At 69.1% G+C, this 56,675-nt stretch carries 49 protein-coding genes and 1 tRNA gene (2 of these 50 only partly in view); 30 read left to right on the top strand and 20 right to left on the bottom strand.

Features of this window, described 5'->3' with window-relative positions:
- Both CKCBHOJB_RS13410 and CKCBHOJB_RS13405 read right to left on the bottom strand, forming a co-directional pair.
- A protein-coding gene (locus CKCBHOJB_RS13410; RefSeq protein WP_281049167.1) for a PEP-CTERM/exosortase system-associated acyltransferase crosses the window boundary here: on the bottom strand, positions 1-626 show its 5' portion. Its footprint begins 136 nt before the window's first position; the window shows 626 of its 762 coding nt (coding positions 1-626); its start codon is at positions 624-626; its stop codon lies off the left edge, out of view.
- Positions 627-629: 3 nt separating this feature from the next.
- Entirely contained in the window at positions 630-881 is a 252-nt protein-coding gene (locus tag CKCBHOJB_RS13405) for a hypothetical protein (RefSeq protein WP_281049166.1), read from the bottom strand.
- Between the two features lie 154 nt (positions 882-1,035).
- On the opposite strand from CKCBHOJB_RS13405, the gene CKCBHOJB_RS13400 reads away from it, so the two are divergent.
- Entirely contained in the window at positions 1,036-1,722 is a 687-nt protein-coding gene (locus tag CKCBHOJB_RS13400) for a DapH/DapD/GlmU-related protein (RefSeq protein ID WP_281049165.1), read from the top strand.
- Complete coding sequence (locus CKCBHOJB_RS13395; RefSeq protein WP_281049164.1) at positions 1,719-2,954, top strand: glycosyltransferase; 1,236 nt, start codon at positions 1,719-1,721, stop codon at positions 2,952-2,954. Before CKCBHOJB_RS13400 ends, CKCBHOJB_RS13395 begins: the two co-directional genes overlap by 4 nt.
- Here the strand turns inward: CKCBHOJB_RS13395 and CKCBHOJB_RS13390 are convergent.
- From CKCBHOJB_RS13390 to CKCBHOJB_RS13355, 8 genes are all read right to left on the bottom strand, one after another.
- Positions 2,879-4,054: an SDR family oxidoreductase gene (locus CKCBHOJB_RS13390; protein WP_281049163.1), complete on the bottom strand. Its 1,176-nt coding sequence runs from the start codon at positions 4,052-4,054 to the stop codon at positions 2,879-2,881. The two genes, CKCBHOJB_RS13395 and CKCBHOJB_RS13390, sit on opposite strands and share 76 nt — an antisense overlap.
- Positions 4,051-5,838 (bottom strand): AMP-binding protein, encoded by a 1,788-nt coding sequence (locus CKCBHOJB_RS13385; protein ID WP_281049162.1) that lies wholly within the window; start codon positions 5,836-5,838, stop codon positions 4,051-4,053. The genes CKCBHOJB_RS13390 and CKCBHOJB_RS13385 overlap by 4 nt, the downstream gene beginning before the upstream one ends.
- Positions 5,835-6,929 (bottom strand): hypothetical protein, encoded by a 1,095-nt coding sequence (locus tag CKCBHOJB_RS13380; RefSeq protein ID WP_281049161.1) that lies wholly within the window; start codon positions 6,927-6,929, stop codon positions 5,835-5,837. Before CKCBHOJB_RS13380 ends, CKCBHOJB_RS13385 begins: the two co-directional genes overlap by 4 nt.
- A gap of 114 nt (positions 6,930-7,043) precedes the next feature.
- Positions 7,044-8,153: a glutamate 5-kinase gene (gene proB, locus CKCBHOJB_RS13375; protein ID WP_281049160.1), complete on the bottom strand. Its 1,110-nt coding sequence runs from the start codon at positions 8,151-8,153 to the stop codon at positions 7,044-7,046.
- 31 nt (positions 8,154-8,184) lie between these two features.
- Entirely contained in the window at positions 8,185-9,384 is a 1,200-nt protein-coding gene (gene obgE, locus CKCBHOJB_RS13370) for a GTPase ObgE (RefSeq protein ID WP_281049159.1), read from the bottom strand.
- 107 nt (positions 9,385-9,491) lie between these two features.
- Positions 9,492-9,755 (bottom strand): 50S ribosomal protein L27, encoded by a 264-nt coding sequence (rpmA, locus tag CKCBHOJB_RS13365; protein ID WP_281049158.1) that lies wholly within the window; start codon positions 9,753-9,755, stop codon positions 9,492-9,494.
- A 20-nt stretch (positions 9,756-9,775) separates the two neighbouring features.
- A complete protein-coding gene (gene rplU / locus CKCBHOJB_RS13360) occupies positions 9,776-10,087 on the bottom strand; it encodes a 50S ribosomal protein L21 (protein WP_004322886.1) in 312 nt (103 codons plus the stop codon).
- Positions 10,088-10,160: 73 nt separating this feature from the next.
- Positions 10,161-11,852: a SulP family inorganic anion transporter gene (locus tag CKCBHOJB_RS13355; RefSeq protein WP_281049157.1), complete on the bottom strand. Its 1,692-nt coding sequence runs from the start codon at positions 11,850-11,852 to the stop codon at positions 10,161-10,163.
- A 238-nt stretch (positions 11,853-12,090) separates the two neighbouring features.
- On the opposite strand from CKCBHOJB_RS13355, the gene CKCBHOJB_RS13350 reads away from it, so the two are divergent.
- The 8 genes from CKCBHOJB_RS13350 to CKCBHOJB_RS13315 all read left to right on the top strand — a co-directional run bounded on the left by CKCBHOJB_RS13350 (position 12,091) and on the right by CKCBHOJB_RS13315 (position 20,992).
- On the top strand, positions 12,091-12,972 hold the full coding sequence (locus tag CKCBHOJB_RS13350; protein WP_281049156.1) for a LysR substrate-binding domain-containing protein: 882 nt from the start codon (positions 12,091-12,093) through the stop codon (positions 12,970-12,972).
- A gap of 217 nt (positions 12,973-13,189) precedes the next feature.
- Entirely contained in the window at positions 13,190-14,701 is a 1,512-nt protein-coding gene (locus CKCBHOJB_RS13345) for an FAD-linked oxidase C-terminal domain-containing protein (protein ID WP_281051692.1), read from the top strand.
- 14 nt (positions 14,702-14,715) lie between these two features.
- Positions 14,716-15,786: a glycolate oxidase subunit GlcE gene (glcE, locus tag CKCBHOJB_RS13340; RefSeq protein WP_281049155.1), complete on the top strand. Its 1,071-nt coding sequence runs from the start codon at positions 14,716-14,718 to the stop codon at positions 15,784-15,786.
- A gap of 2 nt (positions 15,787-15,788) precedes the next feature.
- Positions 15,789-17,033 (top strand): glycolate oxidase subunit GlcF, encoded by a 1,245-nt coding sequence (glcF, locus tag CKCBHOJB_RS13335; protein WP_281049154.1) that lies wholly within the window; start codon positions 15,789-15,791, stop codon positions 17,031-17,033.
- A 137-nt stretch (positions 17,034-17,170) separates the two neighbouring features.
- Positions 17,171-17,929, top strand: coding sequence for a protein phosphatase 2C domain-containing protein (locus tag CKCBHOJB_RS13330; protein WP_281049153.1), 759 nt, complete (start codon positions 17,171-17,173; stop codon positions 17,927-17,929).
- 246 nt (positions 17,930-18,175) lie between these two features.
- Positions 18,176-19,300, top strand: a complete 1,125-nt coding sequence (locus CKCBHOJB_RS13325) for an NAD(P) transhydrogenase subunit alpha (protein WP_281049152.1) — start codon at positions 18,176-18,178, stop codon at positions 19,298-19,300.
- 13 nt (positions 19,301-19,313) lie between these two features.
- A complete protein-coding gene (locus CKCBHOJB_RS13320) occupies positions 19,314-19,616 on the top strand; it encodes an NAD(P) transhydrogenase subunit alpha (protein ID WP_281049151.1) in 303 nt (100 codons plus the stop codon).
- Positions 19,613-20,992, top strand: coding sequence for an NAD(P)(+) transhydrogenase (Re/Si-specific) subunit beta (locus CKCBHOJB_RS13315; protein WP_281049150.1), 1,380 nt, complete (start codon positions 19,613-19,615; stop codon positions 20,990-20,992). The genes CKCBHOJB_RS13320 and CKCBHOJB_RS13315 overlap by 4 nt, the downstream gene beginning before the upstream one ends.
- A 213-nt stretch (positions 20,993-21,205) precedes the next feature.
- On the opposite strand, the gene CKCBHOJB_RS13310 is transcribed toward CKCBHOJB_RS13315, so the two are convergent.
- Entirely contained in the window at positions 21,206-22,744 is a 1,539-nt protein-coding gene (locus tag CKCBHOJB_RS13310; RefSeq protein WP_281049149.1) for a DEAD/DEAH box helicase, read from the bottom strand.
- 135 nt (positions 22,745-22,879) lie between these two features.
- On the bottom strand, positions 22,880-23,974 hold the full coding sequence (gene rlmM, locus CKCBHOJB_RS13305) for a 23S rRNA (cytidine(2498)-2'-O)-methyltransferase RlmM (protein WP_281049148.1): 1,095 nt from the start codon (positions 23,972-23,974) through the stop codon (positions 22,880-22,882).
- A 277-nt stretch (positions 23,975-24,251) separates the two neighbouring features.
- On the opposite strand from rlmM, the gene CKCBHOJB_RS13300 reads away from it, so the two are divergent.
- The 3 genes from CKCBHOJB_RS13300 to CKCBHOJB_RS13290 all read left to right on the top strand — a co-directional run bounded on the left by CKCBHOJB_RS13300 (position 24,252) and on the right by CKCBHOJB_RS13290 (position 26,704).
- Positions 24,252-25,514, top strand: a complete 1,263-nt coding sequence (locus CKCBHOJB_RS13300; protein ID WP_281049147.1) for an extracellular solute-binding protein — start codon at positions 24,252-24,254, stop codon at positions 25,512-25,514.
- Positions 25,515-25,649: 135 nt separating this feature from the next.
- Positions 25,650-26,579, top strand: coding sequence for a polyprenyl synthetase family protein (locus CKCBHOJB_RS13295; protein WP_348634871.1), 930 nt, complete (start codon positions 25,650-25,652; stop codon positions 26,577-26,579).
- A gap of 48 nt (positions 26,580-26,627) precedes the next feature.
- Positions 26,628-26,704 (top strand) — tRNA-Pro (locus tag CKCBHOJB_RS13290).
- Positions 26,705-26,805: 101 nt separating this feature from the next.
- Here the strand turns inward: CKCBHOJB_RS13290 and CKCBHOJB_RS13285 are convergent.
- The 3 genes from CKCBHOJB_RS13285 to CKCBHOJB_RS13275 form a co-directional block, all read right to left on the bottom strand.
- Positions 26,806-27,180, bottom strand: coding sequence for a VOC family protein (locus tag CKCBHOJB_RS13285; RefSeq protein WP_281049145.1), 375 nt, complete (start codon positions 27,178-27,180; stop codon positions 26,806-26,808).
- A 349-nt stretch (positions 27,181-27,529) separates the two neighbouring features.
- Positions 27,530-28,933: a heavy metal sensor histidine kinase gene (locus CKCBHOJB_RS13280; RefSeq protein WP_281049144.1), complete on the bottom strand. Its 1,404-nt coding sequence runs from the start codon at positions 28,931-28,933 to the stop codon at positions 27,530-27,532.
- Complete coding sequence (locus CKCBHOJB_RS13275; RefSeq protein ID WP_281049143.1) at positions 28,930-29,616, bottom strand: heavy metal response regulator transcription factor; 687 nt, start codon at positions 29,614-29,616, stop codon at positions 28,930-28,932. Before CKCBHOJB_RS13275 ends, CKCBHOJB_RS13280 begins: the two co-directional genes overlap by 4 nt.
- Positions 29,617-29,803: 187 nt before the next feature.
- Here CKCBHOJB_RS13275 and CKCBHOJB_RS13270 point away from each other — a divergent pair, with 187 nt between their 5' ends.
- From CKCBHOJB_RS13270 to gabD, 11 genes are all read left to right on the top strand, one after another.
- On the top strand, positions 29,804-30,202 hold the full coding sequence (locus CKCBHOJB_RS13270) for a hypothetical protein (RefSeq protein WP_281049142.1): 399 nt from the start codon (positions 29,804-29,806) through the stop codon (positions 30,200-30,202).
- A gap of 78 nt (positions 30,203-30,280) precedes the next feature.
- Positions 30,281-30,601, top strand: coding sequence for a hydrolase (locus tag CKCBHOJB_RS13265; protein WP_281049141.1), 321 nt, complete (start codon positions 30,281-30,283; stop codon positions 30,599-30,601).
- Entirely contained in the window at positions 30,598-32,010 is a 1,413-nt protein-coding gene (locus CKCBHOJB_RS13260; protein WP_281049140.1) for a TolC family protein, read from the top strand. The genes CKCBHOJB_RS13265 and CKCBHOJB_RS13260 overlap by 4 nt, the downstream gene beginning before the upstream one ends.
- A gap of 17 nt (positions 32,011-32,027) precedes the next feature.
- Positions 32,028-33,431 (top strand): copper oxidase, encoded by a 1,404-nt coding sequence (locus CKCBHOJB_RS13255; RefSeq protein ID WP_281049139.1) that lies wholly within the window; start codon positions 32,028-32,030, stop codon positions 33,429-33,431.
- A gap of 73 nt (positions 33,432-33,504) precedes the next feature.
- Positions 33,505-34,005 (top strand): cupredoxin family protein, encoded by a 501-nt coding sequence (locus tag CKCBHOJB_RS13250; protein WP_281049138.1) that lies wholly within the window; start codon positions 33,505-33,507, stop codon positions 34,003-34,005.
- Positions 34,006-34,109: 104 nt separating this feature from the next.
- Positions 34,110-34,451: a copper-binding protein gene (locus CKCBHOJB_RS13245; protein WP_281051691.1), complete on the top strand. Its 342-nt coding sequence runs from the start codon at positions 34,110-34,112 to the stop codon at positions 34,449-34,451.
- 131 nt (positions 34,452-34,582) lie between these two features.
- Complete coding sequence (locus CKCBHOJB_RS13240; RefSeq protein ID WP_281049137.1) at positions 34,583-35,890, top strand: TolC family protein; 1,308 nt, start codon at positions 34,583-34,585, stop codon at positions 35,888-35,890.
- A 14-nt stretch (positions 35,891-35,904) separates the two neighbouring features.
- Positions 35,905-37,473: an efflux RND transporter periplasmic adaptor subunit gene (locus tag CKCBHOJB_RS13235; RefSeq protein ID WP_281051690.1), complete on the top strand. Its 1,569-nt coding sequence runs from the start codon at positions 35,905-35,907 to the stop codon at positions 37,471-37,473.
- A 106-nt stretch (positions 37,474-37,579) separates the two neighbouring features.
- Positions 37,580-40,741, top strand: a complete 3,162-nt coding sequence (locus CKCBHOJB_RS13230) for an efflux RND transporter permease subunit (protein WP_281051689.1) — start codon at positions 37,580-37,582, stop codon at positions 40,739-40,741.
- Between the two features lie 29 nt (positions 40,742-40,770).
- On the top strand, positions 40,771-42,933 hold the full coding sequence (locus CKCBHOJB_RS13225; RefSeq protein WP_348634847.1) for a copper-translocating P-type ATPase: 2,163 nt from the start codon (positions 40,771-40,773) through the stop codon (positions 42,931-42,933).
- 115 nt (positions 42,934-43,048) lie between these two features.
- Positions 43,049-44,512, top strand: coding sequence for an NADP-dependent succinate-semialdehyde dehydrogenase (gene gabD / locus CKCBHOJB_RS13220; protein ID WP_281049136.1), 1,464 nt, complete (start codon positions 43,049-43,051; stop codon positions 44,510-44,512).
- Positions 44,513-44,632: 120 nt separating this feature from the next.
- Here the strand turns inward: gabD and CKCBHOJB_RS13215 are convergent, their stop codons facing one another.
- The gene (locus CKCBHOJB_RS13215; protein ID WP_281049135.1) at positions 44,633-45,541 is read right to left on the bottom strand and encodes a 2-dehydropantoate 2-reductase; all 909 of its coding nucleotides are present in this window, start codon (positions 45,539-45,541) and stop codon (positions 44,633-44,635) included.
- Positions 45,542-45,766: 225 nt separating this feature from the next.
- On the opposite strand from CKCBHOJB_RS13215, the gene CKCBHOJB_RS13210 reads away from it, so the two are divergent.
- From CKCBHOJB_RS13210 to CKCBHOJB_RS13195, 4 genes are all read left to right on the top strand, one after another.
- Positions 45,767-46,963, top strand: coding sequence for a porin (locus tag CKCBHOJB_RS13210; RefSeq protein ID WP_281049134.1), 1,197 nt, complete (start codon positions 45,767-45,769; stop codon positions 46,961-46,963).
- Positions 46,964-47,173: 210 nt separating this feature from the next.
- Positions 47,174-48,694 (top strand): aldehyde dehydrogenase, encoded by a 1,521-nt coding sequence (gene adh / locus CKCBHOJB_RS13205; RefSeq protein ID WP_281049133.1) that lies wholly within the window; start codon positions 47,174-47,176, stop codon positions 48,692-48,694.
- Positions 48,695-48,788: 94 nt separating this feature from the next.
- Positions 48,789-49,169 (top strand): DUF779 domain-containing protein, encoded by a 381-nt coding sequence (locus CKCBHOJB_RS13200; protein WP_281049132.1) that lies wholly within the window; start codon positions 48,789-48,791, stop codon positions 49,167-49,169.
- A 138-nt stretch (positions 49,170-49,307) separates the two neighbouring features.
- A complete protein-coding gene (locus CKCBHOJB_RS13195) occupies positions 49,308-51,308 on the top strand; it encodes a sigma-54-dependent Fis family transcriptional regulator (protein WP_281049131.1) in 2,001 nt (666 codons plus the stop codon).
- Positions 51,309-51,345: 37 nt separating this feature from the next.
- Here CKCBHOJB_RS13195 and CKCBHOJB_RS13190 read toward each other — a convergent pair whose 3' ends face one another.
- The 4 genes from CKCBHOJB_RS13190 to CKCBHOJB_RS13175 form a co-directional block, all read right to left on the bottom strand.
- Positions 51,346-53,532 carry a TonB-dependent receptor gene (locus CKCBHOJB_RS13190; protein ID WP_281051687.1) on the bottom strand — a complete coding sequence of 729 codons (2,187 nt, stop codon included), beginning with the start codon at positions 53,530-53,532 and terminating at the stop codon, positions 51,346-51,348.
- Between the two features lie 154 nt (positions 53,533-53,686).
- A complete protein-coding gene (pip, locus tag CKCBHOJB_RS13185; RefSeq protein WP_281049130.1) occupies positions 53,687-54,679 on the bottom strand; it encodes a prolyl aminopeptidase in 993 nt (330 codons plus the stop codon).
- Positions 54,680-54,907: 228 nt separating this feature from the next.
- Entirely contained in the window at positions 54,908-55,234 is a 327-nt protein-coding gene (gene fdxA, locus CKCBHOJB_RS13180; RefSeq protein WP_281049129.1) for a ferredoxin FdxA, read from the bottom strand.
- Positions 55,231-55,587 (bottom strand): hemerythrin domain-containing protein, encoded by a 357-nt coding sequence (locus tag CKCBHOJB_RS13175; protein ID WP_281049128.1) that lies wholly within the window; start codon positions 55,585-55,587, stop codon positions 55,231-55,233. Before CKCBHOJB_RS13175 ends, fdxA begins: the two co-directional genes overlap by 4 nt.
- Before the next feature lie 121 nt (positions 55,588-55,708).
- Here CKCBHOJB_RS13175 and CKCBHOJB_RS13170 point away from each other — a divergent pair, with 121 nt between their 5' ends.
- Complete coding sequence (locus CKCBHOJB_RS13170; RefSeq protein ID WP_281049127.1) at positions 55,709-56,203, top strand: Rrf2 family transcriptional regulator; 495 nt, start codon at positions 55,709-55,711, stop codon at positions 56,201-56,203.
- A 141-nt stretch (positions 56,204-56,344) separates the two neighbouring features.
- Positions 56,345-56,675: the 5' end (the start) of a hypothetical protein gene (locus tag CKCBHOJB_RS13165; RefSeq protein ID WP_281049126.1), read on the top strand. It continues 410 nt past the right edge of the window; 331 of the gene's 741 nt are visible here — the first part of the coding sequence; it begins with the start codon at positions 56,345-56,347; its stop codon lies beyond the right edge, outside the window.

Here is a 56,675-nt window from a genome sequence, read left to right as displayed (position 1 = left end):
TGCTGGACCGGGCCGCCGATCTGGGTGACCCGAACGCCCAGTCTGGCGAAGTGGTTCGCCAGCCGCGGCTCCGTGAGCACGAACAGGGTGTCGATGCCATGGTGCGCGGCAATTGCGATCGCGCCCATGTACAGGCTGACCGGGATGTAGGGGAAGCGGGGCCGCTCGCAGGCGTCGAGGGCGTCTTCCTCCACGTTGTTCACATACGAGTGCTCTTCGCCCTTGCGCCGCCGGTAGGCCCTGCAAACCGCGAGCCGCGACACCTCGGCGATGCGCTCGCGCGGCAGCCTGGCGGGGTCGATGATCGAGCGGTCGAGCACGCCTGCACAGGTCCGCTCGAACGGGAGCGGGGCTGCTCGGTCTTCGGGGTCGGTGAGCACGACCCGTGCGCAACCGACCCCGCGGTGAGGGCTGGTTGCGGTACGCAACAGGCAATGGATGCTGTGCGTGTCGTAGTCATCGCTTTCGCGGGCATCTTCGCGAACGCGCTCGAAGCCCAGGTCGACGCAATAGACGTCATGCCGGATACGCAGGACTTCGTCATAAAGCTCGTCGTCGAGCGCGGCGTCGATGCGGAAGTAGCCCCGGAATCCGCTCCCAAGGTTCGAGTTGTCAATCAGCGACATGATTCACCGGTTGTGGAGGTCGATTCTGCTGGGGGTGAGCGCTGCGTCTGCGATGACGCTGGGGAAGACGATCCGCCTGCCACGAATCGTCCGGGTTGCCTGCAGTAAGAGTGTGCGAAATGCTGCCTTGCTTCCATAACCATCGCCTTTCATCCACCAAGTGCCGATGCGCGGTGAGATGCCGCCTGCGCATGACGATCTGATGCCTTGCTTCCCGACAAGCATGCCCTCTTCGTGGGCGATCAGCGCGTTCATTATCGAGTGCTTCTGCGAACGGAGCCCATGACGGAATGCGCATTGCCTGTGCTTTTCCCTGGTTCGGGCGCGGAACGTGACATACGATCCGGATCGAACCCGCGGGGCGATTGCGGTATTGAGACTTTCATGGCGGACGATTCGAGGAGTGAGGATGCGCAAAGTGTCGGTGGCCCAGATCACCTTCTTCCTGTTCCTATTCCTCGTGATCGTCGGGGGCGGAGCGGGTCTGACCGGGGCCGTCGCGGGCCTTGTTCCGTCCGGGGACTTTCGTGGCATCGTCCTGCTCGGAACGGCCATCGTCCTGATCTATTCGTGCGCGTTCCTCGTTTACCGCATCTTTCTGGCGCTCATGCCGCTCGAGAGCGGGGAGGTGGCGGTCGGTTCGCGCCGGGAGTTCGCGGCGCAGATCAACACGCTCTTCTACCTGATCTTCTTCTATCCGCTCACCTGCACCCGCTTCGTTCCGGTGCCGGTGATGCGTCTGGTCTACCTGGCACTGGGTGCGAAGCTCGGCGACAACAGCTACAGCGGCGGGGTGATCATGGATCCGCCGCTGACGAGCGTCGGCGCGAACTCCCTGATCGGCCATGATGCCGTGGTCTATGCCCATGTGATCGAGGGGCAACGGCTCGGTTTCTATCCGGTCCGGATCGGCAGCGGAGTCACGATCGGGGCCCACGCCATCATCATGCCGGGCGTGGAGGTCGGCGATGGGGCGATCATCTCCTCGGGGGCGGTGGTGACGAAGGGATGTCAGGTCGGCGCCAACGAAATCTGGGCGGGCGTGCCGGCCAGGAAGATCGGCATGAGGCAGGACGGACAGGAAGCGACCGTTTGACACGCAAGAAGCGCATTCTCTTTTTCGCCGAGCCCGCCACGCTCGCCCATGTGGCAAGGCCGGTCGTGCTTGCAGGGGCACTCGATGCGCAGTCCCATGAGGTGGCGCTGGCCACGGGGCCCGAGTACCAGTGGGTGGTCGGCGATGCCGGGCTGAAGGCGCTGCCGATGCATGCAATCGGCTCGGTCGCCTACCTCGATGCGGTTGCCGCCGGGCGGCCGGTGTTTCCGCTGCCGGTGCTCGAGGACTACGTCGACGAGGACCTGCGCCTGATGCGGGCCTTCGAGCCCGATCTGGTGGTCGGGGATTTCCGCCTGTCGCTGGCGGTCAGCGCGCGCTTGGCGAAGCTGCCCTACGTGGCGATCTCGAACGCCTACTGGAGCCCGTTCGCCCCGGTGCGCTTCGAGGTTCCGGTGCACCCGCTCACCCGGATGCTCGGCCCCGGCCTGGTCGATGCGGCGTTCCGCATCGCTCATCCGCTGGTCCTCGCGCTCCACAGCCTGCCCATGCATCGCCTGCGCCGGCGCCACGGCATGCCGTCCCTGGGCTTTGATCTGCGCAGCGTGTTCACCGAGGCGGACCTGACGGTCTTCGCCGACGTCCCGGCGCTCGTGCCGACGCGCGATTCGGGAGGTATCGGGCGCTACGCCTACATCGGACCGGTGACCTGGTCGCCCGACTGCCCGCTGCCGGCGGCGCTGGAGGAGGACGGCGGCGGCCGCCCGCTCGTCTACCTGATCCTCGGCAGCTCGGGCGATCCCGGCCTGCTGGTCGAGATTTCCCGGGCGCTGGTCGCGCTCGACTGCCGGGTGGCGATCGCGCTCGGGCCGGGTGCAGAGCGCCTGTCCTTTCCCGCCGGCGTCGTTGTAGAACGATTTCTCCCCGGGGCGGCGCTGTCGCGACGCGCAAGCCTGGTCATCTGCAACGGCGGCAGCCCGACCACCCACCAGGCCTTGCGCGAGGGCACGCCGGTGCTCGGGATTCCCCAGAATCTGGATCAGATGCTGAACATGCAGTTCATCGTCGCCACTGGCGCCGGTCTCGCGCTGCGTGCCGACCGGATCACCGCCGACAGGGTGGCGAAGCTGACCCGCCGCCTGCTCGAGGAGCCGTCCTTCCGGCACAGGGCCGGCGAGGTGGCAGGCGAGTTCGCGGGTTACCCCTCCGGTGAGCGCTTCGCCGAACTCGTCCGCAGGACGCTCGAGGCCTCGCTCCAACGCGCATCCAGGTAGGCATCGAGCACGGTCGGCAGGTAGTCCTGCCACGCGGGGAGGCTTTCCCCACGGGCTGCCAGGCATGCGCGATAGCGGGCGTTGTCGAATCCCTGCTGGTCGGCCAGGTAGTCCAGATAGATGGGCAGGGTCGACAGCGCCCTGCGCGTGTCGGCGGGCGCCAGCAGTGCGGCGATGCGCGGCAGCAGGGCGAACACGCCACGGGGCAGGGTCACGGCGCGCGGAACTTCCCGGCCATGGGCGCGGAACGTCTCCCTGACCGTGTGCCTGAGCGCCATCAGCGCGGGAGCCGATTGCGGTCCGGAGCAGAGGTGGAGGATCCTGCCGCCGGACCCCGGGTCGCGGCTCGACGCGACGATCGCCGAGGCGACGCAGTCGACCGGAATGACGTCCAGTTGCACCGCACCGAAGTCCGGATAGAGTCCGTGCGTCTTGCGGCCGGACAGGAACTCGCAGATGAAGTAGAAGATCTGGAAGCGGATGATCCGCCCGCTGTGCGAGTCGCCGATGACCATGCTCGGACGATGGACGGTGATCGGCAGGCCTTCCTGCTCGACGGCGGCGCGCACCCGCTCCTCGGCCTCGGCCTTCGACTGCTCGTAGCTGTTGTGGAAGGCACGTGCTTCGTCGATCCAGCGCTCGGGCAGCAGGCCCTGGCGCTTGCCGGCGATGCCCACGGTGCTGACGAATTCGACTTTGGCGAGCCGGCCACGGGCGTGCGCGGCCCGCGCCAGCTCGAGGATCGCGGTGGCCGAACCGACGGCCGAGCGGCGCGCCTTGTCCAGCGGCTCGTTCATCCGCACGCTGGCCGCGCAGTGGATGATGTGGGTGAGCTCCCCGGCGAGCGCCCGATACTGCGCATCGTCGAGAGCGAAGCGCGGTTCGGCGGCGTCGCCGCGCAGTGCCCGCACGCGCTGCCGCCGCGGGTCGTCCGCGGGCCATTCCCAGAACGCGAACAGCTGCGCGAGGCGATCGGCCAGGGCGGCGTCCGACTCGGCGCGGATCAGCAGCCGCAGCTCGGTGTCGGGGGCCTCCATCAGCAGCGGAACCAGGGCGCTGCCCACTGCGCCGGTGGCGCCGGTGATGAAATAGGTGCTCATGTCGCTCCTGCGAGCCGGCAGATGAAGCGGGGATGCCTGGCGCAGTGCGCCGCTTCCAGATCCCGATAGAGCGCATCCAGTTCGCGCGCGAAGAGCGCTTCGATATGCTGGCGGCGCAGCTTCTGGTTGGCGGTGAGTTGTCCGCCATCGACGCTGAAGGGGGTCGGGCTTACCAGGATCGCGGCGGGCCGCTGGTATGGCGGCAGATGCTTGCAGGCTGCCAGGATGCGATTGCCCAGAGCCTCGAGCCAGCCCTGTCGATCGCCCGATCCCGCTGCATCGGCTGCGGGCGGCAAGGCCAGGTCGACGATCGCCACCGGGAAGGGGCGGCTGCGTCCCACCAGAACCGCGTGCTCGACCGCGGGCACGCGCTTGATCAGCGCTTCGATGGAGGCTGGCGCGATCCGGCGTCCGATCGAGGTCTTGAACAGCTCTGACTTCCTGCCGGTCAATGCCAGGAAGCCGCTTTCGTCCAGGCTGCCCAGATCGCCGGTATGCAGGAAGCCAGCGTCATCGATCCCGGAGTCGGCGGGGTCCGTCCCCCAGTAGCCGGAGAACACCGCCGGACCGCGCACGAGGATCTCGCCGTCCGCGGCGATCACCAGCGTGTTGTGTCCCAGCGGGCGGCCGACGGTGCCGAAGCGGTAGGCCGCGGGTGTGTTGAGCGCGATCGGCAGGGCGTTCTCGCTCGTCCCGTAGGCCTCGAGCACCAGCCAGCCGAGGCCGTGGAAGCGCTCGAGCAGCCACACCGGTATCGGCGCCGAGCCGCTCACCATGAAGCGCAGGTTCGGCCCCATCGCGGCGCGGATCCTGGACAGGACCAGGCGATCGGCCAGCCAGGCGATCGCCGCGCGAAGCGCCGGGACCTGCCTGCCGGCCCGCTCGGCCGCGCGCACTTCGCATGCGAGCCGCCAGGCCGCGTGGGCGATCGCGCGCACCGGTGCGGGGCGGGCGTCGAGTTCGGCGACGATGCCGGCGTGGAGCTTCTCGAAGAAGCGCGGCACACCGACGAACAGGCTGGGCTGGATTTCCGGCAGGCGCGCCATGATCTGCGCCGGATGGCGGACGAACCACGACTGTGCGCCGCAGATCAGCGCGCACAGGTTGATGATGCGCTGGAACAGGTTGGAGAGCGGCAGCCAGCAGGCCAGGCGCGCGCCCTCGACGATGCTCGGGAACCGCTCCAGGATGGCGCGACCGACCAGGACGAGTTGGGCGTGCGTGTAGGCGATGCCCTTGGGCTGGCCGGTGCTGCCGGAAGTGAAGATGATGGTGGCGAGGTCGTTCGCCGCCGCCGGGGGGAGGTCCGCCGTCGCCGGCATCGGGCGGGCCAGCAGTTCGTCGAGGCGCAGACCGTCCCGCCCCGGCTCGCCCTCGTCGACGATGAGCCGCGGCATGCCGCCCGGCGTCAGCGCGCGCAGCCGGTCGCCGATCGCCCGGGTTTCGACGATCAGCGCGCACGGCTGCACGGTCTGCAGCATGTGGCGCAGGTTCGCATCGGTCTCGTTGGCATCCAGTCCGACGACGACGCCTCCGGCTGCGAGCACCGCGTGCTGCGCGTACTCCCAGTCGGGCGTGGTCGGAAGGACCAGCGCGACCCTGTCGCCGCGCTCGATGCCCAGCAGGCGGAGCTGCCAGGCGAGCCTGCGGACGCGGCGATGGACCTCGGCCCAGCGGGTCGGTGACCAGTGGCCGTCATCGTCCCGGCTCCAGAAGGCGGCCTGCTCCGGCGTGGCGGCGCTGCGGGCGGCGAGCGTGGCGGGGAGCGTGTCGCCGAGGATCATCGGCCCGTGCTTGCCAGGCGCGTCAGCAGTGGCGGGTCGTACGCGCCCCTGGGCTGGTTGATGACGAGTTCCTCCGCCTGCAGCCCCAGCCAGCGCATGCTGCGGGTGACCTCGCGCCCCAGCAGGACGCGGTTGCGGATCATGAAGTCGACGACCGGGGCCATGATCCGCCAGTAGCCGAGGCTGGCCTTGCCTTCGCGGATCAGCGCGGAGAATTCCGGTGTGTACGGGTTGTAGCCGAAATGGCGCAGGTCCGAGTACATCATCAGCCAGTTGATCGGATAGTTGCTGACGATCGGACTGGCGTGGGCGCGGCGCTTGACGAGGCCGAGGCGCACCACCGCCTTCATCACCGCGTCCTGGTCGTAGTCCCAGGCGTGGAAGGGGGCGAGGTAACGCGGAAAGCGCGTGTCCGCGGGCAGTGAGAGAGGATCGTAGAAGTGGCGCAGCTCGTCTTCCGAGAACTCGCCGCACTGCCTGAGCAGGGGCGGTGTCCAGTCCTCGGCACGGATCAACTCGGGGGCGAACTCGTACAGCATGCGCTCCGGTTCGGGTTGGCCGGGGGAATAGCCGGCGAGGATCAGCGGGATGTTCTTCTCGATCGCCAGCCGGATCGCCGAGCCCTCGAACAGCGGGGCGTAGACGTAGGACACCGTATACACGGCGCCGCGCGCTTCCTGGTTGCGCAGCAGGTAGGCGAAAAGCTTGGCGAGAAAGCATGGCGCCGGCGCGTAGACCAGGTGGTCGATGTCCAGCGCCTGCAGCGCCGTCCGGATGTTGCTCCAGGCCGCGCTCGGCAGGTCGATGTCGCAGGTGTAGGCGAGGACGCGCAGCCCGTAGTCGCGCTTCAGGCGGTGAAGCAGGTAGAGGCTGTCCTTGCCACCGCTGAAGGGCACCAGGCAGTCGTAGTCCGAGCCCGCGTGATTGCGGACCGAGGCGAGAGTGCGTTCGAGGTCGTCCGCGAACTGCTGGCGGGAAACGGCTGGCGCCGGGCTGGTCTTGTGTTCGCGGCAAGGGCGGCAGATGCCGTCAGCGTCGATGTCCGAACCCGGGACGGTCGCGGGAAGGAGGCACGTCCTGCACTTTTTCATGCGGTACTCGTTGGGGGTGTCGCAATGCCATCGACCCACCGGTTTCTCTGAGTCCGATAGCTTATCGGCAAAAGTACCTCGCCGGCATGAAACACCCTACCGCGGGGCAGCCTGCTACACCATGTTGTCGCGGTGCATGACTTCGGGTTCGTCGACGTAGCCCAGCAGCTTCTCGATGTCCGCCGTGGGTTTGCGGGCGATGCGCCGGCATTCGGAGGCCGAGTAGTTCACCAGCCCGCGCGCCACTTCCTCGCCGCCGACGCTGCGGCAGGCGACGGCGGCTCCACGCTCGAAATCCCCGCGCACCTCGAGCACGCCCACCGGCAACAGGCTCTTGCCGCTCCTCAGCGCAGCGACCGCGCCGTCGTCGATCACCAGATCGCCGGCGAGCTGCAGGTGGTCGGCCAGCCACTGCTTGCGCGCGTGCAGCGGCGTGCTGGTGGCGTAGAGCAGGGTGCCGAGGTCTTCACCGGCGGTCAGGCGCAGCAGCGGATCGGCCTCGCGACCGCTGGCGATGCAGGTGTGGGCGCCGCTGCGCGCGGCGCGCTGGGCGGCGCGGATCTTGGTGATCATGCCGCCGCGGCTGATGCCGGTGCCGGCGCCGCCGGCCATGGCCTCGTACTGGCGGTCTTCGGCGCGACCTTCGGCGATCAGCGTGGCGCTCGGGTCGCGGCGCGGATCGGCGGTGTACAGGCCCTGCTGGTCGGTGAGGATGATCAGCGCCTCGGCTTCGATCAGGTTGGCGACCAGCGCGCCCAGGGTGTCGTTGTCGCCGAACTTGATCTCGTCGGTGACCACGGTGTCGTTCTCGTTGATGATCGGCACCACGCCGAGCTCCAGCAACGTGGTGAGCGTGCTGCGCGCGTTGAGGTAGCGGGTGCGGTCGGACAGGTCCTCGTGGGTGAGCAGGATCTGTGCGGTGTGCAGGCCATGGCGGGAGAAGGCCTTTTCGTAGGCCTCGACCAGGCCCATCTGGCCGACCGCGGCGGCGGCCTGCAGCTTGTTCATCTCGTGCGGGCGCTTCGCCCACCCGAGGCGCTGCATGCCGGCGGCGATGGCGCCGGAAGACACCAGCGCGACCTCGCGGCCCTCGGCGCGCAGCGCGGCGATCTGCCGTGCCCAGGCGTCGAGCGCGTCCTTGTCGAGGCCGGCGCCGTTGTTGGTGACGAGTGCGGAGCCGACCTTGACGACGAGGCGGCGGGCGTTGCGGATCTTGGTTCTCATCTTCGCAGTGGGCCTGGGGGCAAAGGGGAGGTCAGCGTTGGTGGTCTTCGGGCAGCTCGTCTTCGTCGTCGCCCTGGTCGTCGAGCTCCTCCGTCTCGTCCTCGTCGGCGTAGGCCTCTTCCTCGTAGGCGGCCTCGGCTGCGGCGCGGGCGGCGTCGAATTCGGCCAGGCGGGCGGCTTCGGCGGCCTGGCGCTCGGCGCGCTCGGCCTCGATGCGGGCACGCTCGGCGTCGAGGAAGTCCTGGATCGCGAAGATCAGCTCCCGGGTGCCTTCGGCCTTCAGCGCGGAAATCTCGAAGTGGCGCTCGACCGGGCCGTAGGCCTCGAGGAAGGCCGCGACGCGTTCGGCGCGCTCTTCCTCGGGGATCAGGTCGAGCTTGTTGAGCGCCAGCCAGCGCGGCTTGTTGTACAGCTCCTCGTCGTACTTGCGCAGTTCCTCGACGATGGCCTTGGCATCCGCGACCGGGTCCGCCTCGGGGTCGAAGGGGGCGATGTCCACCAGATGCAGGAGCACGTGGGTGCGCTGCAGGTGGCGGAGGAACTGGTGGCCGAGGCCGGCGCCCTCGGCCGCGCCTTCGATCAGGCCGGGGATGTCGGCGATCACGAAGCTGCGCGCCTCGCTGGTGCGCACCACGCCGAGGTTGGGCGCGAGCGTGGTGAAGGGGTAGTCGGCGACCTTGGGCTTGGCGGCGGAGACGCTGCGGATGAAGGTGGACTTGCCGGCGTTGGGCATGCCGAGCAGGCCGACGTCGGCCAGCACCTTCAGTTCCAGGTGAAGGTTGCGGTACTCGCCTTCCTGGCCCATGGTCTTCTTGCGCGGGGCGCGGTTGGTGCTGGACTTGAAGTGGATGTTGCCCAGGCCGCCGCGGCCGCCGCGGGCGATGAGCACGCGCTTGCCGTCCTCGTCGAGGTCGGCGACGAGTTCGTCGGTCTCGAGGTCCTTGATCACCGTCCCGACCGGGAAGCGCAGCGTGATGTCGTCACCGCCCTTGCCGTAGCAGTCGCGGCTGCCGCCGTTCTCGCCGCGCTCGGCGCGGAAGCTGCGCGTGTAGCGGTAGTCGATCAGGGTGTTGAGGTTGCGGTCGGCGACCGCATACACGCTGCCGCCACGCCCGCCGTCGCCGCCGCTGGGGCCGCCCTTGGGGATGAACTTCTCGCGGCGGAAGGTGGCGGCGCCGTTGCCGCCGTCGCCGGCGTAGACTTCGATGCGGGCTTCGTCAAAAAACTTCATGCCTGATCAACCTGGTTGTGGCGTCCGCCGTGACGGACCCCGGAAACAAAAAAGCCCTACCACGTGGATAGGGCTTTTGTACTGCAAACGCGAGCGAACGCGAAGGATCAGGCCGCTTCCGGCACGATGATCACGGTGCGGCGACGCGACGGGCCCTTGACCGCGAACTGCACGGTGCCGTTGGTCAGCGCGAACAGCGTGTGGTCCTTGCCGATGCCGACGTTGTCGCCCGGGTGGTATTCGGTGCCGCGCTGGCGAACGATGATGTTGCCGGCGAGCACGAACTGGCCACCATAGCGCTTGACGCCGAGGCGTTTCGATTCCGAGTCGCGGCCGTTACGCGAACTACCGCCAGCTTTTTTGTGTGCCATGTCGGATTACCCCCTGCGCCTTAGGCCGAGATCGCTTCGATGCGAAGCTCGGTGTAGTTCTGACGATGCCCCTGGTGCTTCTGGTAGTGCTTGCGACGGCGCATCTTGAAAATCTTGATCTTGTCGTGACGGCCGTGGGAAACCACGGTCGCCTTGACGGAAGCTCCGGCAACCACCGGCGTGCCGATCTTGACGGCATCGCCTTCACCGACCATGAAAACCTGGTCGATGGTGATTTCGGAACCCACGTCGGCCGGTATCTGTTCTACCTTGATCTTTTCGCCGGCAGCGACGCGATACTGCTTGCCACCGGTTTTTATCACCGCGTACATGGTGTTGCTCCAGTTGATGGGTCTGCGAAGAATCGCGCACTCTAGCCGAGCGGCCGTGGAAAGTCAATGCTGATCAGCGGCTTGCGAGCAGCGCCGGAAGCAGCGCGTCGAGCGCATGGTGTTCGGTGCGATAGCTCGCGTGCGCGCCGAGCCGTGCCCACAGCCCGTCGCGCTCCATCGCGTCGATCACCTGCTTCTTGAGGCCGCAGAAGGCGATCGTCTGGCCCTGGGTGTGGAAGCGCTCGACCAGGCTTGCCAGCGTGTGCAGGCCGGTGGCGTCGATGTCGTTGATGCCGGCGCCCGACACCAGCACCACCTTCACGCCGTCCTGCGCACGCGCCGCGCCGAGCATGGCGTCCTCGAAGGTGGCTGCGGTCACGAAGCTGAGCGGGCTGTCGAAGCGCAGGATCACGAGTTCGGGATGCGGGTGTGGCAGCCCGAAGCGCTCGCGGTCGCGGTAGGTTCCGTCCTCGTGCAGGCCGAGCAGGGCGACCCGCGGACGCATGCCGCGATACACCATCAGCGCCAGGGACAGGATCAGGCCGGTGAAGATGCCGTTCTGGATGTTGGGCGCGAAGGCCAGCGTGGCGAGGAAGGTCACCGCCGCCCCCGCGCCGTCGTCCCGGCTCGCGCGCCAGGCGCGCACCAGCACCTTGATGTCGATGAGGCCGATCACCGCCTGCAGGATGATCGCCGCCAGCACCGGCTTGGGCAGGTGCCACAGCAGCGGCGTCAGGTAGAGCAGCGCCAGCAGCACGAAGGCGGCAGTGACGATGGAGGACAGTCCGGTGCGTGCGTTGGTGGCGTAATTGAGCGCCGAGCGCGAAAAGGATGCGCTCACCGGCATCCCGCTGGTGAAGGCGGCGGCAATCTTGCCCAGGCCCTGCCCGATCAGTTCCTGATCCTGCCGCCAGGGCTGGCGGGTGCGGCCCGAGATCAGCTTGGCGCTGGAGGCGGCCTCCATGAAGCTGACCATGGCGACGACGAAGGCCGCCGGCAGCAGGGCGGCGATCAGCTCCAGGCGCAGCGGCGGCAGGCTGAACTCCGGCAACCCGCTGGGCACGTCGCCGACCACCGCGCCGCCGTCGGCCGCGAACCCTGCCCACGCCGACAGCGCGGTCGCCGCCGCGACCACCAGCGGCACCCCCGGCAGGCGCGGCCACAGGCGCTTGAGCGCCACCAGCGCGCCCAGGCTGCCGAGGCCGAAGGCCACCGAGGCCGGATGGAGCTCGGCGAGGCCGCCGAGCGCGTGCGCGAAATCGAGCACCAGGTGCTGCGAGTAGGGCATCGCGAGGCCGAGCAGCGGCGGGATCTGGGTCAGGCAGATGATCAGCGCCGCGGCGTTGACGAAGCCCATCAACACCGGGATCGAGAGCAGGTTGAGCAGCCAGCCCAGGCGCAGCAGGCCGAGCGCGAGCTGGATGAGCCCGGACAGCAGCGCCAGCAGCAGCGCGAGCCCGACCACGTCGCCCCCGGCGAGCCCCCCGAGCGGGGCGATGCTTGCCGCCACCAGCAGGCCGGTGAGCGCCACCGGGCCGGTCGACAACTGCCCGCAGGACCCGAAGAGCGCCGCCACCACCGCCGGAACCAGCGCGGCGTAAAGGCCGACGTGCGGCGGCAGCCCGGCGAGCTTGGCGTAGGCCAGGGCCTGGGGAATCATCACCAGCGCGACCGTGATGCCGGCGACGACATCGTCGCGCACGCCGTGGGCACGCCATTGTGAAGGCCAGGACAGGAAGGGGAGCAGGCGCTGGAGTGGGGACATTCGGGCCGGTCGCGGCGCCTGCCCCGGTTCGAGCGAGGAATGCGGCGGGGCGGCGGTCATGGGCTGGGGGTTCAATGGTAATGACAATGGGCGCACGTTCAAACTGCGAGAGCGGGCCAGTCCGCTTCCACAGGGCCTTGCGCCGGGGTTCCCGCCGGGAGTCCTGGGTTGAGATGCACGCTCGTGCAGGGCGCGCGCATAATGCGGCGGCCCCCAGATGGTCAGGAGTCCAGTGCAGATGGCGACCAGCCGCATTCCCCCGATCCAGTGCCTGCTCACCTTCGAAGCGGTGTCCCGCCTGCGCAGCGCCAGCCGCGCCGCGGAAGAGCTGTGCGTCACGGTGAGCGCGGTCAGTCATCGTCTCCGCCAGCTCGAATCGCACCTCGGTGTTCGCCTGTTCAGCCGCGGCGACTTCACCCTCACTGCCGACGGTGCGGCCTACCTGCAGCAGGTGTGTACCGCGCTGGCCGCGCTGGCGCAGATGCCCGGCGAACGCGCCACGGCGGGCGCCAGCCGGCTGCGGGTGGCGGTGACGCCCTCGTTCTGCCGCCAGTTCGTGATGCCCAAGCTCGAACTCTTCCGCCGCAGCTATCCCGACATCGAGCTGACGCTGCAGGTCTCGATCCCGCTGCGCGACGTCACCGCCGAGGAGGCGGACCTGGAGATCCGCTACGGCGCTGGCGCCTACACCGACGTCGAGCACCGGCTGATCCTGAGCGACGTGGTGACGCCGGCGTGCAGCCCGGCCTTCCTCGACGAGTTCGGACCCTTCGACGGTTTCGAACACGCGGCCGAATGCACGTCCACCCGCCTGGTGCGCAGCCCGCTCGAGCCGTGGGCGAACTGGTACGCCCATTGCGGGCTGAGCCTGCCGGAGCCGACGAGCGGCGCGCAGTTCAACGATCTCGGCCTGGCCTACGATGCGGCGGCGAGCGGTTTCGGCGTGGCCCTGGTGCGGCAGAAGCTGGGGGCGGCCTGGTTCGACAGCGGGCGTCTGCTCGCCCTGTCGGAGCGTCCGCTGGCCTCGCCCTTCGCGCACTACATCTGCTGGGCGCCGGGCGCGCTCGAGCGCTGGGAGTGTGCGGCCTTCGTCGACTGGCTGCAGGGCGTGCTGCCCTGAGGCGGCGCGCACCCGAGGGGCGAAGCGGACCCGCGCCGGCGTCCTTTGATACCCGGGGGGCTTGGCGCGGATGGCGAGCACGGCGTGCTGTGAAGTTTCTTCAAGCCGACGGCAAAAATGCGTCAAACCGTGAGCCGGGCATGACGCCTATACTTTCGCCTCCTCGACGCGGTGGGTGCGCTCCCCGCGCGGGAGCACATGGCGAGGACCTGCAATGATGAATTCCGAAGTCGAAGCGCTGCCGTTCGGTGAGACCGAGCGCGATTTTTCCGCGGTGGACAAGGTGCGCGTGGTGGAGGCGCTGAGCCGCGTGCTGCCCGCCGGCACCCTGATGTACGACACCGAGGACCTGCGTCCCTACGAATGCGACGGCCTGGCCGCCTACCGCGCCTTGCCGCTGGTGGTGGCGCTGCCGACCAGCGAGGAGCAGGTGGTCGCGGTGCTGCGCATCTGCCACGAGCTCGGCGTGCCGGTGGTGGCGCGGGGGGCGGGCACCGGGCTGTCGGGCGGCGCGCTGCCGCACACCCGCGGTGTGCTGCTGTCGCTGGCGCGCTTCAACCGCATCCTCGAGCTCGATCCGCTCGCCCGCACCGCCGTCGTCCAGCCCGGTGTGCGCAACCTGGCGATCTCGGAGGCGGCGGCACCCCACGGCCTGTACTACGCGCCCGATCCGTCCTCGCAGATCGCGTGCTCGATCGGCGGCAACGTGTCGGAGAACGCCGGCGGCGTGCATTGCCTCAAGTACGGCCTCACCGTGCATAACCTGCTGCGCGTGCGCGGGGTCACGATCGAGGGCGAGATCGTCGAGATCGGCTCCGGCGCGCTCGACTCCCCGGGCTACGACCTGCTCGCGCTGGTCACCGGTTCCGAAGGCATGCTGGTGGTGGTCACCGAGGTCACGGTCAAGCTGGTGCCCAAGCCGCAGCTCGCGCAGTGCGTGCTGGCGGCCTTCGACGACGTGGTGCGCGCAGGCGATGCGGTGGCGAGGATCATCGCCGCCGGCATCATCCCCGCCGGCCTGGAGATGATGGACCAGCCCGCGACCGCGGCGGTCGAGGAGTTCGTGCGCGCCGGCTACCCGCTCGACGCCAAGGCCATCCTGCTGTGCGAGGCCGACGGCACGCCGGAGGAGGTGGCCGAGGAGATCGCGCGCGTGCGCGCGGTGCTCGAGGACAGCGGCGCCACCGAGATCCGTGTCTCGCGCGACGAGGCCGAGCGCCTCAAGTTCTGGGCCGGGCGCAAGGCCGCCTTCCCGGCCGCGGGGCGGATCTCGCCCGACTACTACTGCATGGACGGCACCATCCCGCGCAAACGCCTGGGGGAGATGCTGACCGCGATCCAGGCCATGGAGAATAAATATGGCCTGCGCTGCATGAACGTCTTCCACGCAGGCGACGGCAACCTGCACCCGCTGATCCTGTTCGACGCCAACCAGCCCGACGAGCTCGAGCGCGCCGAGGACTTCGGCGCCGAGATCCTGGAGCTGTCGGTGGCGCTCGGCGGCACCATCACCGGCGAGCACGGCGTCGGGCTGGAGAAGATCAACCAGATGTGCGCGCAATTCACCACCGCCGAGGTGCGCCAGTTCTTCCGCGTCAAGGCTGCCTTCGATCCGCCCGGACTGCTCAACCCCGGCAAGGCGATCCCGACCCTGAACCGCTGCGCCGAATACGGCCGCATGCGGGTGAGCAAGGGCCACGTGCCCTATCCGGACCTCCCGCGCTTCTGAGCAGGAACGACACGATGACGACGATCGAGAAGGAATGGGCCGAGCGCGTGCGCGCGGCGGCCGCGGCGGGGACGGCGCTGTGCCTGCGCGGCGGTGGCAGCAAGGATTTCCACGGCCGCGAGGCCACGGGCGAGGTGTTCGACCTGCGCGCCAACACCGGCGTGGTCGCCTACGAGCCGACCGAACTGGTGGTGACGGTGCGCGGCGGCACGCCGCTGGCCGAGCTGGAGGCGGTGCTGGCCGAGAAGGGCCAGTACCTGGCTTTCGAGCCCCCGCATTTCGGCGCTGGGGCGACCGTCGCGGGCTGCGTTGCCGCCGGCCTGTCGGGCCCGCGGCGGGCGAGCATGGGTGCGGTGCGCGACTTCATGCTCGGCGTCAGACTGCTCGACGGCCGCGGCGAGATCATGAAGTTCGGCGGCCAGGTCATGAAGAACGTCGCCGGCTACGACATCTCGCGCCTGGTCGCGGGCAGCCTGGGCACGCTCGGCATCCTGCTCGAGGTGTCGCTGAAGGCGCTGCCGCGTCCGCTGGACGAAGCGACGCTGCGCTTCGAGCTCGACGAGGCGAGCGCGCTGCGCCGGCTCAACGAATGGGGCGGCCAGCCGCTGCCGGTGTCGGCCAGCCTGTGGAGCGAGGGCGTGCTGCACCTGCGCCTGTCCGGCGCGGAGGCCGCGGTGCGCGCGGCGATCGGGAGGCTGGGCGGCGAGGTGCTGGACGAGGCAGGATCGAGCGCACTGTGGACCGCGGTGCGAGAACAGAGCGCGACCACCTTCGCGCTCACTGCCGACGAGGTCCTGTGGCGCCTGTCGCTGCCGAGCACTGCGCCGGCGCTGGAATTGCCCGGGCGGCAGACGGTGGAGTGGGGCGGGGCCCTGCGCTGGCTGGCGAGTACGGGTGATGCGGCGCCGATCCGGGCGCGCGCCGCGCAGCTCGGCGGTCACGCCGCGGCCTTCCGCGGCGGCGATCGCAAGGGCGAGGTGTTCCAGCCCCTGTCCGCGCCGCTGGCGACCGTCCATCGCCGCCTGAAGCAGGCCTTCGATCCGGCGGGCATCTTCAATCCCGGCCGCCTCTACCCGGAGTTCTGAGCATGCAGACCGAGCTCGCCGATTTCATCCGCGACACGCCCGAAGGTCGCGAGGCCGAGGAGATCCTGCGCAAGTGCGTGCATTGCGGCTTCTGCACCGCGACCTGTCCGACCTACCAGCTGCTCGGCGACGAGCTCGACGGGCCGCGCGGACGCATCTACCTGATCAAGCAGGTGCTGGAGGGCGCCGAGCCCACCGGCAAGACCCGCCTGCATCTGGACCGCTGTCTGACCTGCCGCTCCTGCGAGACCACCTGTCCGTCGGGCGTGCATTACAGCCGCCTGCTCGACATCGGCCGCCACGTGGTCGACGCGCGCGTCCCCCGCCACGGCGGCGAGGCGCTGATCCGGCGCGTGCTGCGCGAGTTCGTGCCGCGGCCGAAGCTGTTCGGCGTGGCGATGAAGGCCGGGCAGGCGGTGCGCGGACTGCTGCCGAAGGCGCTGCAGGCCAAGGTGCCCGAGCCGCGCCCCGCGGGACGCTGGCCCGAGCCGCGTCATGCGCGCCAGGTCGTCGCGCTTGCCGGTTGCGTGCAGCCGGCGATGGCGCCGTCGATCAACGCCGCGGCGGCGCGCGTGCTCGACGCGCTGGGCATCTCGCTGGTCGAGGCCGCTGGGGCGGGCTGCTGTGGCGCGGTGCGCCATCACCTCGACGATCAGGACGGCGCGCGCGCCGACGCCCGGCGCAACATCGACGCCTGGTGGCCGGCGATCGAGGCCGGCACGGTCGAAGCGATCGTGATGACGGCCTCCGGCTGCGGCGTGCAGGTCAAGGACTACGGCCACCTGCTGCAGCATGATCCGGCCTATGCGGACAAGGCGAGGCGGGTGGCGGAACTGACGCGCGACATCGGCGAGGTGGTGGCGGCCGAGGCCGACGCGCTGGCGGCGGTGCTGGGCGCGCGCGCGCTGCCGCGACAGGCCCTCGCCTGGCATGCGCCGTGCACCCTGCAGCACGGCCAGCGCATCCGCGGCACGGTGGAAGGCCTGCTCGCCGCCGCCGGCTACGAGCTCACGCCGGTGCGCGACGCCCACCTGTGCTGCGGTTCGGCCGGCACGTACTCGATCCTGCAGCCGGAACTGTCCGAGCGCCTGCGCACGAACAAGCTCGACTGCCTGCTCGAGGGTGGCGCAGGGATGATCGCCTCGGCCAACATCGGCTGCATGGTGCATCTGCAGGCGGGCACCGGCACCCCCGTCCGCCACTGGATCGAACTGATCGATGCCCGTCTCGCCGCCTCATCGGGGTGAGCGGCGGACGAGCGTGAGAAAAGTCACGGGCGGTGGATGTTGCCGGCCGTGACGCGAGACGCCGGCGTACCGGCGAGCGTGGCCGGTTGCTATCATGGATCGAGCCTTCCAAACCCCTGGGCCGCCGCCTGCTCGCCATGTCCTTCACCATCGAAACCTGTGTCGCCATGCATGCCGGCGACCGCAAGGAACAGCAGGACAGGGTGGCGCTGTTCGGTCATCCGAAACGGCCCGGCCTGATGATGGCGGTGCTCGCCGACGGCATGGGCGGGCACAGCGGCGGTGCGATGGCCGCCGAACAGGTGGTGATCCGCGCCCGGCAGAATTTCGAGTCCTACGCTCCGCTGCACGAGACGCCCGAGAGCCTGCTCGGCGGCGTCATCGACGAGGCGCACACGGTGATCAAGCTCACCCGCTTCACCAGCGAGCAGGATCCGCACAGCACCGCGGTCGTGTTCCTGCTGCAGCAGGGCAGGGCGTACTGGGCGCATTGCGGCGACTCGCGCATGTACCACTTCCGCGGCACCCTCACGGTATCGCGCACGGCCGATCATTCGCTGGTGGGCGAACTCCAGCGCAAGGGGCGTATCGACGACGGAGAGGCGCAGAAGCATCCGCAGCGCAACGTGCTGCTGTCCTGTCTGGGCAGCGAGCGCGCGCCGCGCGTCGAATACGGCCGCGAGGAGTCGCCGCAGACCGGCGACTGCTTCCTGTTGTGCTCCGACGGCCTGTGGGGCTACTTCTCCGATTCCGAGCTCGCGTCAACGCTTGCCGAACACCCGCCGCGTACCGCCGCCGAACGGCTGATCGCCCTCAGCCGGGAGCGGGCGGGCGGGGGCGGCGACAACATCTCGCTCGCGATCATCAAGCTCGTCCCGACGCAGTCCGCGCTCTGACCGCAGCGGCGGGGCGGGTGCGACCGCCTGCCCTGGGGCGGGTTCGTGGCGGTGCTGGAAGCCCATCCAGCGGACGGGCCATGGCAGCGCAGCACGATGTTGCACGGGGTCGGAATGACGGTAATATCGGTCCGGTGTCGGCGCGGAGCGCGTCAAGCGCTGGGAAGGGGGAGAGCAGGCCATCGATGGTGCCGCCGACGCGCCCTTCGAATTCCGTTTCCATCGTCTCAGTGAAGGAGTCCGTCCATGCCTCTGACCATCGGAGTGCTGCTGGAGACTCATCCCGGCGAGCGGCGCCTGTCCGTCGTGCCGGATGTGGTCAAGAAATATCAGGGCCTCGGTGCCAGCCTGGTGATGCAGAAGGGGGCGGGCAAGGCCGCGCACTTCCGTGACACCGACTTCGCCGATGTCGCCTTCGTCGATACGGCCGAAGCGCTCGCAGCGGCGGCCGACGTCGTGTTCTGCGTGCAGGCCCCGCCGGCCTCGACGATCGCGGCCATGAAGCCGGGCAGCGTGCTGTGCGGCATGCTGCAGCCGTGGGCCAGCGCCGAACGCGCGCAGCAACTCGCCGACGGCCGGATCACCGCCTTCGCGCTCGAACTGCTGCCGCGCATCTCGCGTGCGCAGAGCATGGACATCCTCTCCAGCCAGGGTGCGGTGGCGGGCTACGAGTGCGCGCTGATCGCCGCCGACCACTCGCCCAAGTTCTTCCCGATGCTCACCTACGCCGCCGGCTCCATCCGTCCGGCCAAGGTGCTGGTGATCGGCGCCGGCGTGGCCGGCCTGCAGGCCATCGCCACCGCGCGCCGCCTCGGCGCCATGGTCGAGGGCTATGACGTACGGCCCGAGACGCGCGAGCAGATCGAGTCGCTGGGCGCCAAGTTCGTCGACACCGGGGTGTCGGCGGCGGGCAGCGGCGGGTATGCGCGCGAACTCACCGACGAGGAAAAGGCGAAGCAGGCCGAGCGCCTGGCCAAGGCCGTGGCGCAGTGCGATGCGCTGATTACCACCGCGGCGATTCCCGGCCGGCAGGCGCCGAAGATCATCACCGCCGACATGGTCGCGCGCATGAGGCCGGGCTCGGTGGTCGTCGACATGGCGGCCGAGAGCGGCGGCAACGTCGAGGGCACGGTCGCCGGCGAGAAGGTGTGGGTCGGCGACGTCCTCGTCATCGGTCCCGCCAACATCACCAGCCGCATGCCGGTGCATGCGTCCGAGATGATCGCCAAGAACCTGTTCAACTTCATCTCGCCCTTCATCAAGAACGGCGCGCTCGCGCTCGACTGGGAAGACGAGGTCATGTCCGGCAGTTGCCTGACGCACGCGGGCGAAGTTCGCCATGCCGGCGTCAAGGCCGCGCTCGGCCTGTAAGGAGGCTCGCACCATGGATGGCTTTACTGCGCTGTACATCTTCGCGCTGGCCGCGTTCACCGGATACGAGGTGATCTCGCGCGTGCCGGTGATCCTGCACACCCCGCTGATGTCGGGTTCCAACTTCGTGCACGGCGTCGTGCTGATCGGCGCCATGGTGGCGCTCGGCCACGCCGACCCGGAGGACCCGGTCCAGCTCGTGATCGGCTTCCTGGCCGTGTTCCTCGGCGCAGCCAACGCCGCCGGCGGCTACATCGTCACCGAGCGCATGCTGGGCATGTTCAAGGCCGGCGGCCGCAAGGGGGGTGAGCAATGACGTCCAACTGGTTCGTGAGCATGGCGTACTTCATCGTCGCCGTGGTCTTCATCCTCGGCCTCAAGGCCATGGCCTCGCCGGTCACCGCGCGCAAGGGCATCGTCTGGGCCGGCTTCGCGATGGTCGGCGCCACGGTGGTGACCTTCTTCATGCCCGGGCTCAACAACGTCGGCCTGATGGTGCTCGCCATCGTGCTCGGCGGCGGCGCGGCCTGGTACAGCGGCAAGATCGTCAAGATGACCGACATGCCGCAGATGGTCGCCATCTACAACGGCATGGGCGGCGGCGCGGCCGCCGGCATCGCCGCGATCGAGCTGGTGCGCGGTGTGCCGCACGATGCGGTGACCTCGACCCTGCTGGCGCTGGGCGCGATCATCGGCGCGGTGGCCTTCTCCGGTTCGTGCGTGGCCTTCGCCAAGCTGCAGGGCCTGATGAACAAGGCGATCCGCCTGCCGCAGCAGAACAACGTCAACTTCTTCCTGACCCTGCTGACCTTCGGCGTGGGCCTGACCGTGGCCTATTCCGACGCCCCGGGCGGGTTCGAGATCTTCCTGTTCTTCCTGCTCGCGCTGGCGCTTGGCGTGGTGCTGGTGATGCCGATCGGCGGTGCCGACATGCCGGTGGTGATCTCGCTGCTGAACGCCTTCACCGGCCTGGCGGTGGGCTTCAAGGGCTTCGTGATCGGCAACCCGGCGCTGATCGTGGCCGGTATCGTGGTCGGCGCCTCGGGCATGCTGCTCACCCAGCTGATGGCCAAGGCGATGAACCGCCCGATCAGGAACATCATCTTCGCGCCGCTCACCGGTGCGGCGGCCGAAGGTGGCGAGGCGGTCGAAGGCACGATGCGCGAGCTGTCGTCGATGGATGCCGCGGCGCTGATGCGCTATGGGCAGAAGGTCATCATCGTCCCGGGCTACGGTATGGCGGTGGCGGGCGCCCAGCACAAGGTGTGGGAGATGGCGCAGCTGCTGGAGGAGGGCGGTGTCGAGGTGGTGTTCGCGATCCATCCGGTCGCGGGCCGCATGCCTGGCCACATGAACGTGCTGCTGGCCGAGGCCGGCGTGCCCTACGACAAGATCTTCGACCTCGACGAGATCAACAACGACTTCGCCCAGGCCGACGTGGCGCTGGTGATCGGCGCCAACGACGTGGTGAACCCGGTCGCGCGCACCGACAAGTCGAGCCCGATCTACGGCATGCCCATCCTCAACGCCGACATGGCGCACAACGTCATCGTGGTCAAGCGCGGCAAGGGCGCGGGCTACTCGGGCATCGAGAACGCGCTGTTCTACAAGGACAACTGCCGCATGCTCTACGGCAGCGCGCAGGAGGCGATCGGCGAGGTGATCCAGCATGTGAAGGCGCTGGAAGGCTGATGCAGCGCCCGCCGCCCTTGGGGCTGGCGGGCATGCTCTCCAACGACCACCGGGCCGTGGCCGCGGACGAAATGTCCGCCGCCACGGCCCGGTCCGTCCTGCGCGCCGATTCGGGCGTGCTCGTGCGGATCGGGCGCAGTGGCGAGGCCGCTGTGCGCCATGCCGAATGCCGCGCCGAGGTCCCCGCCTGGCGGCAAGGAGGGCGTGCGGCGCTTACTTCCGGCCGAGACCGCCGAGCAGCACGGCGATCGGGCGCTGCCCGCGGCGCAGCGGGTCGGGTTTGGCGGCCGCGGCGGCGGTGGGCTGCGTGTCCGCGATGGCGGCCATGGGCGGGGTGACGGGCTCGTAGGGCTTGCTGAAATCGAAGCCGTCGGCAGCGATCGTGGACCGCGGGCGACGAGCCGTGCCGCGGCTGCCGTCCCGCGCTGCGCCCCGGCTGACTTCACGCCCGGGCTCCCGGGCCGATTCACGACTCCCTTCGCCACGACCTTCGCTGCGCCCTTCGCCGCCACGCTCGCGTGCCGTGCTGCGCGTGGGTACCAGGCTGTCCGCGCTCGCGCTCGGCCGACGGCCGCGGTGGCTGCGGCTGCCCGCCTCGTGGAAGTCGGGGTCGGGATCGAAGCCGGGCACGATCTCCTGCGGGATCTGGAACTTGATCAGCTTCTCGATCTCCGACAGCCAGTGCTTCTCTTCCGAGCTCACCAGCGAGATCGCGTTGCCGCTGTGGCCGGCGCGGCCGGTGCGGCCGATGCGGTGCACATAGTCCTCGGCGGTGTGCGGCAGCTCGAAGTTGATCACGAACGGCAGCTCGTCGATGTCGATGCCGCGCGCGGCGACGTCGGTGGCGACCAGCACGCGCAGCTTGCCCGACTTGAAGGCCTCGAGCGTTTCGGTGCGTTGCTGCTGGCTCTTGTCGCCGTGGATGGCGTCGGCCGAGATGCCGCTGCGCTCGAGGAAGTGGGCCAGGCGGCCGCACACCAGCTTGGTGTCGACGAAGACCAGGGCCTGGGTGTCGGGCTTGTGGCGCAGCAGATGGGCGAGCAGGTTGCGCTTCATGCCCGAGGACACCGGATGCACCACGTGGGTGATGGTCTCGGAGACCATGTTGCGGCGCGCGACCTCGATCAGCTGCGGGTTCTTCAGCATCTGGTCGGCGAGCTTCTTGATCTCGTCCGAGAAGGTGGCCGAGAACAGCAGGCTCTGGCGCTGCTTGGGCAGCAGGGCGAGGATGCGTTTGATGTCGGGGATGAAGCCCATGTCGAGCATGCGGTCGGCTTCGTCCAGCACCAGCACTTCGACCTGGGACAGGTTGATCGACTTCTGCTCGACGTGGTCGAGCAGGCGGCCCGGGGTGGCGATGACGACTTCGATGCCGCGGCGCAGCTCCATCTGCTGCGGCTTGATGTCCACGCCGCCATAGACGCACACCGAGCGCAGCGGCAGGTGCTTGCTGTAGGTCCTGACCGACTCGTACACCTGCATCGCCAGCTCGCGCGTCGGCGCGAGGATCAGCGCGCGCGTCTGGTGGCGGGCGGGGGAGGTGCTGGTGTTGGCGTGGCGGGCGATGCGGTGCAGCAGCGGCAGGGTGAAGCCGGCGGTCTTGCCGGTGCCCGTCTGGGCGCCGCCCATGACGTCGTGGCCGGCGATGACGGTGGGGATGGCCTGGCGCTGGATCGGCGTCGGTTCGGTGTAGCCGGCGTCGGCGACGGCTTTCAGCAGTTCGGGAATGAGGCCGAGATCGGCAAAGCTCATGGGTGCCTTCGGGTTGGAGGTGGTCGACAGAACGCCACCGGATTTACGGAAAACCCGGATTATACACGGCACAAAAACCTTGACCCGCCAAGGGCTTCGCCACGTCCGCGCGGTGCCCGCGCGGTCGGTGTTTACTCAGCGCTTCAGGGTGAGGAAGGCGGTGACTTCCTCGCGGTCGTGGTAGAGGTGCTTGATGCGCAGGTCGTAGGGACCGACGCTGGCGAGCCGCTTGCGGATCAGTTCGCGGCACTGCTCGACCGCCTCGACGCGACGCTTCATCGGCAGCTTGAGGTTGAACACGGTATATCGGCAACGCCCGGTCGCCACCCACTCGGCCATCAGCGAGGCGATGCGCGAGGGCTGCTCGACCATGTCGCACACCATCCAGTCCACCGGGCGCGGCGGCCGCCAGGTGAAGCCGTCGGCGCGCAGGTGCTCGACCATCTCGGTCGCCATCACGCTGTCGCGCAGCGGGCCGTTGTCGATCGCCGTGACGCGCAGGCCGCGATGCACCAGCTGCCAGGTCCACCCGCCCGGGGCGGCGCCGAGGTCCACCGCGCGCTGGCCGGCGCGCAGGATGCTGTCGCGCTCGCCTTCCTCGAGCAGGGTCATGAAGGCTTCTGCGAGCTTGGCGGTGGAGCGGCTGGGCGCGTTCGAGGGCATGCGCAGGCGCGGGATGCCCATCGGCCAGGTCGAGCACTGGCCGGGCATGCCGGCGGCGAGCCAGGCGGTGGTGGCGGTGGTGAACACGACATGCAGCACCGGCAGGCCGGTGCGGCTGGTGCGCAGGCAGCCGTTCTTTTCCAGCGCGCGCGCCAGCGGCTCGGTGAAGCGCTTGCAGAAGCCGGAGCGCTGCTTGGCTTCGTCGGTGTCCGGGGTTTCCAGCAGCACGCCCGAGAAGCGCTGGCCGCTGGCCTTCACCGCGTCCACGATGGGGGTGGCGCGATCGCGCTCGGGCAGGTCGTCGACGCGCGCGAACCAGGGCAGCAACTGGCGGGCGAATACCGGGCGGCGCCAGTCGGTGGCATCGCCGAAGGCGGCCAGCGGTGTGGGCTCGAAGGTCTCATAGACGACGAAGCCCGAATCCGGCTCCGCGCGCACGTAACCGATCAGGCCCGCTTCTGCGGCGCGATCGTCGACTTCGGCTGCCAGCTCCTTCTCGAATCCGGCGCGGCAATAGCCGATGAGGCCGGCGCATTGCAGGCCGGTGGCAGGGTGGTGCTGGTTCATGGGGCGGGCGCGCGCAAGCGCGTATAGAGGATCGGGAGGGGCGAGCCGGCAGTCGCGCACGCAGACAGTGAAGGCGGAACGCGACGGCGAAGCCGAGGCCGCGATGATAAGCCCGTCGGACGACTGTGGCGAGCACGGCCGGTCCACATCCGCGGTCCGGATGCGCGAACCGGCGGATGTTACACATCGCGCCCCTGCGCGTGCGGCATCTGCGGATCTATAATTCCCGCCGCTTCCGGACCGCCGGTCCGGGTTTTACCTCGCGTGTGTCAAGTTCATGAATACAAAGCGTTTCAAGCTCATGGCCGCGGCCGTGACGGTCTTTGCCGCGGCGGGCTCGCCGTGGGCGGTCGCTCAGGCTGCGGCCCAGCAACAGATCGAGCTCTTCCACCGCCTCCCGGACACGAAGGCCGCGGCGCTGCAGGATCTGGTCGAGCGCTTCAATGCGCAGTCCAAGGATGTCCAGGTCGTGCTGTCGGCCACGGATTGGCGCAGCGCTGCGCCCCACATGCTGATCCTCGAGGGTGACGACGAGGAGGACTTCGTCGCCGGCAAGCCGCGCTTCAAGCCGCTGTACGCGCTGATGAAGGAAAGCGGCGCGCCGCTGCAGACCCTGCGTCCGCCGGCGATGATGACGCGCACCCCGGTCGATACCAAGGGCCAGCTGCTCGCGCTGCCGGTGGGCCTGTCGACGCCGGTGCTGTTCCTGAACCGCGACGCGCTGCGCCGCGCCGGCATGAACCCGGATACCACCCGCATCAACACTTGGTTCGAACTCCAGGAAACGCTCGGTCGCCTGGCCGATACCGGCCATACCTGCCCCTATACCGTGTCGGAACCCGGCCGGGTGATGGTGGAGAACCTCAGCGCCTGGCACAACGAGCCGGTCGCGAAGCAGCAGGGCAAGGCGACCGTGCCCAGCTTCAACGGCATGTTCCAGGTCAAGCACGTGGCGATGATGGCGAGCTGGACGCGTGCCCGCTACCTGCACGTCTTCCCGCAGCAGGCCGAGGCCGAGCAGCGCTTCGCCAGCGGCGACTGCGCGGTGATCGCGGCGCCGTCGGCGAGCTGGGCGGACTTCCGCCGTGCCGGCAAGGTCGATGTGGCCGTGTCGCGCCTGCCCTACTACGACGACTTCCCCGGCGCGCCGCAGAACACCGTGGCCGACGGTCCGGCGTTGTGGGCCGCTGCTGGCAAGAAGCCGGCCGAGTACAAGGCGATCGCGCGCTTCGTCAGCTTCTGGCTGCAGGCGGACAACCAGGTCGCCTGGCAGCGTGAGACCGGCTACCTGCCGCTGAACCGAGCGGGGCTGCTCGCTTCGCGCAGCGAGCTGCTGGGCGAGGACCTCGAGAACGTGCGCGTGGCGGTGGACCAGCTCGGCAACAAGCCGGCGACCGCGCAGTCGTCGGCGCAGCCGGTCGTCGAGCGCCAGAAGGTGCGCCGCATCCTCGACGAGGAACTGGCCGGCGTTTGGGCCGACGAGAAGGCCGCCAAGGAGGCGCTCGACAACGCCGTGATGCGGGCCCAGGGCTCCAAGTAAACAGTCCCCGGCGGCGTGGCTGCATGCCCGTGCGCGGCTTGACGCCGTGCGCGGGCGCCGCCTACCATCGCCGCTTTTCTCGCGAGCGTGTCCGCCTTGTCCGTAAAGCAGCTTTTCGCGCCGATCGCCGCCGACATGCAGGCGGTCGATGTGGTCATCCGCGCTCGCCTGCACTCGGACGTGGCGCTCATCCGCCAGGTTGCCGACTACATCGTGCAGAGCGGCGGCAAGCGCCTGCGTCCCGCCCTGGTGCTGTTCACGGCCGGGGCGATGGGCTATGAGGGGACGCATCACCACGAACTGGCCGCCGTCGTCGAGTTCATCCACACCGCGAGTCTGCTGCACGACGACGTGGTCGACGAGTCGGACCTGCGCCGCGGCAACAAGACCGCGAGCGCGATCTACGGCAATGCTGCGGCGGTGTTCGTCGGCGACTTCATGTATTCGCGCGCCTTCCAGATGATGGTCGGCGTCGACAGCATGAAGGTGATGCGCGTGCTGGCCGAGGCCACCAACGTCATCGCCGAGGGCGAGGTGCTGCAGCTCTTGAACTGCCATAACGCCGACGTCGTCATCGACGACTACCTGCGTGTGATCCGCTACAAGACCGCCAAGCTGTTCGAGGCCGCCGCGCGCCTGGGTGGCATCGTCGGCGGCGCCGACCCCGAGGTCGAGGCGCGCCTGGCCGCCTTCGGTATGCATCTGGGCACGGCCTTCCAGCTCATCGACGACGTGCTCGACTACTCCGCCGACGAGGCCGATACCGGCAAGCATCTCGGCGACGACCTCGCCGAAGGCAAGCCGACGCTGCCGCTGATCCACGTCATGCAGCACGGCACGCCTGCGCAGGCGGCGCTCGTGCGCGGCGCGATCGAGCACGGCGGGCGTGACGACTTCGCCGCCGTGCTGGCCGCAATCCAGGACTCCGGCGCGCTGGCCGAGACGCGCCGTTACGCGCAGGCGGAAGCGCAACTCGCGATCGACGCGATTTCCGTGCTTCCCCCTTCCAATTTCAAGGATGCGCTGCTACAATTGTCGGACTTTGCAGTTCGGCGAAAACACTGATATAGTTCAGGGCTTCGCAGGGCAGCAAGCACTGCAGCAAAAAAGTGTCGGGGAATAGCTCAGCCTGGTAGAGCACTGCGTTCGGGACGCAGGGGCCGGAGGTTCGAATCCTCTTTCCCCGACCAAAAATTCCCGCTTGAAAGAACCGCCGCAAGGCGGTTTTTTCATTTCCGGCGTTCGATCCGCTCTTTGCGGCGTTTTGCGCTGGAGTGCCCCGCGGCGGCCGTCATCCGCTCGTCGGGGAACAGAACCAGAGCTTGTTGCCTTCGCTGTCGAGGAAACTGCCGACCAGAAAGTCGCCGTAGGCCTGCACCTCGTCGGCGACCACGATCCCGCGCGTGCGCAGGGCTTCCTGCGTGGCCATGGCATCCACTGTGGCGAGCGTGATGCGCGGATTCGGCGCCACGGTCGGTGTCGACCAGTCCGGCTTGAGCATCAGGATGATCTCGCCCAGTTGCCAGCCGACCTGTTCCGTGCCCTCGAACGCAGGCGCGAGTCCGAGCATGTCCTCGTAGAACCGATTCGCCCGCTCGAGCGACGTGACTGCCAGGGCAATCACCTTGACGCGCTGGATACCCAGCGCCGACAGCGTGTCCGACATGGCGCGCCTCCTCTGTCCTGCAGGGCCACCCGTGGCGCACCTTCAGCGCCAGCGTGGCGATGAACGCAGGCGCGACGGACCGCGCACACGTTCCTGGCAGCTCCTTTGACTGCGTCGCCGCCAGCGGATTCCCGGCGCGGGGCGAGCCACCACATCCATCAGTTCCGGCGCTGGTCGTCCATGGCCGGCCGGCGACAATTGGCCTGACCGGTTGACGACAATCATCGTGGCCGGTTGGACCTGCAGCCGCGGCGCTCTCGTGCCGCATCGTCCGCATCCCGCAGCGCCGTGCGGTGATAGGCCTCGAACGCAGCTTTGAGCCTTACCGCATCGAGCGGCGCCGCCGCCTTCACGGCGCGGCAGGCGCTTCCCGCCGGGGCAGGGTGATCGCGAAGCAGGTGATGCCGGCCGCCGACTGCGCGCTGATCTCGCCCCCGTGCGCACGCACGATGGAGCGCGTGATCGCGAGCCCGAGCCCGGCGCCTTCGCCGTGGCGCTCGCGCTGGCTGGTGCCGCGGTGGAAGCGGTCGAAGATGCGCTCGAGCTGCTCGGGCGGGATGGGCTCGCCGGGGTTGCGCACCAGGAGGCGGAGCTGCGCGCCATCCGTTTCGATGTCGATCGTGATCTCCGCTCCGTCCGGGGTGTGGCGCAGCGCGTTCGAAATCAGGTTCGACAGGGCTCGGCGCAGCATCAGGCGATCGCCACCGATCGTGGCCCCGCCGCGGCGCAGGATGCGGATCTTGCGTTCATCGGCCAGCGCCTCGTAGAAATCGATCAGCGCATCGGCTTCGCGCGCCAGGTCGACCGCCTCGCTGCCGAGCGCGAGCGTGTTCTCCTCGGCCTTGGCGAGGAACAGCATGTCGCTGACCATGCGCGCGATGCGCTCGTATTCCTCCAGGTTGGAGGCCAGGATGTCCTGGTACTCCTCGGCCGAACGTGGTCGCGACAGCGCGACCTGGGTCTGGGTCATCAGGTTCGAGATCGGCGTGCGCAGCTCGTGCGCGATATCCGCCGAATAGTCCGCCAGGCGCTGGAAGGCCGCCTCGAGCCGGGCGAGCATGCCGTTGAAGGCCTCGACGTGGTCGCGGACCTCGAGCGGCGCGTCGTCCGCGGCGAGCCGTTGGCCGAGTTGCTGCGCCGACAGCCCGCGTGCGGTGTCGGTCACCCGGCGCAGCGGGGCGAGTCCGCGGTGCGCGGCGAACCAGCCGAACAGGGCCGCCACCAGCGCCGCCAGCACCACGCCGGCCCAGGTCGCCTGGCGCACCGCGGCGAGAAAATGCACGTGATGCGACAGGTCGAGCGCGACCAGCACGTCGAGCGCCTCCGCGCCCGCGGGACTTCCCGGCTGCTCGATGCGGGCCTCCAGGCCGCGATGCGGATGACCATCCACCGTCCATTCGGCGGTGGCCTCCGCCAGGCGGGCCCCCGCACGTTGCGCGGGGGTGAAATGCCGGGGATGGATGACGTGCAGCACCTGGCCGTCGCCGTCGCGCAGCAGCACGCCCACGCTCTCGTGGCCGACGAAGGAGCGCTCCAGCGCCTGGATGCGTTCGGTGCGCGTCGGGCCCGCGGCCTCGTCGTGCAGGGCGTTGCGGATCAGCGTCAGCTTGCCGTGCAGCTCGTGCAGGTCGAGTTCCTGGAAATGCTGCTCGAGGCTGCGCCCGAGCACCACCGCTGCCAGCACCAGCAGCGCTGCGGTCAGCGCGGCGAACAGGGCCGCCAGCCGGGCGGTCAGCGACAGCGCGCGTGTCATCCTCTGGCCGGCCCCATCGCTTCGAGCACATAGCCCATGCCACGCACGGTGCGGATCAGCTTGGGCTCGAAGGGGTCGTCGACCTTCGCCCGCAGTCTGCGCACCGCGACCTCGATCACGTTGGTGTCGCTGTCGAAGTTCATGTCCCACACCTGGGAGGCGATCAGCGAGCGCGGCAGCACCTCGCCCTGGCGGCGCAGCAGCAGCTCGAGCAGGGCGAATTCCTTGGCGGTGAGGTCGATGCGCTGTCCGCCGCGCGTCACCCGCCGGCGCAGCAGGTCCAGCTCCAGGTCCGAGGAGCGCAGCACCTCGGGTTCGTGGCTCCGCCCCCGGCGCAGCAGGGTGCGCACCCGCGCCAGCAGCTCCGAAAACGCGAACGGCTTCACCAGATAGTCGTCGGCCCCCAGCTCGAGCCCGCGCACGCGGTCCTCCACCTGGTCGCGCGCGGTCAGGAACAGCACCGGCGTCTCGCGCCCGCTGCGGCGCAGGGTCTGCAGCACCCCCCAGCCGTCCAGCGACGGCAGCATCACGTCGAGCACGATGAGGTCGTAGTTGCCGTCGAGCGCGAGGTGAAGCCCATCGAGTCCGTCGCGGGCCAGGTCCACCACGAAGCCGGCCTCCGTCAGCCCCTGGCGCAGGTAGTCGCCGGTCTTCACTTCGTCTTCAACGATCAGGATCTTCATGTCTGTGCTCCCACGCATTCGGTGCCGCGTCCCGCATTCTTGCAGCGTGGGCCCGCGTCACACGCCGGATTACAGAAATGTAACGTCAAGGTCAGGCCGGGGACAGGTGGGCGGGCGCAAGATTCATCGTGTGGCACGGCATTCCGTACCAGAACGGATTCACAGCGCAACGGATGGGAGATCGATCATGAAACGCAATTCGCATCGTTTCGCCGGCCTCATGCCGGTCGTCGTACTGGCCGCAGCCCTGCATGGCGCTCCGGTTGTCGCTCAAACGATGGATCAGGCGCAGGCCTGGCCGCCCGCATCGAGCGTGCCGGCGCTGCAGGCGCGCATGAAGTCGATCCGTGAGGCGACCGACCCGCAACGTCGCATGGCCCTGATGGAAGAGCAGATCAAGGCGCTGGAGGCCGCATCGCAGGGCGTCCCCGTCGGCTGCCCGATGATGGGCGGGCAAATGATGGGCGGCATGATGATGGATCCGAAGTTCATGCAGGAACACATGCAGTTGATGCAGCAACACATGAACATGATGGAACGCATGTTGAAGATGAATCCGGGCATGCCGCCCGCAGCGCCCAACTGATCGCTCCGGCACGGGGCTGCGGTTTTGTCCGCCGCCCCGCGTCGGTATCGTCACAAGACCAATAACGAGACGTTCCCCATGCAGAGACGAATCTTCCACTTCGGTGGAGGGTTGTTGGTTGCCTTCGCGCTGGTGTCGGGCGCGCGGGCCGAGCCCTCCGTAGCACCAACCCCCGCCGGCCAGACCCAGACCCAGACCCAGACCCAGACGCCGTCTGTCGCAGTGGGCATGGAGCCCGAGGCGCACGCGCTTCCGGCCTACCGTTCGCCGCTGGACGCTTACCGTCCCTACCGCGTCGACGAACCCTTGCGCGCATGGAAGGACGCCAACGAGGAGGTCGGGCGGCTGGGCGGGCACATGGGGCACCTCACGCCCTCTTCGAACGGGGGCGAGCGATGAAGGCGGGGCTTCCGGTTGCGCTGCTTGCGGCCACCGTGCTCGCCGGGTGTGCCAGCGTCGCCATCGATCAGAACCTCGCCGAGGTCGAGCGCTTCGCCCGTGAGGAGGCGGGTAGCGAGGTGCGCTGGCTGCGTTCGGATGCCGAGCGCGATGCGATGCGCGCCGAGGTCGATCGCCTGCTCGCCCAGCCACTCGCGATCGACGACGCGGTGCGCATCGCGCTCGGCTACAGCCCGGCGTTCCAGACCCTGCTGGCGGAGGCCGCTGTGGCCTCGGCGGACGCGACCGGTTCGGCGCGCATCGCCAATCCGGTCTTCAGCTTCGAGCGCCTGTTCCGCTCCGGGGCCGAAGGGCGCGAGCTCGACATCGGTCGCTCGCTCGGCATTTCCTTGCTCGACGTCCTGTTCCTGCCCGCTCGCCTCGAACAGGCCGAGTTCCGCCAGCAGCAGACCCGGCTGCAGGCCTCCAGCGCGCTGCTGGCCACGGTGACCGAGGTCCGCCAGGCCTGGGTCGATGCAGTCGCGGCGCGGCAGGTCGCCCGCTACCGGGAAGACGTGGCGACGGCCGCCGGTACCGCTGCCGAACTGGCGCGTCGGATGCAGGCCACGGGCAACTTCAGCCGGCTGCAACGCGCACGCGAGCAAGCCCTGGCCGCCGAGGAGACGGCCAACCTGATCCGTGCCCGCCAGAACGCCACCGCCGCCCGCGAAACGCTGATCCAGCGCCTGGGGCTCACGCCGGGCCAGGCGCAGGCACTGCGCCTGCCGGATCAGCTGCCTGAATTGCCCGCGACGCCGATGGACGAGGCCGCCGCCGGCGCGGCCCTGATCGCGAACCGGCTCGACGTGCGCATCGCCCGCGCCGACCTCGAGCGCACGGCGAAGAGCCTGGGCCTGACCCGCGTTACCAGCGTGGTCAACGGCCTGCATGTGGCCGGCGTGCGCAACAGCGAAACGGGCGAGTCGTCGCAGCGCGGCTTCGAGATCGAGCTGCCGCTGCCCCTGTTCGACTTCGGCGACGCAACGCGTGCCGGCAGCGAGGCGCGCTACCTCGCCGCCTTCAATCGCGCGCTCGAGCTTGCCAATAACGCCGGCTCGCAGGTCCGGGTAGCCTACGAGGGTTACCGCAGCGCGCACGATCTCGCACGTCACTACCGCGACGAGATCGTGCCGTTGCGCCGCAACATGACCGAGGAGTCCGTGCTCCAATACAACGGCATGCTGATCGGGGTGTTCGAGCTGCTCGCCGCCGCACGCCAGCAGTCTGCCAGCGTGGTCCAGGCGATCGAGGCCGAACGCGACTTCTGGCGTGCCGAGGCGGCGCTCAAGGCCAGCCTGCTCGGCCAGCCGATCGCGCCGCTCACCCTTCAATCGGGCGCATCGCCGGCACAAGCCGGTGGCGGCCACTGAGCTTTCCGGAGACGTTCATGACCACCCGACGCAGCTTCCTCGCCGGGGCGGGCCTGCTGGCCGCAGCCGGAACCGTCAACCGGGCCGCGCTCGCGGCGCTGCCCGAACCCGTGATCCAGACCAGCGCCGCAACGGCGGCCCCACTGTCGCCACCAGACGGACGCCCCTACGACCCGGTCGTCACCTTGAACGGCTGGACCGCCCCCTGGCGCATGCGCAACGGCGTGAAGGAGTTCCACCTCGTCGCCGAGCCGGTCGAGCGCGAGATCGCCCCCGGCATGGTGGCGCGGCTGTGGGGCTACAACGGGCAGTCGCCGGGGCCCACGATCGAGGTCGTCGAGGGCGACCGCGTGCGCATCTTCGTCACCAACCGTCTGCCCGAGCACACCACCATCCACTGGCACGGCCAGCGCCTGCCCAACGGCATGGACGGGGTGGGTGGCCTCAACCAGCCGCAGATCCCGCCCGGCAAGACCTTCGTCTATGAGTTCATCGCCCGCCGCCCCGGCACCTTCATGTACCACCCGCACGCCGACGAGATGGTGCAGATGGCGATGGGCATGATGGGTTTCTGGGTCACGCATCCGCGCGAAGCGCACCCGCACATCGCCCGCGTCGACCGCGACTTCTGCTTCCTGCTCAACGCCTACGACATCGAGCCCGGCAGCTACGTGCCGAAGGTGAACACCATGCTCGACTTCAACCTGTGGACCTGGAACAGCCGCGCCTTTCCGGGCATCGACTCGCTCAATGTCCGGAAGGGCGACCGGGTGCGGGTGCGCATCGGCAACCTGACCATGACCAACCACCCGATCCACATCCACGGCCACGAGTTCGAAGTCACCGGCACCGACGGCGGGCCGACGCGGCCGGAATCGCGCTGGCCGGAGGTCACCACCGACGTCGCCGTCGGCCAGATGCGCCAGATCGAGTTCATCGCCGACGAGGAGGGCGACTGGGCGATGCACTGCCACAAGTCGCACCACACCATGAACGCGATGGGCCACGACGTGCCGACCATGATCGGCGTCGATCATCGCGGCCTGGTCGAGGACATCCAGAAGCTGGTGCCCGACTACATGCTGATGGGCGAGCGCGGCATGGCCGACATGGGCGAGATGGAGATGGCGCTTCCCGACAACACCCTGCCGATGATGACCGGGCAGGGGCCCTTCGGCGCCATCGAGATGGGCGGCATGTTCACCGTGCTCAAGGTGCGCCGTGACCAGCAGCGGGGCGACTATGGCGACCCCGGTTGGTTCAGGCATCCCAAGGGGACCGTGGCCTACGAGTGGGCGGGCGCGGCGCTGCCCGAAGCCGCGCGCAGCGCTTCGGCAGGGTCCTCGAGCATGCCCGGGAGCGAGCGAGGGCAATCCGTCGAGATGAGCGTGCGCAGACCCACCGGCCATCAAGCTCATTGAAGTCGAACGCCGTGCCATCGGCGCAAACCCCAGTGCCAATGAAGATTCAGCCACCAGAGAGATGGAGATCCCCGTGAAGAATCGTCGTCGATTTCTCGCCACCGGCCTTGCCGCCGGTGTGCTTGCCGTTCACCGCAGCGCGTTCGCCCACGGCAAGACCGAGCATGCCGCCAAGGCAGTGTCCGAGACCCCCAAGGAGCAGCAGGACTGGGGGATTGCGGGCGATGCGAAGGCGGTCTCGCGAACGATTCCCGTCGTGATGAGCGACGAGATGCGCTTCGTGCCCGATCGCATCGAGATCCGCCTCGGCGAGACCATCCGCTTCACCCACGAGAACCGTGGCGCCGTGATGCACGAGATGGTGGTCGGCACGCCCGAGACGCTCGCCGAGCACGCGGAACTGATGCAGCGCTTCCCCGAGATGGAGCATGACGAGCCGTGGATGGCTCACGTCGCGCCCGGTGGGCGTGGCGAGATGGTCTGGCAGTTCAACCGCGCGGGCGAATTCCAGTTCGCCTGCCTGATTCCCGGTCACTTCCAGGCCGGGATGATCGGCACGATCAAGGTTGGCTGACAGAAATGTAATGCGCGCGTCAGCGTCCCGTCGGTGAGCGCTGCGCACAATGAGCCGGACTTTCGACATCCGGCCGGAAACCCCAACCCCTGGAGAAACACATGATGAAGAGGACCCTGGTCACCACCGCACTCCTGGCCGTGCTCGGCGGCGGCGCGCCGCTTGCGCTCGCGCAGACCGAGCACGACGCCCACCACGGCGGCGCGAGCGCTGCGGCCGAGGCCCCGCTGGCCGAAGGCACGGTCAAGAAGATCGACAAGTCGGCGGGCAAGCTCACCATCGCCCACGGCCCGCTCGAGTCGCTCAACATGCCGCCGATGACCATGGTCTTCCGCGCTGTCGAGCCGGGCCTGCTCGATCAGGTCAAGGTCGGCGACAAGATCCGCTTCGCGGTCGAGCGCGCCGGTGGCGCCCTGACGGTCACGGCGATCGAACCCGCCCGGTGAGCTTTCGCCCACGGGCGCAACGTGTTCCGCTGTGAACATCGCCCGGGCGCGCGTCTGCCCGGGCGGGTGAGGGGAGCGCGTGCGCCGAGTCGTCCGACCATACCCCGATCGCAAGCCGGAAACCCGTCTCCATGAAATCCCCGTTCGCCGTTGCAGCCTGCCGCGTGCCACGAACCGCCGCGCTTGCCCTGGCGCTTGCACTCACGCTGGCAGGCGGCAGCGCTTGGGGCCAGGGCTCGCCCGATGATCCGGTGCTCGGTTCGACCGCCCAGGCGCTGATCGAGCATGCGCGCCAGAGCAACCCCGGATTTGCCGCTGCCCGTGCGGAAGCGTCCGCAGCGCGGGAGCGCGTGACCCCGGCCGGCGCGCTACCCGACCCGAGCTTCGAGGTCGAGCTGATGGACGCCACCAACACCATGAACGGGCGCTCGGCCTCGCTGCTGCCCGGCCAGGTGGGCGAGACCCGCTACCGCATCACCCAGCCGCTGCCCGGCTGGGGCAAGCGCGAGCTGGCGGTGAAGGCCGCCGAGGCCCAGGCCACCCAGGCCGATGCGACGCGCGACGCCGCCTGGGCCGAGCTCGCGGCGAAGATCGAGGCGCTGTGGCTGCGCTACTACGCGGCCGACCGCGAGCGCGTCCTCAACCGCGAGGCGCTGACCCTGCTGCAGGGGCTGGAGGAACTCAGCCTCGCCCGTTACGAGCTCGGCCTGCTGCCGCAGCAGGCGGTGCTGCGCATGCAGCGCGAGATCACCGCGCAGCGCCTGGCGCTGGTCGAGATCGAGCAGCGCCGCAAGGGCCTTGCGACCGGGCTCAACGGCCTGCTCCGCCGGCCCCACGATGCGCCCCTCGCCGCGCCCGCCGAACCGCCGCCCCTGCCCGAGGGGCTGAGGCCGGGCAGCCTGTTCGAGGCGGCGGCCAGCGCCAACCCGGAGGTTCAGGTCGCCGCCAACGGCATCGACGTCGCCCGCGCCGAGCGCGAGCGCACCTACCGGGACCGCCTGCCGGACTTCGCCGTCGGCGTGACCAACAACCGCCCCGATGAAGGCAAGTCATCGTGGGACGTGATGTTCGAGGTGATGATCCCGCTGCAGCAGTCCAGCCGCCGCGCCAGGGAGCGCGAAGCCGAATACATGCTGCTGGCGGCCGAGGCCCGGCGCGAGGACGCCAGGGCTCGCGCTTCCGGCGAGCTGGGTATCGCCTGGTCGATGTATGCGCAGGGGCGCGAGACCTTGCGCCTGCTCGCGCACACGCTGCTGCCGCAGGCGCAGGCCACGCGCGATGCCAGCCGGGCCGCGCTCGCCAGCGGCACGGTCGATTTCGACAGCGTCATCGAGGCCGAGCGCCAGCTCATCGACATCCGCATGCGCCAACTCCAGACCGAGCTCGAGACCCGGTTGGCGCTCACGGAGATCAGGAAATTGACAGGGGAATTCAAGTGAGCGCTGCCGTCCGGATGACGACGATCGCTGCAGCCGTGGCGATCGCTGCGGCCGCGGGCTACTGGTTCGCGCAGGTGCAACACGGGGCGGCGCCCGCCGCGCAGGTCGGCGCAGCTGACGCCGTGCCGACCGCGCCTCCTGCGACGCCCGCGGCGGAAGGGGAGCGCAAGATCCTCTACTACCGCAACCCGATGGGCCTGCCCGATACCTCGCCGGTGCCGAAGAAGGACTCGATGGGCATGGACTACATCCCGGTCTATGCCGACGACAAGCCGGACGACAGCGGCGCAGTGGTCGTCAGCCCCGCGCGTATCCAGACGCTGGGCGTCAGGACCGCCGAAGTCGAGCTGCGCGCGGTGGATTCGACCGTGCGTGCGAGCGGCCGCATCGAGATCGACGAGCGCACCCAGGTCGTGGTCGCGCCGCGCTTCGAGGGCTGGATCGAGCGCCTGCACGTGAATGCGATCGGCGATCCGGTGAAGAAGGGGCAGCCGCTGTTCACCGCCTACAGTCCCGAGCTGCAATCCACCGGCGAGGAATTGCGCATCGCCGAGCGCCTGGCCAGCCAGAGTGCCGCCCAGGACCCGGTCGCGAGCGAATCCGCCCGGCGTCTCGCCGAAGCGACGCGCGCGCGCCTGCGCAACCTGCAGGTCGCCGGCCAGGCCGGCGCACGCCAGGTCTTCCACGCCCCGGTGAGCGGCGTCGTGCTGGAGAAGGAGGCCATCGAGGGCGGGCGCTTCATGCCGGGCGACCCGCTGTTCCGCATCGCCGACCTGTCCAAGGTGTGGATCATCGCCGACGTCTACGAACAGGACCTCGCCCGCGTGCAGGTGGGGCAGGGCGCCCAGGTCACGCTCGAGGCCTATCCCGGTCGCAGCTTCGCGGCGCGGGTCGGCTACCTTTATCCGACGCTGGACGCCGCGACGCGCAGCACCCGCGTGCGGCTGGAACTGGATAACCCGGCGGGCCTGTTGCGCCCCGGCATGTTCGCCCAGGTCGCGCTCGCTGCCGGCGACACCACCCCGAAGACGGTGGTGCCGACCTCGGCCATCATCGACGACGGCGAGCGTCGGGTCGTGCTGCGCGCCCTCGGCGAGGGACGCTTCAAGCCTCAGCCGGTGAAGCTGGGCGAGCGCGGCCGCGACATGGTCGAGGTGCTCGAAGGCGTCGAGGCGGGCGATCGCGTGGTGGTCTCCGCCAACTTCCTGATCGACTCGGAGAGCCAGCTCAAGGCGGCGCTGTCGAATCTGATGGAAGCCGATGGCACCGAGCAGGCCGGCGCCCCGAGCTACCAGACCGACGGCACGCTGGAGGCCATCGACGCCGCGGCCGGCATCCTGACCCTGACCCACGGCGAGATCCCGGTGCTGAGCTGGCCGGCGATGACCATGGACTTCATGATCTCCGACCTGGCGCTGGTGAAGGACATCCCGCCTGGCACGCCGGTGCGCTTCGCTTTCAAGGCCGGCGAGCCGGGCGAGTACATCGTCACCGGCATCGAGCCGCTGCAAGGCGGGACGCTCGAGGCGGGCGAGGGTGGGGCAGGCACCCGCGGCGCCGGCGACGATCACCGGGGGCACTGAGATGCAGCCTCCCGTGAGCCATCCGGCCGCCGAGGGCGCCGCCGCGGCAAGCCCGACCGCCATCCCCGCACCCGCGCTTGTGTCGTCCGCGGGCACGTCCGCAGGCCTGCTCGACCGCGTCATCGACTGGTCGGCGCGCAACGTCTTCCTGGTGCTGCTGGCCACGCTGTTCCTGATCGGCTGCGGCCTCTACGCGGTCAAGCACACCCCGCTCGACGCGCTGCCCGACCTGTCCGACGTGCAGGTCATCGTCTACACCGACTACCCCGGCCAGGCGCCGCAGGTGGTGGAGGACCAGGTCACCTATCCGCTCACCACCTCGATGCTGGCGGTGCCGCGCGCGAAGGTGGTGCGCGGCTTCTCGATGTTCGGCGCGTCCTATGTGTATGTAATCTTCGAGGACGGCACCGACATCTACTGGGCGCGCTCGCGCGTGCTGGAATACCTGAGCACCGCGGCGAGCCGGCTGCCGCAGGGCGTGGCGCCGCAGATCGGGCCGGACGCGACCGGCGTGGGCTGGGTGTACCAGTACGCGGTAGTGGGCCGCGACATGAGCCTGGCCGACACCCGCAGCCTGCAGGACTGGTACGTGCGCTACCAGCTCACCAAGGCCCAGGGCGTGTCCGAGGTCGCCAGCATCGGCGGCTTCGTGCGCGAGTACCAGGTCACCGTCGATCCGCTGCGCCTCGCGGGCTACGGCATCACGCTCGACCAGGTCACGCAGGCGATCCGCGCCTCCAACCGCGACGTCGGCGGGCGGGTGGTGGAACTCGCCGAGAAGGAATACATGGTGCGCGGCCGGGGTTACCTGCAAAGCGTGCGGGACATCGCCGACATCGTGTTGAAGGCCGAGCGCGGCACGCCGGTGCGCGTGGGCGACGTCGCCCGCGTCGAGCTGGTGCCCGCCGAGCGCCGCGGCATCGCCGAGCTGAACGGCGAGGGCGAGGTCGCCTCGGGCATCGTCATGGCGCGCTTCGGCCAGAACGCGCTCGACGTGATCGCCAACGTCAAGGCCAAGATCGCCGAGATCACCCCCGGGCTGCCGGCGGGCGCCGAGATCGTGCCGGTCTATGACCGCTCGGAACTGATCGAGCGCGCCATCGGCAACCTCAAATGGACGCTGCTCGAGGAGAGCCTGATCGTCGCCGCCGTGTGCATCGTTTTCCTGCTCCACGTGCGCAGCGCGCTGGTGGCGATCATCACGCTGCCGCTCGGCATCCTGTTCGCCTTCATCGCCATGCGCTCGCTCGGCCTCGGCTCCAACATCATGAGCCTGGGCGGCATCGCGATCGCGATCGGGGCGATGGTGGATGCAGCGATCGTGATGATCGAAAATGCGCACAAGCACATCGAGCGCCTGCCACATGGCGCGACCCAGCAGCAGCGCGGCGCCGCGATCGTGCTCGCGTGCAAGGAGGTCGGCCCGGCGCTGTTCTTCTCGCTGCTGATCATCACCGTGTCCTTCCTGCCGGTGTTCGCGCTCGAAGGCCAGGAGGGCCGGCTGTTCTCGCCGCTCGCCTTCACCAAGACCTTCGCCATGGCCGGCGCCGCGCTGCTGTCGGTGACGCTGGTGCCGGTGCTGATGCTGTTCTTCGTGCGCGGACGCATCCTGCCCGAGGCCAGGAACCCGGTGAACCGGCTGCTGATCTGGCTGTACCGGCCGATCATCAAGGGCGTGCTGCGCTTCAAGCTCGTCACCTTGGTGCTGGCGGTACTGGCGATGGCCGCGACCATCGTCCCCGCACGCCAGCTCGGCTCCGAGTTCATGCCGACCCTGAACGAGGGCACGCTGTTCTACATGCCGGCGGCGCTGCCGGGCATGTCGGTGACCGAGGCGGGGCGCCTGCTCGCCACCACCAACCGCATCATCAAGACCTTCCCCGAGGTGGAATCGGTCTACGGCAAGGCTGGCCGCGCCAACACCGCGACCGATCCGGCGCCGCTGGAAATGTTCGAGACGGTGATCAACCTCAAGCCGCAGGACGAGTGGCGCCCCGGCATGACCACCGACAAGCTGATCGCCGAGATGGACGCCGCGCTCAAGTTCCCCGGCCTGGCCAACTCGTGGACCATGCCGATCAAGGCGCGCATCGACATGCTCAGCACCGGCATCCGCACCCCGGTGGGGGTCAAGGTGTTCGGCACGGATCTGGAGACGCTGGAGAAGGTAGCGCAGGCGGTGGAAGCCGCCGTGCGCAAGGTGCCGGGCGCGAGCAGCGCCTACGCCGAGCGCGTGGCCGGCGGCTACTACGTGGACATCGTGCCGCGCCGCGACCAGCTCGCGCGCTACGGGCTCACCATCGACATGGTGCAGGACGTGATCGCCACCGGGCTCGGCGGCGAGATGGTGACGACCACGGTCGAGGGCCTGGAGCGCTACGGCGTGTCGGTGCGCTACGCGCGTGGCCTGCGCGACGACCCGGCGCGGCTCGCCTCCGATGTGTACGTGCCGACCGTGAATGGTCCGATCCCGCTCGGCCAGGTGGCCGAGGTCAAGCTGACGCGCGGCGCGCCCGCCATCCGCACCGAGAACGCGCTGCTGGCGGCCTACGTGTATGTCGACACGCGCGAGGCCGACCTCGGCGCCTTCGTCAAGCGCGCGCAGCAGGCGGTGGCGGAGGAAGTCGAATTCCCGCAGGGCTACTACGCCACCTGGAGCGGCCAGTTCGAGAACATGGAGCGCGCCAAGGAGAAGATGAAGATCGTGGTGCCGGTGACGCTGGCGCTGATCTTCGTGCTGCTGTACCTCAACTTCCGGCGGCTGACCGAGACGCTGATCGTGATGCTGTCGGTGCCTTTCGCGCTGGTCGGTGGGGTGTGGCTGATGTGGTGGCTGGGCTACCAGATGAGCGTGGCGGTGGCGGTGGGCTTTATCGCCCTCGCCGGCGTGGCGGCGGAGACCGGCGTGATCATGCTGATCTACCTCGATCATGCATGGAAGGAGGTTCGTGAGCGCAGGCAGGCCGAAGGCCGCGAGGCGGGTGTCGCCGATCTCTACGAGGCGATCATGGAAGGCGCGGTGGAGCGCGTGCGGCCGAAGATGATGACCGTGGTCGCGATCATGGCGGGTCTGCTGCCGATCATGTGGAGCACCGGCACCGGCGCCGAGGTGATGAGCCGGATTGCCGCGCCGATGGTGGGCGGCATGGTGTCCTCGACCGTGCTGACGCTGGCGGTGATCCCGGCGCTGTATGCGCTCGTCAAACAGTGGGAGCTGCGGCGCAACGTCCGGCCAGCGAGTACGGTCGCAACTGTGTCGAGTTCCTGATGCCTCGGTAGGTGGAGAGGAGAAGCACCATGACCCAGGATCATCCGCATGGTGGCGATGCGGCATCTGCCACCGAATACACCTGCCCGATGCATCCGGAAGTCCGCCAGATCGGGCCTGGCACCTGCCCGAAGTGCGGCATGACGCTCGAGCCGGTGATGCCGGGTCTCGAGGATGAGGACAATCCCGAGCTCGCCGATTTCCGCCGCCGCTTCTGGTGGACGCTGCCGCTGACGGTGATCGTCACCGCGATCGCCATGTCCGGCGGGCTCTTCGATCCGATGCTGGGGGCTGCACGCCCCTGGGTCGAGCTGGCCCTGGCGACACCGGTCGTGCTGTGGTCAGGCTGGCCGTTCTTCGTGCGCTGCGCGCAGTCGATCCGCAAGCGCAGCCCGAACATGTGGACGCTGATCGGGCTGGGGACGGGGGCGGCCTATGCTTACAGCGTCGTCGCCACGGTTGCGCCGGAGGTGTTTCCGGCCTCGTTCCGCATGGGCGAACACGTCGCGGTGTATTTCGAAGCAGCGGCGGTGATCATCTCGCTGACGCTGCTCGGCCAGGTGCTGGAGCTCGAGGCGCGCTCGGAGACCGGCGCCGCGATCAAGGCGCTGCTCGGCCTCGCGCCCAAGACCGCGCGGCGCATCCGCGCGGATGGCAGCGAAGAGGACATCCCGCTGACCCACGTCCATCCTGGCGACCGGCTGCGCATTCGTCCGGGTGAAAAGGTGCCGGTCGACGGTTCCGTTGACGAAGGCGAGAGCGCGGTCGATGAATCGATGCTGACCGGCGAGCCGATCCCGGTGACCAAGCGCCCCGGCGACAAGGTGATCGGCGCGACGCTCAATACCAGTGGGGCGCTGGTCATGGTCGCCGAGAAGATCGGCGCACAGACCATGCTCTCCCAGATCGTGCAGATGGTCGCGCAGGCCCAGCGTTCGCGTGCGCCGATGCAAGGCCTGGCCGATGTCGTCGCGGGCTGGTTCGTCATCGTCGTCGTGCTCATCGCCCTCACGACTTTCATGGTGTGGGGGCTCTTCGGGCCCCAGCCGAGCTGGGCCTACGGCCTCATCAACGCGGTGGCGGTGCTGATCATCGCCTGCCCCTGCGCGCTCGGCCTGGCCACGCCAATGTCCGTGATGGTCTCGACCGGAAAGGCCGCCACCCAGGGCGTGCTGTTCCGCGATGCGGCGGCGATCGAATCGCTGCGCAAGGTCGACACCCTGATAGTCGACAAGACCGGCACCCTGACCGAGGGACGCCCTGCCTTCCACAGTGTGGTGGCGGCCCCGGGCGGGACGGAGGCCGACGTGCTTCGCATCGCAGCCAGTCTCGATCAGGGTAGCGAGCACCCACTCGCCCAGGCCATCGTGAGCGAGGCCCGCGCGCGCGGACTCGCGCTCGGCGCCCCGGAGAGCTTCGAGTCCTCGTCCGGGATCGGCGTGCGCGGCAGCGTCGACGGCCGTCGCGTGGTTCTGGGCAACACCGCCCTGATGGACGATGAGCGCATCGTCTGGCGCGGGCTCGCCGACCGTGCCGAGTCCCTGCGCCTGGAGGGCGCGAGCGTGATGTACCTCGCGGCCGACGGCGTCCTCCTTGGCCTGATCGCCGTCGCCGATCCGATCAAGGCCTCGACCCTGGAAGCGCTCGATGCGCTGCGGGCGAGCGGGCTCAGGATCATCATGGCCACGGGCGACGGCCTCACCACGGCGCGCGCGGTCGGCGCCCGCCTGGGCATCGACGAGGTCTATGGCGAAGTGAAGCCCGCCGACAAGAATGAGCTCGTCGGCAAACTGCAGGCCGAGGGGCACATCGTCGCCATGGCCGGCGACGGCATCAACGACGCCCCGGCGCTCGCGCGCGCGAATGTGGGTATCGCGATGGGCACGGGGACCGACGTCGCGATGAACAGCGCCCACGTGACCCTGGTCAAGGGCGATCTGCGCGGCATCGCCACCGCGCGCAGCATCTCCGTGGCCACCGTGCGCAACATGCACCAGAACCTCGTGTTCGCCTTCCTGTACAACGCTGCGGGCGTCCCGATCGCGGCCGGGGTGCTCTATCCCGCGTTCGGCCTGTTGTTGTCGCCCCTGATCGCCGCCCTGGCGATGAGCTTCAGCTCGGCGTCCGTGGTGGGCAATGCCTTGCGCCTCGGACGGGCAAGCGTCGACGACTACTTCCGTTCGCACGGGTAGTCGGCCGGACAGGCGGTGGGAGCCGTGCTGCCGACGCGTTACCATGCGCGTCTTCAGGCCGTCTTCAAGCCTCTACGGGCGGGCGGCCGACGTCGAACCTGCCACGGGAGAGAACATGAGCATGCAATTGAGGGACAGCGCGCTGCTGCGCACGCAGGCCTACATCGACGGACAATGGGCGGACGCCGAGTCCGGGGCGCGCTTCGAGGTCCGCAACCCGGCCGACGGCAGCGTGATCGCGCAGGTGCCCGACATGGGCGCCGCCGAGACCCGGCGCGCCATCGCTGCCGCCGAGGCGGCGCTGCCGGGCTGGCGCGCGCGCACCGCCAAGGAGCGCGCCGTCGTCCTGCGGCGCTGGTTCGAGCTGATCATGGCGAACCAGGAGGATCTCGCGGTGCTGATGACGGCCGAGCAGGGCAAGCCGCTGGCCGAGGCGCGCGGCGAGGTCGCCTATGGCGCGTCCTTCATCGAGTGGTTCGCGGAGGAGGGCAAGCGCATCTACGGCGACGTGATCCCTGCGCATGGTGCGGACAAGCGCATCGTCGTCGTCAAGCAGCCGATCGGCGTGGTGGCGGCGATCACGCCGTGGAACTTCCCCAACGCGATGATCACGCGCAAGGCCGGTCCGGCGCTGGCCGCCGGGTGCACGATGGTCATCAAGCCCGCCGAGGACACGCCGCTGAGCGCGCTCGCGCTCGTCGAGCTGGCCGAGCGTGCGGGCGTGCCGCGCGGCGTGCTCAATGTCGTCACCACCAATCGCACGGCCGAGGTCGGCGGCGAGCTCACCGCAAACCCGGTGGTGCGCAAGCTGTCCTTCACCGGCTCGACCGCGGTCGGCAAGCTGCTGATGGCGCAGTGCGCGGGCACGGTCAAGAAGGTCGCGCTCGAGCTCGGCGGCAACGCGCCCTTCATCGTCTTCGACGATGCCGACCTCGACGCCGCGGTGGCCGGCGCGATGGCTTCCAAGTACCGCAACGCCGGCCAGACCTGCGTGTGCGCCAACCGCCTGCTGGTGCAGGACGGCATCTACGACGCCTTCGCGGCGAAGCTGGCCGAGGCGGTGGCCAGGCTCGAGGTCGGCCCCGGCCTGTCGGGCGAGGTGCAGCAGGGCCCGCTGATCAACGAGGACGCGGTGGCCAAGGTCGAGGAGCTGGTCGGCGATGCGGTGCTCAAGGGCGCCCAGGTCGCCTGCGGCGGCAAGCGCCATGCGCTGGGCGGCACCTTCTTCGAGCCCACCATCCTCACCGGGGTGACCCCGCAGATGCGCCTGGCGCGCGAGGAGATCTTCGGCCCGGTGGCGCCGCTGTTCCGCTTCCACACCGAGGAGGAAGCGGTGCAGATGGCCAACGACACCGAGTTCGGCCTGGCCGCCTACTTCTACGCGCGCGACATCGCCCGCGTGTGGCGCGTCGCGGAGGGGCTGGAGTACGGCATCGTCGGCATCAACGAGGGCATCATCTCTACCGAAGTCGCGCCCTTCGGCGGCGTCAAGGCCTCCGGCATCGGCCGCGAGGGCTCGAAGTACGGCATCGACGATTTCGTCGAGATCAAGTACCTGTGCATGGGCGGGATCCGCTGAGCGGTCGGGCGGGGTGGGAGCAGCAGCCGCGAAAGAAGGCTGTTCGGCTGCGGCTGCTATGGACGATCGCGGCTTCCGCCGCTCCCACGGTCGGCTGCTCGGGCTGCCACAGTCGGCTGCTCAACGCCCGGTGCCTGGCTCCAGCGCCTTGACTGCGTGGTACAGCGCTTCGTGCGCAGGCACCGCGAGGCCGTGGCGCGCGGCCATGCGCAGCAGCGCGCCGGTGATGGCATCGATCTCGGTGCGGCGGCCGGCAAGCACGTCCTGCAGCATGCTGGCGCGGTTCGTCGCCGTCGCCTGGGCGACCGCGTGCACGCGGGCGAGTGCGGCCGGCTCGTCCAGCGCCAGACCCTCGGCATGCAGCACCGGCCAGGCCTCGCGCACCAGGGCGTCCAGCGCATCGCGGTAGGGGGGCTCGAGCAGGGCGCCATTGCGCACCCGGTGCAGCGCCGCCAGCGGGTTGATGGCCACGTTCACCAGCAGCTTCGCCAGCCGCGCGCGCGCGATGTCGGGCTCGACCCGCGCGTGCAGGCCGGCACGCATCAGCATTTCGGCCACCGGCTCGAAGCCGGGCGGTAGCAAGGTCTCTCCCGCGCCTGAGGGCTGCACCCGCCCGCCCTCGGCCGTGCCTTCCCGGTAGGCGCCCTCGGTGGTGATGCCCTGGTCCACGCGCGGCGCCCGGCAGTGCGCGCGCAGCAGGTCGCCGGTGAGGCCGTTCTGTAGCGACAGCACCCCGAGGGGCTGCATGCGCTCGGCAATCGCCGCCGCTGCCGCGGTGTCGCCCGCCTTCACCAGCACGATCACCCAGTCCGCTGCCGGCGGCGCGTCGGCGGCGAAGGCATCGGCCGCGAACGAGCGATCTCCGACCGTCACTCCGTTGCGCAGGCGTGTGGCGCGCGCCTCGTCGCGCGCGATCAGCGCGACCGGCATCACCACGGCCAGGCGTGCGGCGAAATGCAGGCCGAGCGCGCCGGCGCCGATGATCGCGAGCGGGTAGCGGGCTGGGTGGGGGTGGTCGGGCGGGTTCATCGGCGGCGGTCTCCTGTTGCTCCATCAGCATCGTTACGGATCACGGCGGGCAGGCGGCTTGTGGAGCATGTTGAGCACCCGATCCCGTCCGATTCGCGCTGCAGGCCGCATTTTGCGGGGTTTTTCCGAGAATGGCACAGGGTTTGCGATGGCCGCCTCCAGCCCGGCTGCGACGCAGTCGGGTCGGAGGAGCCAAGGACAACACGACCAATCGAGGAGATTCCCATGAACCCGACCAATCCCCGCAAGACCGCCTCCCGGCTGCCGGTTCGCAGCCTGCTGTGCACCAGCGTCGCCGCGGCGCTCGCGATCGCCGCCGCACCCGCGCAGGCGATCAGCTTTTCCCAGGGCGATGCCACGCTCGACATCAACGGCACCGTCAACGGCTTCTACTCGCATCGCACGGAAGAGCGTGGCAGCACGAAGACCACCGACTCCGCGCTGACCAACGGCCTGCTGCCGGGCTGGATCAACTTCGTGTTCACGACCAAGGTCGAGGGCCTCGACATCAAGGCCCACGTCGGCTTCGCCCCCGGCATCAACGACAAGTCGGACGTGGTCGGCCTGCCGAGCGATCCGAGCTGTGGTGGTTCGACCGGCTGCGACAGCCCCTTCACCCAGATCGACACCCGCAACCTCTACTTCCAGTTCGGCAAGCAGGAGTGGGGCACGGTCAAGCTCGGCCGCGACATCGGCCTGTTCGGGCAGAAGATCATCCTGGCCGACATGACGCTCCTCGGCCTCGGCGGAAACAGCTACGCCTCGACGCCGTTCAACACCACCTTCGGCATGATCGGCCACGGCTACATGTACACCGGCTTCCAGCCCCAGATCACCTACACCACGCCGGCGCTCGGCGGCTTCTCGGCCTCGGCGGGCATCTTCGACCCCAACAAGTTCGCCGGCGACGAGACCAAGAACCCCGGCTTCCAGGCCATGGCCAACTACGACTGGGAGGCCGGCTCGGCCAAGGGCTCGCTGTGGGCGGGCGGGATCCACCAGCGCACCAGCGGCGCCGGCAGCTTCAACGCCACCGGCTTCGAGCTCGGCGCCAAGGTCGGCATCGGCGCCTTCGAGGCGGTGGCCTACGGCTTCGACGCCAGCGGGCTGGGCCTGTCGACGGTCGGCGCGCTGTTCTACTCGCCCTTCGGCAAGAACGACGGCAAGGGCTACTTCGTGCAGGGCACCTATACGGTCGGCAAGACCAAGTTCGGCCTCAACTACGGCGAGAACCGCGACCGCGGCGGCCTGCTCACCGACACCAACAAGTTCCGCTCGGCGACCGCCGGCGTCTATCACAGCCTGAACAAGTACATCACCCTGGTCGGCGAGTACAACCAGGAGAAGGGCGAGGGCGCCGACCTGTTCCCCGGCGACCTCGAGACGCGGACGATTTCCGTCGGCGGCATCCTGTTCTTCTGAGCCCCTGCCCGGGTTGCTCCATAAATCCCCTGAGTTATGGAGCGACTGGAGCAGCCCGGGCAGTTCAGACCCTGTTCCATGAACGTCGCGGGTACCTGATGACCCGCTCGAGTGGCGGAAAAACAAGGACTTTCAAAGCTGGCACGGGGCCTGCTGAGGGAAGTCCGTGGCGACCCGCCCGCACACCGTAAAGATCGAGGAGACGACACCATGCTGTATGCACTGCCCGGCCAGGCCGATGCCAAGGTCCAGTTCAAGACCCGCTACGACAACTTCATCGGCGGCAAGTGGGTGGCCCCCGTCAAGGGGCAGTATTTCGACGTGATCACGCCGATCACCGGCTGCAAGTACACCCAGGCCGCACGCTCCACCGCCGAGGACATCGAGCTCGCGCTGGACGCCGCGCACGCCGCCTTCCCCAAGTGGGGCAAGGCCGACGCCACCACCCGTTCCAATGTCCTGCTCAAGATCGCCGACCGCCTCGAGGCCAACCTCGAGCTGCTCGCCTACGCCGAGACCGTCGATAACGGCAAGCCGATCCGCGAGACGCTCAACGCCGACATCCCGCTCGCCGTCGACCACTTCCGCTACTTCGCCGGCTGCCTGCGCTCGCAGGAAGGCGGCATCTCGGAAATCGACGAGAACACCATGGCCTACCACATCCACGAGCCGCTGGGCGTGGTCGGCCAGATCATCCCGTGGAACTTCCCGATCCTGATGGCCGCCTGGAAGCTGGCGCCTGCGCTGGGCGCGGGCAACTGCGTGGTGCTCAAGCCGGCCGAGTCGACCCCGATCTCGATCCTGGTGCTGATGGAGCTGATCGCCGACCTGCTGCCGCCGGGCGTGCTCAACATCGTCAACGGCTACGGCCGCGAGGCCGGGATGCCGCTCGCCACCAGCAAGCGCATCGCCAAGATCGCCTTCACCGGCTCCACCTCGACCGGCCGCGTGATCGCCCAGGCCGCCGCCAACAACCTGATCCCGGCCACGCTGGAGCTGGGCGGCAAGTCGCCCAACATCTTCTTCGCCGACGTCATGGACAAGGACGACGCCTTTCTCGACAAGGCGATCGAGGGCCTGGTGCTGTTCGCCTTCAACCAGGGCGAGGTGTGCACCTGCCCGAGCCGCGCGCTGATCCAGGAGTCGATCTACGACCGCTTCATGGAGCGCGCACTCGAGCGCGTGGCCGCGATCAAGCAGGGCAGCCCGCTCGACACCGACACCATGATGGGCGCGCAGGCCTCTTCTGAACAGATGAGCAAGATCCAGTCCTACCTGCAGCTGGGCAAGGAAGAGGGTGCCCAGGTGCTGATCGGCGGTGCGCGCGCCCAGCTCGGCGGCGACCTGGCCGACGGCTACTACATACAGCCGACGCTGTTCAAGGGCCACAACAAGATGCGCATCTTCCAGGAGGAGATCTTCGGGCCGGTGCTCGCGGTGACGACCTTCAAGGACGAGGCCGAGGCCCTGTCGATCGCCAACGACACCCTGTACGGCCTGGGCGCCGGCGTGTGGAGCCGCAACGGCAACGTCGCCTACCGCATGGGCCGCGCCATCCAGGCCGGTCGCGTGTGGACCAACTGCTACCACGCCTACCCGGCGCACGCGGCCTTCGGCGGCTACAAGGAGTCGGGCATCGGCCGCGAGACGCACAAGGTCATGCTCGACCACTACCAGCAGACCAAGAACCTGCTGGTGAGCTACAGCGAGAACAAGCTGGGCTTCTTCTGATCGACTTCCGTTCTCTCCCCACTCCCGATTGATCGGGGTACTTGCCGGGGGCGGGCGACCGCCCCCGTTTTTTTGAATTGCCGAGGAGACGAGCATGATCGAACGCGTGATCGCCACGGCGGCCGCCCTGGCCCTGATCGAACAGCTCAAGGCCGAGTACGGTCCGGCGCTGATGTTCCACCAGTCCGGTGGCTGCTGCGACAACAGCGCCGCCAACTGCTACCTGCCCACCGACCTGACCATCGGCCCCCACGACGTGCACCTCGGTGACATCGGCGGCGTGCCCTTCTACATCAGCGCCTCGCAGTACGAGTACTGGAAGCACACGCAGCTGATCATCGACGTCGTCGACGGCCACGGCGGCACCTTCTCGCTCGAGGGCAACACCGGCAAGGCCTTCCACACCCGCTCGCGGCTGTTCACCGACGCGGAGTTCGCCGACCTGCAGGCCGAGGACACGCGGCTGGGGCGATAGCGATCGACAATGCCTGCATCGGTAATCCGTAGGCGGGAGTGAATCGATTGGAGTGGATGGCATTCATCTTGCTTTTTCGTGTTGCAGAAACCGGACGTGCTACCGTGGCGCAATCCGGGCGACGAAGGAGACGACACGATGAGCCAGACCCCGATCCGGGCCGAGCACACGTCGGCGATCGAAGCGCTGCGGCGGCAGTTCTTCGACAACGGGCAGTTGCCCGATGCGGGCCTGCCCGCGTCGGTATTGCGCTCCTGGCAACGCTGCCAGCGCCTGGGGATGGAGAACACCGAGCGTGGCCGGCCTTCCAACACCACGCGCGGCGACCTGATGGTGGCGCGCGAGCGCAACGCAGCGCTGCTCAATCACGCCGGCGGCGTCATGGAGCATCTCTACGAGCAGATCCGCGCCTCGGGCAGCATGGTCCTGCTCGCCGACGCCAGCGGCCTGATCCTGCACGGCATCGGCGACCCGGCCTTCGTCGACCGCGCCAGCCGCGTCGCCCTGCAGCCGGGCGCGAGCTGGAGCGAATGCCAGCGCGGCACCAACGCCATCGGCGCCACGCTGATCGAGCGCGCGCCGGTCGAGGTCTTCGGCGCGGAGCATTTCCTCGACTGCAACGGCGTGCTCACCTGCAGCGCCGCGCCCATCCTCGACTGTCGCGGCGAGTTGCTCGGCGCGCTCGACATCTCCGGCGACCACCGCCAGTACCAGCCGCACACGCTCGGGCTGGCGCGCATGGGCGTGCGCCTGGTCGAGCGCCGCATGTTCGAGAGCGAATACGCGCGCCACGCGCTGTTCGCCTTCCATCCGCGCCCCGAAGGCGTGGGCGGGCTGCAGGAAGGCCTGCTCGCGGTCGATGCCGATGGCGAGATCGTCGCCGCCGACCGCCAGGCGCGCGCGCTGCTCGGCATCGAGGCCGGGCGCAGCCTGGGGCTGGGCAGCTTCGGCAACCTGTTCCGCAACGGCTTCGGCACCGTGATCAGCCGCGCCGGGCGCGATCCGGGGGCGCTGATGGCACTGGAGCTGCGCTCCGGCGCGACCGTGTATGCGCGCGTGCGGGTCAGCCTGGCCTGGCACGTCGGCCTGCAGGCGGCGCAGGCGGGCGGAGGCGCGCGCGCGCTGCGTGCGCCCGACCCGTCGCGTTCGGCACGCAGCCGGGTCACGCTGGAGACGCTCGCCACCGGCGACGCGGGCCTGCAGCTCGCGCTCGACCGCTGCGCCAAGGTGGTCGGCCGCAACATCCCGATCCTGATCCAGGGCGAGTCCGGCTCCGGCAAGGAACTGCTCGCGCGCGCCTGCCACAACAGCGGGCCACGCGCCGATGGCCCCTTCGTCGCGGTGAATTGCGCGGCCATTCCCGAGAACCTGATCGAATCCGAACTCTTCGGCTACGTCGGCGGCGCCTTCACCGGCGCGCGCAAGGAAGGCGCCATCGGCCGCATCCAGCAGGCCCACGGCGGAACGCTGTTCCTCGACGAGATCGGCGACATGCCGCTGGCGATGCAGGCGCGCCTGCTGCGCGTGCTGCAGGAGCGCTGCGTGCAGCCGGTGGGCGCCGCCGAGCCGGTCGCGGTCGACATCGCGCTGCTGTGCGCCACCCACCGCATGCTCAGCGAGCGCGTCAAGGCTGGCCAGTTCCGCGAGGATCTGTACTACCGCGTCAATGGCCTCACCGCGCAGCTGCCGCCGCTGCGCGAGCGCAGCGATCTGCGCGAGATCGTCCGCCGCCTGCTCGACGGCAGCCGCCACCACCCCGAGCCCGCCCGCGTCGACGTCGCGCCCGAGACGATGGCGATCCTCGAGGCCTACGCCTGGCCGGGCAACATCCGCCAGCTGCAGAACGTGCTCGAGGTGGCGCTCGCGCTGCTCGACGAGGACGAGGACTGCATCCTGCCGGCGCACTTGCCGGAAGACGTGGTGCACGGTGCCGGCGACGCGCCGGTCGAGCGCCCGGCGTCCCGCGCGCCGGTCGCGGCGCCGACCGCTGCGCTCGCCCGCGGCCGGCGGCCCAAGGACATCGACGACGCGACCATCCGTGCCGCGCTGGAACGCTTCGACGGCAACCTCTCCGCCGCCGCCCGCCACCTCGGGGTGGCGCGCAATACGTTGTATCGGCGGATGGGGTGCGATTTCTGAGGCCACCCGGCGCCGGTAGCGCCGCGCGGTGGGACGGTCAGAAGCGGTAGCTGGCGTTCACGCCGGCGTAGAGGCTGCGTTCGAGGCCGGGTTCGTAGAACCGTCCATTGGTGTCGCCGACGATGACCGAGCCGATGTGCTTGCGGTCGAAGAGGTTGTCCACCCGCAACAACTGACCGAAGGTCCACGGCCCTTGCTGCTGCTCCGCCGACAGGCGAAGGTTGAAGAGGGTGTAGGCGGGGGCAGGCGGCTCCGTGTTGGTATCGCTCACGTGCACCTTGCCGCGATGGACCGCCTCGCCGGCCAGCGTCACATCGGCGACCGGCTCCCAGGCCAGTTCCGCATAGGCTGCGAACTGCGGGACGCCGGGAATGCGGTTGCCCGAAGGAATGGTCGTGCCGCGACTGACGAAGGCCTCGTCGTACTCGGCTTTCATCCACGTCAGTGCGGCACGTCCGGTCAGGTTCCGGGTGAATTCGGACTCGGCGGCGAGTTCCACGCCTTGTCGCAGCGTACGGCCGGCATTCTGGTAGCTGGTACGCCCGCCGCTGGCGCCGGCGACGACGATTTCATCGTCCGTTTCGATATGGAACAGCGCGGCATTGACTCGGGTGTTGTCGCCGACGATGGCCTTGGTGCCCACCTCGACCTGCCGGCTGGTGGAGGGCTTGAGGTTGAAGTTGAATTTGCCGTCGGACCCGTAGGAGAGCTCGTTGAGCGTCGGGGTTTCGAAGCCCTTGCCGGCGCTGGCATAAACGTTCAAGGCCGGGCTGAGCGCATAGACGACGCCGATGGCCGGGGTGGTCTCGCTGAAGCGCACGTTGCCGCTGTCGTCGCCGTTGATGCCGACGATGTACTTGTCCTCGACCTTGAACGAGACGCGCGAGTGTCGTACGCCGAGCGACCATTGCCACGGGCCGGACTTCAGCATCGCCTGCAGGTAGGGGTCGATGCTGGTGACGGTGTCGATCTCGTTGCGACGCAACTGGCCCTTGACCCCCAGCGTCGGGCCGATGAAGTTCTCGTAACCGCGACGGTCGTCTTCGGAGCGATCGTAGTCGACACCGGCAGTCAGCGTCAGCTCGCCCAGGCCAATCGTGCGCTCGGCGATCCAGCGTGCGCCCAGACCGTAGAAATCGCGGTCGAAGTCGACGACCCCTCCGGCGTGGTTCGCGCGCTCGGGATTCTTCGTCGTCGGAATCTGCACGAAGTCGGGGATCGACTGGTACTGGGTGACGCTGCGCCGGCCGGTGTAGGCCGACATCTGCAGGCGGTCGCTGCCGAAGCGGCGCTCGTAGGTCGCGCCGCCCTGCAGGTGGTGGATGCTCTTGCGCGTGTCGTATTCGAGCGCGGCGTCGTCCACTGCACGCGGATCGCGCTGGTACGTGTCCCAGTCGATCCCCAGCGGATCCTCCGTCTCCGGCTGCCGCAGGCCGTTCGCCACCAGCGTCAGCGTGCTGTCCTCGTCCGGGTTCAGCGTCAGTTTGGCGAAGCCCTGGTCGCGGCGGGTCTTGCTGTGGTCGCGGTAGCCGTCGGTGTCGAAGCGCGAGGCGTCGAGCACGAAGCCGATGCCGTCCTTCTCGCCCTCGGCGCCGAGGCCGAACTTGGTCGTCCCCCAGCTGCCGCCGAGCACGCTGGCGCGGATTCGCGGCTCGCCCTCGCCCTTGCGCGAGAAGAGCTGGATCACGCCGCCGGCATGGTTTCCGTACACGGTGGAGAAGGGCCCGCGCATGACCTCGATGCGCTCGGCGGTGTCGAGGTTGAAGGTCGCGGCCTGACCCTGGCCGTCGGGGTTGGTGGCGGGGATGCCGTCGGCGATGAGCTTGACGCCGCGCACGCCGAAGGCCGCGCGCGCGCCGAAGCCGCGGATCGAGATCTGCAGGTCCTGGGCGTAGTTCTGGCGGTTCTGGATCACCAGGCCGGGCACGCCGGCGAGTGCCTCGGAGGCATTGACGCCGAGGTTGCCCGCCTGGTTGGTGCGCATGTCCACCGCATCCACCGAATAGGGCAGGTCGAAGCTGCCGGTCTCGACCCGGCTGCCGGTGACGACGACCGGGTTGAGCGTGACGGCGCTGTCACTGGGGGGCGCGGCGTCCTGCGCCGCCGCCATGCCGGCGAGGCCCGCCAGCGCGCCGGGGAAGGCGATGCGCACGAGCTGCGCAAGCCGGCTCGCGCGCGGGGTCCTGCGGCCGAGGAGATGGAGGTCGGGGTTGGCGCGGGGCATTGGCTTCACGGTCGGGGTCCTCGTGGGTGGTGAGCGCCCGATTCTCGCCGATGCTCCGGCGTGCGGGCCTCAGGGCAAACCCGAGCGCATGCTCGCGAAAATCATGACACTCACCGCAGCCGCGATTCCGTGCGGCGTGTGCCGGCGTGCTCGGTCACGCGCCGGGCCAGCGCGCGAAGTCGCCATGCTCGGCGAAGTGCGCCAGCGCGCCGATCAGCGCCCGCGTCAGCGGCGGATCGAAGGGGCTGTGGCCGGCGCCCTCGACCAGCTGCAGGCGGCTGCCCGGCAGGGCCGCGTGCAGGCGCAGCGCGTTGCGCGCGCGGCACACCAGATCGAGCCGGCCGTGGAGGATGGCGGCGGGGATGCCCGCCATGCGGCCCGCGGCCTCGAGCACGGTTTCCTCGCCGAGGAAGCCGCGATGAGCGAGGTAGTGCGCCTGGACACGGTACTTGTCGATCAGCGCCGCCCGTTCTGCTGCGTCGCGGACGGGTGGGGCGGCCGGCGCCCGGCCGGGCGTGATCAGGGCCTCTTCCCACGCAGCCCAGGCTTCGGCCGCCACGCGTGCAGCGCGCGCGTCCGCCCCCTCGCCGAGGCTCGCGCACAGGGCGGCCAGCGCGCGTCCCTCGGCAGCCGGGGGCAGGGCCGTGCAGAAGCTCGACCACGCGTCGGCGCAGATCGCCCCCGCGCCTTCGGGCCCGAAGAACCAGTCGAGATCGGGCTGCCCGGTCAGGAAGCTGCCGCGCAGGATGGCGCCCAGACATGCCTGCGGATGCGTGCTGCAGTAGGCCACGCCCAGCGCCGCCCCCCACGAACCGCCGAACACCAGCCAGCGCCCGATGCCGAGGTGCAGGCGTAGGCGCTCGATGTCGTCGATCAGCTCGCGCGTCGTGTTGGCGTGGCACCCACCGCGCGGCGTGCTGCGCCCGCAACCGCGCTGGTCGAAGAGCACGACCTGGAAGCGCGCCGGGTCGAAGAGCTGGCGCTGGCGCGGATTGCAGCCGCTGCCCGGTCCGCCGTGCAGGAACAGCACTGGCAGGCCGTCGGGCTTGCCGCAGCGCTCGAAGTACAGACGATGGCCGTCGCCGACGTCGAACATGCCGTGTTCGAGCAGCGGCGCGGGCGGGAAGGGGAGGGCGTCGGATGGCATCGGCGTGGGCTGGCGCTGGCGAAGGAGGGCGTGGTGCGCGGGCGCGCATGTCACGCTGGATCTTAGACCAGTGCAGCTACGGATTCCGGACGTTCTTGATCGGGCGCGTTGCTTGGATCCGATGCGCCGAGGCACGTCCGAAGGGGCGCCATGCGGGCGACGTGGTCGAGGGCGGGGTGGTATCGACCCGGGCTGAACCGTCGCCGAGGCAATGCTCGTGTGACTCGTTCACGAGGTTTCGAGCCACGCCCGTTTTTCGGCCACCTTCGCCCACTCGTCTGCATCGGGCAGCGCCGGATGCGCCTCGACGATGCGCGGCCACGCCTTCGCCAGCATGGCGTTGAGCGCAAGGTATTCAAGCTGCGCATCGGTGAGCTCATCCTCCGGCACGATGGCATCCACCGGGCATTCGGCCACGCACAGGGTGCAGTCGATGCACTCCTCCGGATCGATCACCAGGAAGTTCGGGCCCTCACGGAAGGCATCGACGGGGCACATGCTCACGCAATCCGTGTATTTGCACCTGATGCACGCTTCGGTGACGACGTGGGTCATGGCCTTGCCTCCTCGAACAGGGTCTCGAGCACGGGAAAGAGCTCCCGCTCCTCGAACCGCACATGATCGATCAGTGCCTGCCCGGCCCTCGCCTGATCCGCGCCGCTCAGCGCCACCATGAGCAGGTGCCTGAGCTGTGCGTGTTCCGCGCGCAGCCGTTCTGCGTGCGCGTAGTGGCGATCCGTCTCCAGTAGCGGCAGCAGGTCGCGCTCTTCCTCGGCGAAATGGGCTTCGATGCCGGGAAGTTCGGCGCCGAGCTCGGCCTGGGCACCGCCAGCAAGCAGATGCCTGCCGAGACGCAGCGCGGTGTGGTGCTCACGGGACAACTGGGCGAGACGGGTGTGGCGCTTCATGGCGGATCCCTGAAATGAGTCCTCGAAGAAGAATTTAAAACTCCTCTTTTAAAGAGTCAACTAACATGAATCTATTGCTGCTAGCATGCAGTTGGCAGTCACCCTTCTGCACACTCTTGCGATGAACATCACACAGCACACCGACTACGCGCTTCGGATCCTCATGTATCTCGGGGCATGCCCCGAGCGGCGCGTCACCATCAAGGAAGTCGCCGAGCGCTTCGACATCTCGCGCAGCCACCTCATGAAGATCGTCACCGAACTGGTGGCGAAGGGCTTCGTCGACGGCGCGCGTGGCAAGGGCGGAGGCTTGAAGCTGGCACGGGCCACGGCCGAGATCGGTGTTGGTGAGGTCGTCCGTCGGGTGGAACCCAGCCTCGAACTGGTCGAGTGCTTCGGAACGCAATCGCACTGCCTGCTGGATCCGGCCTGCCGGCTCAAGGGCGCGCTCGACAGTGCCCTGCAGGCCTTCCTGGCGGCGCTCGACCGCGTTTCGCTTGCCGACCTCGTTGGCAACGACACACGCCTGCACGAGGTGCTCGGTCTGGAGACGCCAAGGCGTCACCCCTCGGCGGTCACGATCATGCGCCAGGTCGCGAAGGCTAAAGAACGATAGCGCAGACAACCGTCCGCGGCGGGTTCGCGCGTGTTGCCGGCCAGGTCGAATCCCTTCACGGTTGCGCCCAAGCGAGGCCAGAGCCGGTGCCGAGCCCTTTCGGGGGGTGTGCTATGTTGGAAAAACAGTGGAGGGCAAGCGATGAAGATCCGCCAGGCCATGGGCTGGGAGTGGGACGCGATAGCCGGCATCGCCGCAGCCTTCGTGGCCATCGTCCTGCACCTGCTGCACATCGTCGATGAGACGGTCGTGCTTCCGATCCTGCTGGCGCTCGTGGGCCTGCTGTTCATCAATTTCATGCGCCACAGCCGTAACAACGAGCTGACCGCCGAGCAGGTCGAGCGTATGGGGCACACGGTCGACAGCCTGCACGCCGCACTCGAGCGTCCGGGCCTTGCCCTGATCGGCCCGCGCCAGTTGCAGACCGCGTATCACCGCTTCCTGCTTGCGATGAGCGGAGACTCCATCTGGT

The organism is Thauera sp. GDN1 (assembly GCF_029223545.1).
Taxonomy (GTDB): domain Bacteria; phylum Pseudomonadota; class Gammaproteobacteria; order Burkholderiales; family Rhodocyclaceae; genus Thauera.
Note: the sequence above shows the minus strand (reverse complement) of the source record. Positions and strands in the feature narration are given on the sequence as shown.

Bases quoted from the DNA above. Each gene is read 5' to 3' on its own strand.
- CKCBHOJB_RS13405 (WP_281049166.1), bottom strand. From the start codon at position 881: ATGAACGCGCTGATCGCCCACGAAGAGGGCATGCTTGTCGGGAAGCAA.
- CKCBHOJB_RS13400 (WP_281049165.1), top strand. From the start codon at position 1,036: ATGCGCAAAGTGTCGGTGGCCCAGATCACCTTCTTCCTGTTCCTATTC.
- CKCBHOJB_RS13390 (WP_281049163.1), bottom strand. From the start codon at position 4,054: ATGAGCACCTATTTCATCACCGGCGCCACCGGCGCAGTGGGCAGCGCC.
- CKCBHOJB_RS13385 (WP_281049162.1), bottom strand. From the start codon at position 5,838: ATGATCCTCGGCGACACGCTCCCCGCCACGCTCGCCGCCCGCAGCGCC.
- CKCBHOJB_RS13380 (WP_281049161.1), bottom strand. From the start codon at position 6,929: ATGAAAAAGTGCAGGACGTGCCTCCTTCCCGCGACCGTCCCGGGTTCG.
- proB (WP_281049160.1), bottom strand. From the start codon at position 8,153: ATGAGAACCAAGATCCGCAACGCCCGCCGCCTCGTCGTCAAGGTCGGC.
- obgE (WP_281049159.1), bottom strand. From the start codon at position 9,384: ATGAAGTTTTTTGACGAAGCCCGCATCGAAGTCTACGCCGGCGACGGC.
- rpmA (WP_281049158.1), bottom strand. From the start codon at position 9,755: ATGGCACACAAAAAAGCTGGCGGTAGTTCGCGTAACGGCCGCGACTCG.
- rplU (WP_004322886.1), bottom strand. From the start codon at position 10,087: ATGTACGCGGTGATAAAAACCGGTGGCAAGCAGTATCGCGTCGCTGCC.
- CKCBHOJB_RS13355 (WP_281049157.1), bottom strand. From the start codon at position 11,852: ATGTCCCCACTCCAGCGCCTGCTCCCCTTCCTGTCCTGGCCTTCACAA.
- CKCBHOJB_RS13350 (WP_281049156.1), top strand. From the start codon at position 12,091: ATGGCGACCAGCCGCATTCCCCCGATCCAGTGCCTGCTCACCTTCGAA.
- CKCBHOJB_RS13345 (WP_281051692.1), top strand. From the start codon at position 13,190: ATGAATTCCGAAGTCGAAGCGCTGCCGTTCGGTGAGACCGAGCGCGAT.
- glcE (WP_281049155.1), top strand. From the start codon at position 14,716: ATGACGACGATCGAGAAGGAATGGGCCGAGCGCGTGCGCGCGGCGGCC.
- glcF (WP_281049154.1), top strand. From the start codon at position 15,789: ATGCAGACCGAGCTCGCCGATTTCATCCGCGACACGCCCGAAGGTCGC.
- CKCBHOJB_RS13330 (WP_281049153.1), top strand. From the start codon at position 17,171: ATGTCCTTCACCATCGAAACCTGTGTCGCCATGCATGCCGGCGACCGC.
- CKCBHOJB_RS13325 (WP_281049152.1), top strand. From the start codon at position 18,176: ATGCCTCTGACCATCGGAGTGCTGCTGGAGACTCATCCCGGCGAGCGG.
- CKCBHOJB_RS13320 (WP_281049151.1), top strand. From the start codon at position 19,314: ATGGATGGCTTTACTGCGCTGTACATCTTCGCGCTGGCCGCGTTCACC.
- CKCBHOJB_RS13315 (WP_281049150.1), top strand. From the start codon at position 19,613: ATGACGTCCAACTGGTTCGTGAGCATGGCGTACTTCATCGTCGCCGTG.
- CKCBHOJB_RS13310 (WP_281049149.1), bottom strand. From the start codon at position 22,744: ATGAGCTTTGCCGATCTCGGCCTCATTCCCGAACTGCTGAAAGCCGTC.
- rlmM (WP_281049148.1), bottom strand. From the start codon at position 23,974: ATGAACCAGCACCACCCTGCCACCGGCCTGCAATGCGCCGGCCTCATC.
- CKCBHOJB_RS13300 (WP_281049147.1), top strand. From the start codon at position 24,252: ATGAATACAAAGCGTTTCAAGCTCATGGCCGCGGCCGTGACGGTCTTT.
- CKCBHOJB_RS13295 (WP_348634871.1), top strand. From the start codon at position 25,650: ATGCAGGCGGTCGATGTGGTCATCCGCGCTCGCCTGCACTCGGACGTG.
- CKCBHOJB_RS13285 (WP_281049145.1), bottom strand. From the start codon at position 27,180: ATGTCGGACACGCTGTCGGCGCTGGGTATCCAGCGCGTCAAGGTGATT.
- CKCBHOJB_RS13280 (WP_281049144.1), bottom strand. From the start codon at position 28,933: ATGACACGCGCGCTGTCGCTGACCGCCCGGCTGGCGGCCCTGTTCGCC.
- CKCBHOJB_RS13275 (WP_281049143.1), bottom strand. From the start codon at position 29,616: ATGAAGATCCTGATCGTTGAAGACGAAGTGAAGACCGGCGACTACCTG.
- CKCBHOJB_RS13270 (WP_281049142.1), top strand. From the start codon at position 29,804: ATGAAACGCAATTCGCATCGTTTCGCCGGCCTCATGCCGGTCGTCGTA.
- CKCBHOJB_RS13265 (WP_281049141.1), top strand. From the start codon at position 30,281: ATGCAGAGACGAATCTTCCACTTCGGTGGAGGGTTGTTGGTTGCCTTC.
- CKCBHOJB_RS13260 (WP_281049140.1), top strand. From the start codon at position 30,598: ATGAAGGCGGGGCTTCCGGTTGCGCTGCTTGCGGCCACCGTGCTCGCC.
- CKCBHOJB_RS13255 (WP_281049139.1), top strand. From the start codon at position 32,028: ATGACCACCCGACGCAGCTTCCTCGCCGGGGCGGGCCTGCTGGCCGCA.
- CKCBHOJB_RS13245 (WP_281051691.1), top strand. From the start codon at position 34,110: ATGAAGAGGACCCTGGTCACCACCGCACTCCTGGCCGTGCTCGGCGGC.
- CKCBHOJB_RS13240 (WP_281049137.1), top strand. From the start codon at position 34,583: ATGAAATCCCCGTTCGCCGTTGCAGCCTGCCGCGTGCCACGAACCGCC.
- CKCBHOJB_RS13235 (WP_281051690.1), top strand. From the start codon at position 35,905: ATGACGACGATCGCTGCAGCCGTGGCGATCGCTGCGGCCGCGGGCTAC.
- CKCBHOJB_RS13225 (WP_348634847.1), top strand. From the start codon at position 40,771: ATGACCCAGGATCATCCGCATGGTGGCGATGCGGCATCTGCCACCGAA.
- gabD (WP_281049136.1), top strand. From the start codon at position 43,049: ATGAGCATGCAATTGAGGGACAGCGCGCTGCTGCGCACGCAGGCCTAC.
- CKCBHOJB_RS13215 (WP_281049135.1), bottom strand. From the start codon at position 45,541: ATGAACCCGCCCGACCACCCCCACCCAGCCCGCTACCCGCTCGCGATC.
- CKCBHOJB_RS13210 (WP_281049134.1), top strand. From the start codon at position 45,767: ATGAACCCGACCAATCCCCGCAAGACCGCCTCCCGGCTGCCGGTTCGC.
- adh (WP_281049133.1), top strand. From the start codon at position 47,174: ATGCTGTATGCACTGCCCGGCCAGGCCGATGCCAAGGTCCAGTTCAAG.
- CKCBHOJB_RS13200 (WP_281049132.1), top strand. From the start codon at position 48,789: ATGATCGAACGCGTGATCGCCACGGCGGCCGCCCTGGCCCTGATCGAA.
- CKCBHOJB_RS13195 (WP_281049131.1), top strand. From the start codon at position 49,308: ATGAGCCAGACCCCGATCCGGGCCGAGCACACGTCGGCGATCGAAGCG.
- CKCBHOJB_RS13190 (WP_281051687.1), bottom strand. From the start codon at position 53,532: ATGCCCCGCGCCAACCCCGACCTCCATCTCCTCGGCCGCAGGACCCCG.
- pip (WP_281049130.1), bottom strand. From the start codon at position 54,679: ATGCCATCCGACGCCCTCCCCTTCCCGCCCGCGCCGCTGCTCGAACAC.
- fdxA (WP_281049129.1), bottom strand. From the start codon at position 55,234: ATGACCCACGTCGTCACCGAAGCGTGCATCAGGTGCAAATACACGGAT.
- CKCBHOJB_RS13175 (WP_281049128.1), bottom strand. From the start codon at position 55,587: ATGAAGCGCCACACCCGTCTCGCCCAGTTGTCCCGTGAGCACCACACC.
- CKCBHOJB_RS13170 (WP_281049127.1), top strand. From the start codon at position 55,709: ATGAACATCACACAGCACACCGACTACGCGCTTCGGATCCTCATGTAT.